Source organism: Ralstonia sp. PBBBR1, from assembly GCF_002256165.1.
GTDB lineage: Bacteria > Pseudomonadota > Gammaproteobacteria > Burkholderiales > Burkholderiaceae > Ralstonia > Ralstonia thomasii.
Genome location: NZ_NKIL01000012.1, coordinates 57,488 through 115,158, shown reverse-complemented (window position 1 = coordinate 115,158; position 57,671 = coordinate 57,488). Strand labels below are relative to the sequence as shown.

The following is a 57,671-nucleotide window of genomic DNA, read 5'->3' as shown; positions in this document are numbered from 1 at the left end:
GCGCGCCCGTGTCGGCTTGCGCGGCACTGTGCGCTGCCCATTCCGAAGCAGGGCGGATATCGACGGCTTGGTCGAGCGGAATCTCCACATCTTCGAGGATGACGTCGTGGCTACCCGAGGCACGCAGGCCGAGGTGGTTCCAGGTTTCTTCGATGCGGATACCCGGTGTTTCCGGCAACGGACGCGGCACGAGAAAGATCCCCACGCGCGGCTCGGCCTCATCGGTGCGGCCCCACACGGACAGCCAGCGCAGGGCAGGGCTGCCGGTGCTGTAGAGCTTGCGGCCCCGGATGCGCCAGCGATTGCCGACACGCGTTGCCACTGTGGCGGGCAAACCGCCGCGTGCGGGCGTGCCGAGGTCGGGCTCCACGCGCAGCGCGTTGATGAGCGCGCCTTCATTCAGCGCAGTCGCAAACACCTGTTGCCGAACATGCGCGGGCCAGCGCGTATCGGCACGTGCGATGGCGCGGTGCTGTAGGTACGTCATCGTCAGCACAAGCGCGGTGGCTGCATCGGCATGCGCGATGGACGCAATGATCTGGCGTGCCGTTTTCAGACCCGCGCCGCCACCGCCATGCGTTTGCGGAATGACTTGCGCGATCAACCCCGAAGCATGCAGCAACGCAAAGTTTTCGTGCGGAAAGCTGCCCTGCAGATCGTGCTGTGCGGCGGACGCGGCCAGCTGCGGAGCAATGGTGGCCAGCACTTCGGCAAGCCGGTCGGGCGGCGTTGGCAGACGATGCAAGGGAGCAGGCGACATGGCGATGCAATGTGCGAAGCAGGTGACATTGGCGCACAGCGTATCCGGGTTGCCAGGCGCCACGAACGACCTATGCCGTATATGCAGCGTTGAAATTATTCGTTAGTGCAATGCAGGTGGTGACGTAACTTCATTCGCATTCATGGCGGGGCGCAATGCCTCGCAAGTCTTCTAACGATATGCGGAACGGAGCCAGCATGAGCGTCGATTTCATCGGCATGATCCAGAGCCAGAAGCAGTCTGAAATTCACCCGCCCGATCCGAACGGGCCGGTGATCGACCGCGATTACGTACGTGCCTTTGCACAGGCGCACGAACAGGCCGGCTTTGATCGCATCCTCGTGCCGCACCATTCGACGGGGCCGTCGGCCACGCTCACGATCTCATATGCAGCCGCGTTGACGGAGCGCATTCACTTCATGCTTGCGCACCGGCCCGGGTTCACCAATCCGACGCTGGCCGCGCGCCAGATTGCCACGCTGGACCAGTTCACCGGTGGCCGCCTGGGCGTGCACTTCATCTCGGGCGGTTCCGACAGCGAGCAACGTCGCGATGGCGACTACCTCGACCACGACCAGCGCTATGCACGCACGGACGAATACCTGGGCATCCTGCGGCGCATCTGGACAGAGTCGAAGCCGTTCGACCACGAGGGCGCGTTCTATCGCTTCGAGCAAGGCTTCTCCGAGGTGAAGCCTGCGCAGAAGCCCCATGTGCCGATCTACTTCGGTGGTGCTTCGGACGTGGCCGTCGAGGTGGCCGGCAAGCATGCCGACGTGTATGCGCTGTGGGGTGAATCGCTCGACCAGGTGCGCGATCTGACAACGCGCGTGCGGGCCGAAGCCGCCAAGCACGGGCGCAGCATTCGGTTCTCGGTGTCGTTCCGCCCGATCCTGGCAGAAACGGAAGACGCCGCCTGGGCACGGGCAGAGAGCATCCTTGAGCGGACCCGCGCGCTGCGTGTGCAGCAGGGGTACAGCCGAGGCGGCCCGCAACAGAGCGAGGGCGCACGCCGCCTGCTCGCGGCGGCCGAACAAGGCGAGCGCGTCGACAAACGTTTGTGGACGGCCATCGCCAAGGAAACCGGTGGACGTTCCAATTCCACCTCGCTGGTCGGCACGCCGGAGCAAGTGGCCGATGCGCTGCTCGACTACTACGACCTGGGCGTCACCACCTTCCTGATCCGCGGTTTTGATCCGCTGGAAGACGTGGTGGATTACGGTCGCACGCTCATCCCGCGCGTGCGCGAGCTGGTGGCGCAGCGTGAAGCGCAGCGCAAGGCCGCGTGAGGCACGGGCATGAGCGCAGTCCTTTCCATCGAGCGCGGGGCATCGTCCACGCTCAAGCTGAACAGCACGCCGCAGCAGAAATTCTGGTTTGATCCGCCCGCCACGCGGCCGACGCTCGAGGCCGAGCGGCGCCATCGGCAGGAGCGCCTTGCAGGCGCGTTCCGGCTGTTTGCGCGGCACGGCTTTGACCTCGGGCTGGCGGGCCACATCACCGCGCGCGATCCGGAGTTGATGGACCACTTCTGGGTCAACCCGCTGGGGGTGCATTTCTCGCGCATCAAGGTGTCGGACCTCCTGCTCGTGAACGCGCGTGGCGAGACCGTCATCGGCAACCGGCCGCTGAACAAGGCGGCGTTTGCGATTCATGCGGCGATTCACGAAGCGCATCCGCACATCGTGGCTGCGGCGCACACCCATTCGACCTACGGCAAGGCGTGGTCGACCCTGGGCCGGCCGCTGGATCCGCTCACGCAGGACGCATGCTCGTTCTATGAAGATCACGCGCTGTTCGACGACTTCACCGGCATGGTGGTCGATTCCAGCGAAGGCGAGCGCATTGCGCATGCGCTCACCAAGCCCGACGGCGGCACGCACAAGGGCGTGATCCTGAAGAATCACGGCATTCTCACGGCCGGCCCGACCGTGGAAGCGGCGGCGTGGTGGTACATCGCGCTGGACAACGCAGCCCACACGCAATTGCTGGCCGAGGCCGCGGGCACCCCTCAGCCGATCGATGCCGCCACGGCACGCCACACGCACAGCCAGGTGGGCGGGCAGGAGGGTGCGCTGCACGCATTCGAGAGCCTTTACGCCGGCCTGGTCTCGGCCGAGCCGGACGTGCTCGATTAAGTCGTCGCCTGACAGAACAGATCGAACACATCATCACGGGGAGCATTCAATGAGCGAAGAGACCGCGGGCATCTCGCGCCGCAAGATATTGCACGCAGCGGCCGCCACGGCGCTGGCTGCACCGGCATTGATCCTGGGCCGCAAGGCCTACTCGCAACAGCGCAAGCTGACGTTTGCTTGGAACCAGAACGCGTTTTGCCTGACGCCCATCGTGGTGGCGCAGGAACGCGGCTTCTTCGAAAAGAACGGACTGCACGTCGATCTGATCAACTACAGCGGCTCGACCGATCAACTGCTCGAATCCATCGCCACAGGCAAGGCCGACGCTGCAGTCGGCATGATCCACCGCTGGCTCAAGCCGCTGGAAGCGGGCTTCGACGTGAAGATCATCGGCAGCTCGCATGGCGGTTGTGTGCGGCTTGTGGGTTCCAAGGCGGCAGGCGTCACCAGCCTGGCGGCGCTCAAGGGAAAAACCGTGGGCGTGAGCGATCTTGCTGCCCCGGGCAAGCACTTCTTCACCATCCTGCTGGCCAAGAACGGGATTGACCCGGACAAGGACATCACCTGGCGCCAGTACCCGGCCGACCTGCTGGGCGTGGCGGTGGACAAGGGCGAGATCCAGGCGATTGCCGACGGCGACCCCAACCTTTTCCTGCTGGAGAAGCGCACGAACGGCGCCTACGTGGAGCTGGCCACGAACCTCTCCGGTGAATACGCACGTAAGGTCTGCTGCGTGATCGGCGCACGCGGCGAACTGGTCCGCAATGACCGCCCGACGGCATCCGCACTGGCGCGTTCGATTGTGCAAGCCACGGATTTCGTCAACGAAAACCCGAATGAGGCGGCCAAGGTGTTTGCCAAGTATTCGCCCAAGGTGGCGCTGGACGACTTGCGCAAGCTCTACGCCACGCTCACGTACACGCATCACCCGACCGGCGTCGACCTGCGCGACGAGATTGCTTTCTACGCGGAAGATTTCCGCCGCATCGGCGTCATCAAGAAGACCACCGATCCGCAGCGCTTGGCGCAGCACGTGTACGTGAATGTGCTGGCCTGAGGCACGGCGCGTGAGCACATGAGGAACACATCGACATGAGCACCATCCCGCAAACACTGGAGGCGCCGGCCCCGCTGTCCAACCCATTTGCCGATGCCGTCGAGCGCGGAGGCGCATGGCGCACCGGCGCCGTGGCCGCATTGGCTTGGGCCGCCTTCGGCCTGCTGACGTGGCGCTGGCCCAATCACGTGGTCGGCTTCAGCGATTGGGCGTTCACGGCGGAGCTGGGCGTTGCCGCGTTGATCGTTGGAATTGCGCTGTTCGTGGTGGCGCTGGCAGCGGGCCATGTGGCTCCGTTGCGCCCCGTGCAGGAAGCGCTGCAGCCGGCCGGGCCGTGGTTGATCGCTGTGCCTGTGGTGCTGGCATTGTGGGAGGTGCTGACCGCCAAGTCCGGTGCATTGCCCACACCGTTCTTTGCGCCGCCGCAGGCATTGATCGAGGTGTATTCGGAAGACTGGCCGCGTCTGGGCGACAGCGTGTTGAATACGCTCAAGCTGCTCGGCATCGGTTATCTGCTCGGCGCGTTGACGGGCTTTCTGGTGGGCGTGTCGATCGGCTGGTCGCGCGCGGTGGGCTACTGGGTGCATCCGGTGCTGCGCATTCTCGGGCCGTTGCCGGCGACGGCGCTGTTGCCGATCACGTTCTACTTCTTCCCGTCGAGCTATTCGGCGGCGGCTTTCCTGATCGCCTTGGCAGCCGGCTTTCCCGTGGCGGTGCTCACGTGGTCCGGCGTGGCGGGCGTGAGCAAAAGCTACTACGACGTTGCCCGCACGCTGGGCGCATCCAACGCATTCCTGGTGCTGCGTGTGGCGATTCCGGCAGCCCTGCCGCAGGTGTTCGTGGGGCTGTTCATGGGGCTGGGCGCTTCGTTCACGGTGCTGGTGACGGCGGAGATGATGGGCGTGAAGTCGGGCCTCGGCTGGTACCTGACCTGGGCGCAAGGCTGGGCATCGTACGTCAACATGTATGCCGCGCTGATCGTCATGGCGCTGCTGTTCTCCAGCATCATCACGCTGCTCTTCAAGGTGCGTGACCGCGCGCTGGTCTGGCAGAAGGGGACGCTGAAATGGTAGCCGTGCTGGAACGCGAGGCGCCGCCTGCGGCCACTGTCGGGGCGCGTATCGACGTGCAGGGCGTCAGCCACTGGTTTGGCAGCCGCGCCAATCCTCTGCAGGTGCTCGACGGTGTGAGCCTGACTATACAGCCGGGTGAGTTCGTTGCGCTGCTCGGGCCAAGCGGTTGCGGCAAGTCCACGCTGCTGCGCCTGATTGCGGGGCTGGAGCCGCCCACGCGCGGCCGCATCCTGCAGGACGATGCCCCCATCGACGCGCCGGACCCGTCGCGTGTGGTCGTCTTCCAGGACCCGACGCTCTACCCATGGCGGCGCGTGTGGGACAACGTCGCGCTGGGCCTGCAAGCGCGCGGTGTGCTCAACGCAGAGCGTGACCGCGTGGACGATGCTCTGGAGCGCGTGGGCCTGGGCGGCTTTCATCGGGCGTTTCCGCATGAGCTCTCGGGCGGCATGGCGCAACGCGTGGCGCTGGCGCGTGCGCTGGTCAACGATCCGCAGTTGCTGGTGCTGGACGAACCGCTGGGCAAGCTGGATTCACTCACGCGGCTGGCCATGCAGAGCGAGCTGGTGACGCTGTGGCAACGCGCGCGCTTCTCGACCGTGCTGGTGACGCACGATGTGGAGGAGGCGTTGTTCCTGGCGCAGCGTGTGGTCATCTTCAGCCCGCGCCCGGCGCGCATCACGGCGGAACTGACGGTGGATCTGCCTTACCCACGCCATCGCGGCGACCCGCGTTTGAGCGCGTTGCGGCACGAGGCACTCGGTCATCTCGGCCTGGGCGAGACCTGGTAGATGGCGGCACCATCATGAGCGGACCGGAAGCGACGGTCTGGCTCAACGCATTGCTTGGCTTTCTGCAATGGGCGCAGCACGGCGTGCTGGTGCTGCTGCACACGCTTGGGCTGACAGGCGAGGTGCACGGGCAGCCGGCGTGGCCATGGGATGTGCGCATCGCCGGTGAAACCCTGCTGATCGATCTTGGGCAAGCGCGGCAGCTTGGCCTGACGCTGATTGCCTTGATGCTGGCGTTGGTGGCCGTCGTGATCGCGGTGCTCGTGCGGCGGTGGCGGCCTCTGTCATCCGGCGTCGCGGCGGGCCTGCTTGTGGTGGCGCCGTGGCCGTCGGCGGTTGTGCTCGCGCCCGCCGTGCCGACGAGTTTCCATGTGAGTCCAACGGCCTTTTCGGTGACATCCATCACGCAGGGCACGCGCATCTACAACGCCGCCTGCGCAAGCTGCCACGGCGCAGACGGCCGAGGCGAAGGCCCCTTGGCGGCCACGCTTACGCGCTGGCCACCCACGGTGGTCGGCCCATTGCTCGGCCGTCATGCCGATGGCGAGCTGTTCTGGCACATCGCCCACGGCATGCAGGACACGCAAGGTGCGTCGACCATGCCCGCATTTGCCGGTCGACTGGGCGACGCCGATATCTGGGCGGTACTCGACGCCATGAAGGTGCTGGCCGCGAGCGGTGGCGTGCGTGCCGGCGGCTGGCCGCTGCCGGTGGCGCTGCCCGCGTTGTCCGTGCGCTGCGGTGACGCGCCGTCTCAAACCTTGGCTGCGTGGCGCAACGGCCAACGCGTGAGGGTGGTGGCAGTGGATGCGGCATCGAGGGCCGGCATCCCGCTGGAAGACCCGCGTTTCCAGACATTGCTGATCACGCCGGATGGCACGTTGCCACCGCCAACGCGCGCGTTCCAGGCGCGTTGCGTCGCTGCAGGCGCCGACGCCTGGAGCGTCTTCGCCGCCATCGCCGGTGCTGCGCCGCAAGCGTTCTCCGGCACGCAGTTGCTGGCCGACCGCAACGGCTGGTTGCGCGCACGCGGCGCACCGGGCACGACGTGGTCCGACGCTGACTTCCTGTGCACTTCAGCCGCACGCGGAACCGCCCGCACCACAAGTGGCCTCGATTCCTTGATCGCCCGCATGGACGCCGAACCCGTGCGCTATGTGAAAGGCGGCTTCATCCACTGACCCTCGACCGCATCGCTCCATCACCATGCCGCAACATCGACGACGTTTTCTGCAATCCACGCTGGCACTCGCTGCCGCGCCTGCCTTGTCCATCGCGCAACCCCGCCTCGTGCTCAAGGCCGGCGACCAGAAGGGCGGACTGCGCGCGCTGCTCGAAGCCGCCGACGCGCTCAAAGGCGTGCCGTACGACATCCAATGGACCGAATTTCCGGCGGCCGCACCGCTGGCCGAAGCGCTCAATGCAGGCGCCGTCGACTTGGGCCCCATTGGGGATGCGCCAGCCATCTTTGCCTTGGCGGCGGGCACACGGATCAAACTGATCGGCGCCAACCGATCCGACCCATACGGCACGGCGGTGCTGGTGCGGCCGGATTCTCCGCTGAAGACCGCCGCGGATCTGAAAGGCAAGTCGATCGGCACGAATCGCGGGTCGATCGGGCACTTCGTGGCGCTCAAGGCGTTGGAGTCTGCGGGGCTGGGTCCGGACGATGCCAACTTCCGCTTCCTGCCGCCGGCAGATGCCAAGCTTGCGCTGGTCAACGGGTCGATCGATGCGTGGTCAACGTGGGAGCCCTACACGGCGATGGCCGAAACGGCAAAGCATGCGCGCGTGCTCGTCAGCGGGCGCGGGTTGTGGTCGGGCCTCAGCTACTTGGCCGCCACCGACGCTGCGCTGGCGGCCAAGCGCGATGCGCTGCGCGACTTTTTGCAGCGCGTGGTGCGTGCGCAGGTGTGGTCGTACCAGCATGTCGACAGCTTTTCGGCCACGCTGGCCCGCATCATCGGCATCGCGCCGGAGGCTGCGCGGCTGCAGTTCGCACGTCGACAGACGGTGTGGCGCGCCATCGATCCGCAGGTCATTGCGGAGCAGCAGCGCACGGCCGATTTCTACGTGAAGGTGGGCCTGCTCAAACAGCGGCTGGAGGTGGCCACCACGTTTGACACGGGCTTTCCGCTAATCGCCTAGCGGGTGTTGCCTGAATGGGATTCCGCGCTCGGCCGCGAGCCACCATGCGGGCCGGCGGTACCCGGCGCTTCCGCGACGTTCTTGGGCAGGTTGGCGACCGGCGTGACAGCGTCTGGCGCGTTGTTGCCGCCCTTGCCAAAGCGCGCTGCCAGACGGTCCTGCACTGCGGTCAGCTGGGCCTGCTCCTGCGCCTTCTGGGCGCGCTCGGTCTCGGCCTGCTGGGCAGCGGCGGCTTGCTCAGCCGGCGTGGGCGGCGGCAGTTTGCCGTGGGCGGGATGCGGCAAAGCAACCACCGTCAGGCCGATGGCCGCCGCGGCGAGCCACAGGGCGGTGCGTGGAATGTTCTGGGGTGTTTTCGGCATGGCGGTCTCCGGGTCGGGATCGCCATGGCTCCAGCAAGTGCGGTGCCGCGTGAGTTCAGCGCCGCTCGGCAAGGGCGTTGTGCAGCACCGTCTTGAGCACGTTGAAGACGGGGTTGTCGTTGTCCTTGCGATAGGCCATCCAGAGTTCGACCGGCTTGGCCGGCGTGGTGCGTACCGGGCGATAGACGACGCCTTCGAAGTGCAGCATGGCCGCTGCTGCGGGGATGAGCGCCACGCCGATGCCCGCACGCACCAGCGCCAGCATCGAGTGGATCTGGCTGACGTATTCAACGATGTCGGGCAGCACCTCCGCACGCTCCAGCAGGCTGCTGACCATCTGGTGGAAATAGCGCGCCTCGTATGGCGAATACATCAGCAGCGGCTGGCCCTCGCAATCGCGCAGGCTGGGGCGTTGCGGCCAACTGTCCGCCACCGCTTCCGGCAGGGCGATTACGAGCGCTTCCTGCGAGCACGGCACGGCAATCAGCTCGCCATGCTCCACCGGCGGGCGCAGCAGGCCGACGTCGATTTCGCGCGCATCCAGCGCCGAGAGCTGCGCGCCGCTCACCATCTCCTTCAGCGTCAATCGCACGCCGGGTGAAGCCGCCCGCACGGCGCTCACTAGCGAGGGCAACTTGCCATAGCCGACCGACGCGGTAAAGCCGATCGCCAACTGCCCAGCAGCGCCCGTGGCCACACGCCGGGCCGTCGCCGCCGCCTCGTCCGCCAGGCGCAGGATGCGCGATGCGTCGGGCAGAAAACTGCGCCCCGCGGCCGTCAGCTTGACCGAGCGGCTATTGCGCTCCAGTAGCTCTGTACCGACCTGGTGTTCGAGCAGGCGGACCTGGCGCGACAGCGGCGGCTGCGTCATGTGCAGGCGTTCTGCCGCCCGCCCAAAGTGCAGTTCTTCGGCCACGGCAACAAAGCAGCGGAGTTGGCTGAGTTCAAACATCGATTCAAAACCTGTATGGATTGAGTCAGTGCTTATCTTGAATCGGAAAGATCGCCGATGCAAGAATCGGCTCGCCCTCGGGGCAGATCGATGCAGGAAATGGCGAGTTCGGATTCCCTGTATGCGCTTTACGTCGAGCCCGAAGGCGCGGTGTGACAGGGCACTAAGCAGGCGCGGCCGCGCCGTCACGTGCGGCCGCAGCATCGGGACTGGCAGCTTAGGGAAGACCCTGTATCAATACAAGTTCTGTATTAATCGAGTTATTAGTTGGCTTGGACTTGAATCGATCCCGATGCAAGAATTCGCTCATCAACAACACGCATTCATCACGAGCGAGACATGTCCCGATACAGCCCCAAAGAGTTCGCCCAACAGATCGGCTCCGGTCTGCTGTCCTTCCCCATCACGCACTTCAAGGCGTCGGATCTGTCGTTCGACGAGGCCGCGTATCGCGCCAACCTCAGCTGGCTGTTCAGCCACGAGGCAGCCGGCCTGTTTGCGGCAGGTGGCACGGGCGAATTCTTCTCGCTCACCGCAGCTGAGACGGACCGCGTGGTGCGTGCTGCCGTGGCTGAAACCGCCGGCAAGATTCCGGTGATCGCCCCGGCCGGCCGCGGCACGGCCGAATCGATCGAATACTGCAAGGCCGCAGAAGCTGCCGGCGCCGACGGCATCCTGCTGCTGCCGCCGTACCTGACCGAAGCCTCGGCCGACGGCGTGGCCGCGCACGTGGAGCAGGTCTGCAAATCGACCAAGCTCGGCGTGATCGTCTACAACCGCGCCAACCAGGTCCTCGACGAGAACCACCTGGAACGCCTGGCAGACCGCTGCCCGAACCTGGTCGGCTTCAAGGACGGCGTGGGCGATCTGGAACTGATGACGCGCATTTACGCCCGCCTGGGCGACCGCTTTACCTATGTCGGCGGCCTGCCGACGGCCGAGACCTTTGCGCTGCCGTACCTGACGATGGGTGTGACGACGTATTCGTCGGCCATCTTCAACTTCGTGCCGAAGTTCGCGCTAGAGTTCTACGCCGCCGTGCGCGCCTTCGACAATGCCAAGGTCTACAAGATGCTCAACGAGTTCGTGCTGCCGTACATCCAGCTGCGCAACCGTAAGCGCGGCTATGCCGTGTCGATCGTCAAGGCCGGTATGAAGGTCATTGGCCGTGACGCAGGTCCGGTCCGTGCTCCGTTGACCGACCTGACCGACGCCGAGATTGCAGAACTGTCGGCGTTGGTGTCGCGCGTTGCCGAAGTGGAAAAGCTGGCGGCCTGAGCGCAACCAAAAACACAAGGAATCCTTATGCAATTGAGCGGCGAACTGTTGTTGGGTGCCGCCCGCGTAGCGGGTGGTGCCGGCAAGGTTCGCGCCATGAACCCCGCCACCGGGGAATGGCTCGAACCTGAATTCACCCTGGCCTCCAAGGCCGAGGCCGCACGTGCCGCTGAACTGGCCGCCGCGGCTTTTGACGTTTACCGCGAGACCGCGCCGGAAACCCGTGCAGCCTTCCTGGAAGCCATCGCCAGCCAGATCGAAGCGCTGGGCGATGCCTTGATCGAACGCGCGATGGCCGAATCGGCATTGCCGCGTCCGCGCCTGGAAGGTGAGCGCGGCCGCACGTGCAACCAACTGCGCCTGTTCGCAAGCGTGGTGCGTTCCGGTGATGCCGTGGGCGCACGCCTGGATTCGGCTCTGCCCGAACGCAAGCCGTTGCCGCGCTCGGACCTGCGCATGCGCCGCATTGCGCTGGGGCCCGTCGCCGTGTTTGGCGCGAGCAACTTCCCGCTGGCGTTCTCGGTGGCAGGCGGGGATACCGCGTCAGCGTTGGCTGCGGGTTGTCCGGTGGTCGTCAAGGCGCATCCGGCGCACCCGGGTACGTCTGAACTCGTGGGTTGCGCCATTCAAGCGGCGGTTGCGCAATGCGGGCTGCCGGAGGGCGTGTTCTCGCTCATCCTGGCGGACAACGATGTGGCGGGCGCACTGGTGGCTGATCCGCATATTCAGGCAGTGGGCTTTACAGGCTCGCGTGCAGGCGGTCAGGCGCTGCTGCGCATTGCGCAGGCGCGCCCGCAGCCGATTCCGGTATATGGCGAGTTGAGCGCCATCAACCCCGTCTTCCTGCTGCCCGATGCCCTGGCCAAGCGTGCTGCTGCGCTGGGTCAGCAGTACGTGGCGTCGCTGACGATGGGTGCGGGCCAGTTCTGTACGAACCCGGGCCTGCTGCTCGCCATCGACGGGCCGGAACTGGACGCCTTTGAAGCTGCAGCGGCAGCTGCCATGGGCGGCGTGGCTGCGCAGCCGATGCTCACGGCCGGCATCCACACTGCCTACACGCGCGGCGTCGACAAGCTGGCCTCCGAGGCAAACGTGCGCTGCGTCGCGCGCGGGCAAGACAGCGACCAACCCAACCGCGGGCAAGCCGGCTTCTATATCACCGATGCCAAGAGCTTCCAGGCGCAACCGACGCTGCACGACGAGATCTTCGGCGCGACCGGCCTGGTCGTGCGCTGCCGCGATGCAGAAGAGTTGCGCACGCTGGCCGAATCGCTCGAAGGCCAGCTGACCGCCACGCTGCATCTGGACGCTGGCGACACTGCGATCGCGCGTTCGCTGCTTCCAATTCTGGAACGCAAGGCGGGCCGCATTCTGGCCAACGGCTGGCCGACCGGCGTCGAAGTGTGCCATGCCATGGTGCACGGCGGCCCCTGGCCGGCAACGACGGATACACGTACGACTTCGGTCGGCACGGCGGCCATCGAGCGCTTCCTGCGCCCCGTGTGCTACCAGGATCTGCCGGCTGAACTGCTGCCCGAGGCGCTGCAAGACGCCAACCCGCTCAAGCTGCGCCGGCTGGTGGACGGAAGCTGGGCCTGAAGTCGTAACACGCGAATAGAAAAAGACAACACGCCGGGCCGCACAGGACCCGGCAACTTGAACCGACCGGCACGACGGGTGCCGGCTCAAGGAGGAGACGATGGACATCAAAGCCCCCGCAGTGGGAGCACAGGCCGTGCCGCGCGCTGAGCGCATGAGCCGCGTGCGTTTCGTGATCCTCGCGATGCTGTTTATCGTGACGACCATCAACTACGCCGATCGGGCGACCATCTCCATTGCCGGCTCGGCCATGCAGAAAGAACTCGGCATCGATGCCGTGTCGCTTGGCTATATTTTTTCAGCGTTTGGCTGGGCCTATGTAATCGCCCAGATTCCGGGCGGTTGGCTGCTTGACCGCTTCGGCTCCAAACGTGTGTACACGTTCAGCATTCTGCTGTGGTCGGTGTTCACGCTGGCGCAGGGTGCCATCGGTTTCTTTACCGGCGCGGCGGCCATCGTCATGGTGTTCTGCCTGCGCTTTCTGGTGGGCGCGGCCGAGGCGCCGTCCTTCCCCGCGAACAGCCGCATCGTGGCGGCATGGTTTCCGGCCAATGAGCGCGGTACCGCAGCGGCCATCTTCAACTCTGCGCAGTACGCAGCCACGGTGGTGTTTGCCCCGCTGATGGCGTGGCTGGTGCACGCGTTCGGCTGGCATCACGTGTTTATCGTGATGGGCGTGATCGGCATCGTCATGGCGGTTGTGTGGAGAGCCTTTGTACACGAACCGAAAGACCACCCGGGCGTCAACCGCGCCGAAATCGAATACATCGAAGCCGGCGGTGGCCTGGTCAACATGGACCGTGCGGGCGTGGCCAAGAACGAGGGTCCGAAACTCGGCTACGTGAAGCAGCTCCTGCAGAACCGCATGCTGATGGGTGTGTACATCGCGCAGTACTGCATCAATGCGCTCACCTACTTTTTCATCACGTGGTTCCCGGTGTACCTGGTGCAGGCACGCGGCATGTCGATCCTGAAGGCGGGCTTCGTCGCGTCGATTCCGGCGGTATGTGGCTTCCTGGGCGGCATTCTGGGCGGGATCATCTCTGACGCGCTGCTCCGGCGTGGTGCCTCGCTGTCGGTGGCGCGCAAGGTGCCCATCGTGCTGGGCATGCTGCTCTCCATGACCATGGTGATCTGCAACTACGTCGATGCGCAGGCCATCGTGGTGGCGGTGATGGCGCTGTCGTTCTTCGGCAAGGGCCTCGGCGCGCTGGGCTGGGCAGTGAACTCCGATACGGCGCCCAAGCAGATCGCCGGCTTGTCGGGCGCGCTGATGAACACCTTCGGCAACCTGTCGAGCATCACCACGCCCATCGCCATCGGTTACATCGTCAACACCACGGGTTCGTTCAACGGTGCGCTGGTGTATGTCGGTATTCATGCCGCGGTTGCCATCGTCTGCTACCTGTTCATGGTCGGCGAGATCAAGCGTGTGGAACTCAAGCCGCTGTAAGCCAGAGGAGCCTTGGAAGTGACGTTGCAATCGATCGAGTCCGGCGCCCGCACCCACACACCGCGTGTGACGGAGATGCAGGTGATCCCCGTTGCGGGCCACGACAGCATGCTGCTGAACCTGTGCGGCGCGCATGCTCCGTTCTTTACACGCAACCTCGTGATCCTGAAGGACAACGCCGGGCGCACCGGCGTGGGCGAGGTGCCGGGCGGGGAGGGCATCCGTCAGGCGCTGGAACGCGTGATTCCGCTGGTGATCGGTCAACCGATCGGTCGTACCAACGGCGTGCTGAACAGCATTCGCCGGGCGCTGGCCGGTGGCGGCAATGCCGCGCATCAGGCGACGGTGCACCAGGTCACGTCCGCTTCGGAAGCAGCCGTGCTGCGCCAGCCGCACGAGATCAACCTGCGCATGGACAACGTCATCACGGCGGTGGAAGCGGCGTTGCTCGATCTGCTTGGCCAGTTTCTGGAGGTGCCGGTGGCCGAACTGCTCGGTGCCGGCCAGCAGCGCGATAGCGCTCCAATGCTCGCCTACCTGTTCTACGTGGGTGACCGCCGCAAGACCGATCTGCCGTATCTGGATGGCGCCAGCGGCACCGATGACTGGCTGCGCCTGCGCCACGAAGCCGCGATGACGCCCGCCGCCATCGCCCGCCTGGCAGAAGCCGCCACCGCGCGCTACGGTTTTGCCGATTTCAAGCTCAAAGGCGGCGTGATGCCCGGCGCCGACGAGATGGAAGCGATTGCCGCCATCAAGGCGCGCTTTCCGCACGCCCGCGTCACGCTGGACCCGAACGGCGCGTGGTCGCTCAACGAGGCGATTGCGCTGTGCAAGGGCCAAGGGCATCTACTGGCCTATGCCGAAGACCCGTGCGGCCCCGAAGCCGGTTACTCGGGCCGCGAGGTGATGGCCGAGTTCAAGCGTGCCACCGGTATCCCGACGGCCACCAACATGATCGCCACCGACTGGCGCCAGATGGGCCACGCAGTCCAGCTGCACGCAGTCGACATTCCGCTGGCCGATCCGCATTTCTGGACCATGCAAGGCTCCGTGCGCGTCGCGCAGCTTTGCGACGAGTGGGGTCTGACGTGGGGCTCGCATTCCAACAATCACTTCGATGTGTCGCTGGCGATGTTCACGCATGTGGCCGCCGCCGCGCCGGGCAACATCACGGCCATCGATACGCACTGGATCTGGCAGGAGGCCCAGGAGCGCCTGACGCGCGAGCCGCTGCGCATCCAGGGCGGCCATGTGGCCGTGCCGGAGCGCTCGGGCCTCGGCATCGAAATCGACATGGAGCGCGTCATGGCGGCCCATGCGCTGTACAAGACCCTGGGCCCTGGCGCGCGTGACGACGCCATGGCCATGCAATACCTCGTGCCGGGCTGGACGTATGACCCGAAACGCCCGAGCCTGAGGCGCTGAAAAGAAGCCCGTTTGAGTTTGAATCAATCACGGAGTCTGTGATGTCTGAACCGACGCTGGCCCCCGAGGCCGGCAACGCAACTGAAAAGGCGCTGACGATTCGCGTGCACGACGGTGACAACGTCGCCATCGTCGTCAACGCACGCGGCCTGCCCGCTGGCACGGCACTCGCCGATGGCACGGTGCTAGTCGAAGGTGTGCCCCAAGGCCACAAGGTGGCGCTGGCCGACCTGGCCGAAGGCGACGCGATCATCCGCTACAACGAGGTGATCGGCTATGCCGTGAAGCCGCTGCCGCGCGGCAGCTGGGTCAATGAGCACGCCGTGAAGCTGCCGTCCGCCCCCGCGCTGGACGAGCTGCCGCTGGCCACGCGCCCGGACCCGAAGCTGGCAAAGCTGGAGGGCTATACCTTCGAGGGCTATCGCAATGCAGATGGCACGGTCGGCACGAAGAACGTGCTCGGCATCATGACCAGCGTGCAGTGCGTGGCGGGCGTGACGGATTACGTCGTGGGTCGCATCAAACGCGAACTGCTGCCGCGCTTCCCGAATGTCGACGACGTGGTGGCGCTCAACCATGTGTACGGCTGCGGCGTCGCCATCAACGCGCCGGCCGCCATCGTGCCGATCCGCACGCTGCAGAACCTGGCGCTCAACCCGAACTTTGGCGGCGAGATCATGGTGATCGGCCTGGGCTGCGAAAAGCTCGTCCCGGAACGCCTTGTGCCGGAAAAGCTTGCGCCGGGTGGGCGCATTCCGATCGAAGTGGCCGGCACCGCAGATTCGCCGGTGCTGCGTCTGCAGGACGAAGCCTTCGACGGCTTCATCGGCATGACCGACGCCATCATGGAGATGGCCGAGCGCCGCCTGGAACATCTCAACAAGCGCCAGCGCGAAACCTGCCCGGCCTCCGATCTCGTGGTTGGGGTGCAGTGCGGCGGCAGCGATGCGTTCTCGGGCGCGACGGCCAACCCGGCGGTCGGCTTTGCGGCGGACCTGATCGTGCGAGCCGGCGGCACCGTGATGTTTTCGGAAGTGACCGAGGTGCGTGACGCCATCCATCTGCTCACGCCGCGCGCCATTAATGAAGACGTCGGCCGTGCGCTGCTGCGCGAGATGGCCTGGTACGACGACTACCTGAGCGGCGGCCAGACTGACCGCAGCGCCAACCCGTCGCCGGGCAACAAGAAGGGTGGCCTGTCCAACGTGGTGGAAAAGGCGCTGGGTTCGATCGTCAAGTCGGGCAGCACGCCCATCGTCGATGTGCTTGGCCCGGGTGAGAAAGTGCGTCGCAAGGGCCTGATCTTTGCTGCGACGCCCGCCAGCGATTTCGTGTGCGGCACGTTGCAGCTGGCCTCCGGCATGAACCTGCAGGTGTTCACGACCGGCCGCGGCACGCCGTATGGCCTGGCCATGGCGCCGGTCATCAAAGTGTCGACGCGCAAGGCGCTGTCCGAGCGCTGGCATGACCTGATCGACCTCGACGCTGGCCGCATTGCCACTGGCGAGGCGAGCATTGCCGATATCGGCTGGGAGCTGTTCCACCTGATTCTTGACGTGGCGAGCGGTCGCAAACAAGTTTGCGCCGACAAGCTCGGTTTGCATAACGCGCTGGCCCTGTTCAACCCCGCCCCGGTGACCTGATATGACGACTGAATTGAACATTCAAAACGACCCGCTCGACGGCGTGACCACACGCTGCTACCGCGTGCTGCTGACGGGCGCCGGCGGCAACCTCGGCAAGGTGCTGCGCGAGCGGCTGCCCAAGTACGCCGATTTTTTGCGCTTGTCTGATATATCAAATCTCGGCGAGGCGCGCACCGGTGAGGAGATCGCGCCGTGTGACCTGGCCGATGCGAAAGCCGTCGATGCGCTCGTCGCTGGCTCGGATGCGATCGTGCATCTGGGCGGTGTGTCGGTCGAGCGGCCGTTTGAAGAAATCCTGCCGGCCAATATCGCCGGCACCTACAACCTGTACGAGGCTGCGCGCCGTCATGGTGTGCGGCGCATCGTGTTCGCCAGCTCGAACCACACCATCGGTTTCTACAAGCAGGGTGAGGTGATCGACAGCACCGTGCCCACCAAGCCCGATGGCTACTACGGGCTCAGCAAGGTGTTTGGCGAACAGCTCGCCAGCTTCTATTTCGATCGCTACGGCATCGAGACGGTCGCCATCCGCATTGGCTCTTCGTTTGCCGAAGCGAAGGACCGCCGCATGCTCGTCACCTGGCTCGGGTACGACGACCTCGAACAGCTCATCCGCCGCGCGCTGTTCGTGCCTAACGTGGGCTTTACCGTGGTCTACGGCATGTCGAACAACCGCGACCGCTGGTGGGACAACCGCCACGCCGCGCACCTCGGCTACACGCCTACGCAGACGAGCGAGATCTTCCGCGCGCAGGTCGAAGCGCAGCCGCCGCTGCCTGCCGATGATCCGGCTGCGCAGTATCAGGGCGGTGCATTTGTCAAAGCCGGCCCGTTCGGAGACTGACGCAATGCACCTGAACGTAGAGCCGGCAGTCGAGCGGATTGGCAACATGCAATGCGGTGTCGGCGAAAGCCCCGTCTGGCACGCCGGTGAGCAGGCGCTGTACTGGACGGACATTCCGGACCGCAAGCTGTGGTGCTGGAACTTCTTCTCCGGCCAGACCAACAACTGGCCGCTGCCCGAGATGGCGGGCTGTATAGCCATGGCGCCCAACGGTTGGGCGATGGCGATGGAAACGGGCATCTTTCTCGCGCCACCGCCCAGCCCCGGCATCGAGCTTGGGCCCCTGCAGCGCCTCGCCACGGTGGCGCACGCGCGCCCTGACATGCGTTTCAACGACGGTCGCTGCGATCGCCAAGGCCGGTTTTGGGCCGGCACGATGGTGCTGGACACCTCGCTTGGCCTGCCGCTCGGCAAGCTGTATCGCCTGGATGCGGCGGCCGCTCGCACTGGGCGCGTTGATGCCGTCATCGACGACCTGATCGTCCCGAACGGCTTGGCCTTCAGCCCCGATGGCAAGACGATGTATCTGTCGGATTCGCACGCAAGCCGCCAGACGGTCTGGGCCTTCGATTACGACATCGACACCGGCACGCCGCACAACCGCCGCGTTTTCATCGACATGAACGCGTACCCGGGGCGTCCGGATGGCGCTGCCGTGGACGCCGATGGTTGCTACTGGATCTGCGGCAACGATGCTGGGTTCGTGCATCGCTTCACGCCAGACGGCCGCCTTGATCGAAGCATCGCCATCCCTACGTCCAAACCGGCCATGTGTGCCTTCGGCGGCCCCGGGCTGGACACCCTGTTCGTGACGTCGATCCGCATCGGCGACGACCCGCTCTCGGGCGCCACGTTTGCCGTGCGCCCGGGCGTGACCGGATTGCCGGAACCCGTCTTGCACCTCTGAAACCGCAGTACGCCCCACACACAAGAACAACCGGGGGGCTCTTAGGAGACAACACATGAAACCCATCAAAGGCTTGCGCTGGTGGATCATCGGCCTCGTACTCAGCGGCCTGATCATGAACTACCTGGCGCGCAACGCGCTGGCCGTGGCGGCACCTGAAGTCAACAAGGTGCTGAACATCAGCACGCAGCAGTACGGCTACATCGTCGCGGCATTCCAGGCGGCCTACATGGTGATGCAGCCGGTGGCGGGCTACGTGCTCGACGTGCTGGGCACCAAGCTGGGTTTTGCGCTGTTTGCGGCGGCGTGGTCGGTGGTCTGCCTACTGCACAGCACGGCCGGCAGCTGGCTGTCGCTGGCGGCGTTCCGCGCGATGCTGGGGATGACGGAGGCGGCGGGCTTTCCATCGGCGCTGCGGGCAACGGCGGAGTGGTTCCCGGCCAAGGAGCGGTCGATTGCAACCGGCTGGTTCAACATCGGCTCGTCCGTGGGGGCGGTGGTGGCGCCTCCTCTGGTGGTCTGGTGCATTTTGCACGGCAACTGGCGCTTCGCCTTTGCCGTGATCGGCGGCATCGGGCTGGTGTGGAGCGTGCTGTGGTTCCTGCTGTATCGCGTGCCGGCCAAACACCATCGCCTGTCGGAGGAAGAGCGCAACTACATCCGCGCCGGCCAGGAAACGCCGGACGACGACGCCAACGTGCCCAAGCCTTCATGGGGCAAGATCGTCAGCGGCCGCCGCTTCTGGGGTATCGCCATTCCGCGCTTTCTGTCGGAGCCGGCGTGGCAGACGTTCAACTATTGGATTCCGCTCTACATGGCCACCGAGCGCCATATGAACCTGAAGGAGATCGCGCTCTTTGCGTGGCTGCCGTTCCTGGCGGCGGATGTGGGCTGCGTGCTGGGCGGGTACCTGGCGCCATGGTTCCAGAGGCGGTTCTCGGTGTCGCTTGTCACGTCGCGCAAGCTCGTGATGGTGACGGGCTGCCTGTGCATGATCGGCCCGGCCTGCATTGGCCTGGCGACCAGCCCATACACGGCGATTGCGCTGTTCTGCGTGGGCGGTTTCGCGCACCAGACGCTCTCCGGCGCGCTATACACGCTCACGTCGGACATGTTCGGCAAGCATGAAGTCGGCACGGCCGTGGGGCTGGCGGGCATGTCGGGTTACATGGGCGGCATGCTGTTCTCCCTGGCGGTCGGTACGCTCGCAACCACCATCGGCTACAACCCGCTGTTCGTGGCGCTGGCCGTGTTTGACATCGTGGCGGCCATCCTCGTGTGGACGTTGCTCAACGACAAGCAGGCCCGCCCCGTGCCGATGCAGCCCGGCGGGACGGCGCCCAGTACTGCGGCCTGATTTCTGTTGCCGCAGACGCGCCGATCACGCCACTGCGTCGGACACGTTGCGCTGAAACGTGTTGCCAGAACGCCCGGCCGCGTGTTTTTCGGCCGGGCGATTCTCATGGCGGTGGCGCGCCCCGCTACAATCGCGGCCTGGCATTTGTAGATGGCGTTTGAAATGGTGCTTGGCTGGTTTGGCATTTCCACCGTGTGGCTGCTGCCGCTGGTGTGGCGGTATGTGACGCGCGCGCTGGCGGGTGAGCGGGACTTCCTCAAAGGTCGAGGCACCGTGCGGCTCTGGCTGGTGACGCTCGTCGCGCTGAGCGCCAGCGCCGCGCTTGAAGCCTTGACTTCTGGCGCCGACCCGCAGGACAAGGCCGGCGGTGCTGCCGGGCGCGCATTGTCGTCGCTGTTCTCTCACATGCTGGGCTGGACGGGCGCGTTTCTCCTGATGCTCGGCGTGCTCATCTGGGTCGCCCCCATGGCGTTCGGACGATCGTGGGGCCAGGTGTTCAACCGCCGTCGCGCCGCTGATCCCGAGGCGTCTTCCGAACCAGACACCCGCCACGACGAACCTGTTGACGATGGCTTGAAGCCGACTGCGCTCGGCCTGGGTGGGGCAGGGGAGGCACGCTGGAGCGGTAATGCCGGCCCCGCGCAACCGACGGTGCGGCACCGTGGCATCGAAGCCGTGTCGGCCCGCCGCCAGCCAGCATGGCAGCCGCCGCCGCGCACGCGCCCGTCGCCGCCGCAACCTGGCGAAATCTGGCCGCTGCTCGACGCAAAGAAGGGCACGCCGGCAGAGGCGCCCGCAACCGCCAAGGCGCCGCCTGTAGCTCCGCCAACTCCGCCGCAGGCGCCTCCGGCGCGCCCAAAACCGCGCGCCACCATCGTCAGCAGCCCGTTCCATCAACCGCAACTTGGTCTGCAGACGCAGACGCCCGCCCCGGCAGCCCCTGCGCCGCAGGTCGTGCCCGCAGCCGAGCCGGTTGTCCTTGTCGAGCCGACGGTGCCGGAGATGGTGGAGGCGAAAGCCGCCGTCGCAGAAAACCCGACTGTCGACCTGGATGCCGTACGCCAAGAGGCGGAAGCGCTCCTGGCCGAACTGCGCGGCCTGATGGCGCCCCCCGTAACGACGCCTGCCCCGGAGGTTGCCGAACCGATCGCGGAAGCCGAAGCCGCCCCGATTGCCGAAGCGCTGCCCGCAGCACCGTCCATCGAGCCGGCCGCGCAGCCGGAAGTCGCGCCTGTCATGCCTGCGCCTAAGCCGCGCATCGTCTTGCCGGCCGTGGTGGGGGAGGTGGTGTCGCGCGCCGCAGCACCGGCCGTCGCCGCAGCGCCTGCGCCCGCTCCGACTGCCACACCTGCAATACCACGCATCATCGACTACCGCCTGCCGGGTGCCGCATTGCTGACCGCCGCATCCCCGAGCGCGGAAGCCGTCTCCGCCGAGCACCTGGAAGAGACCAGCAACCTGATCGCGCAGCGTCTGGCGGAGTTCAAAGTGCCGGTGACGGTCGTTGGCGCATCGGCCGGCCCGGTCATCACGCGGTTCGAGGTTGACCCGGCGATTGGCGTGCGCGGCGCACAGGTGGTCGGGCTGATGAAAGACCTGGCGCGTGCGCTGGGCGTGACGTCCATCCGGGTCGTCGAGACCATCCCAGGCAAGACATGCATGGGGCTGGAGCTGCCCAACGCCCACCGCGAAATGATCCGCTTGTCGGAAGTCGTGAATGCGGCGGATTTCCAGTCGCACGCGTCGCACCTCGTGCTGGCTATGGGCAAAGACATCACCGGCAACCCCGTGGTGACCGATCTCGCACGCGCCCCGCACCTGCTGGTGGCCGGCACGACGGGCTCCGGCAAGTCGGTGGCCGTCAACGCGATGATCCTGTCGATGCTGTACAAGGCCACGCCCGACGACGTGCGCATGATCATGATCGACCCGAAGATGCTGGAACTCTCCGTGTACGAGGGCATTCCGCATCTGCTCGCGCCGGTCGTCACCGACATGAAGCAGGCCGCGCACGCGCTCAACTGGTGCGTGGGCGAGATGGAAAAGCGCTACCGCCTGATGTCGGCGCTGGGCGTGCGTAACCTGGCTGGCTACAACCAGAAGATCCGTGCGGCGGAACAGGCCGGACGCAAGGTTCCGAATCCGTTCTCGCTCACGCCCGATGCGCCCGAGCCGCTCTCGACGCTGCCGCTGATCGTGGTCGTCATCGACGAACTGGCCGACCTGATGATGGTGGCTGGCAAGAAGATCGAAGAGCTGATCGCGCGCCTCGCGCAGAAGGCCCGTGCCGCCGGCATCCATCTGATTCTGGCGACGCAGCGGCCGTCAGTGGACGTCATCACCGGCCTGATCAAGGCGAACATTCCCACGCGCGTGGCGTTCCAGGTGTCATCCAAGATCGACTCGCGCACGATTCTCGACCAGATGGGCGCCGAATCGCTGCTGGGCCAGGGCGACATGCTGTTCCTGCCGCCGGGCACGGGTTATCCGCAACGCGTGCATGGCGCGTTCGTTGCTGACGAAGAAGTGCACCGCGTGGTCGAACACTGGAAGCAGTTTGGCGAGCCCGAATACGACGAAGCCATCCTCGCCGGTGATCCAGGTGAAGCTGCCGCGAGCGGCGATTTGTTCGGTGGCGAAAGTGGAGAGGCAGAAGCCGATCCGCTGTACGACGAGGCGGCGGCGTTCGTGCTCAACACGCGCCGCGCGTCGATTTCCTCCGTGCAGCGGCAACTGCGCATCGGCTACAACCGTGCTGCGCGGCTCATCGAACAGATGGAAGCGGCTGGGCTGGTGTCGCCGATGGGGCGGAATGGGCAGCGTGAGGTGCTGGCGCCAGGTGGTGGGGAGTGAGTCGCGCTTGCCGGCCACTCCTGGCGGGCACGGCGCGGCTCCTGCATTGCGTTTTCCCGGTGGCCTGAAAACGATGGGCGACTGAGGCTCACACAGAACCGCAGTCGTACCTCAATCTCCAGGGACAAACTCAGCGTTCGGCTGCGACCATCAACGATTGCAGCCACTGCCCAAGCTGCGCCTCGCCTTCCTCATCCAACTGCCCCGACAACACGCCATACCACTGAGCGATTGCCTCGGCTGGCATGTTTGCCTTGAGAACGGGCAGGCTGTTTTCCAGAAAGCTCGGGAAAAACGGGATGCCGCGCATGTACAGGTAATGCGAATCGGTGATGCGAACGTCTGCGTAGACATCGCGCAACCAGTCCAGATACGGCAATGCCCCGGGCATGTGCCCGCTCTGCGTAAGCGACGAGATGAACTGCGTGCGAGCCGTGACGCTGGACATCTCGTGCGTCTGCTCGTTGATCTCGTCGAACTTCATCAACCATGCTTCGCCGCGCTTCAGTTCGCCTCGACGCGCATGAAGGTGGATGAGCCGTGCGCGTACTTCGTCAAGATCAAGCTCGAGGGCTACGCCAACTTCTAGCGCAATGCGTCCAATGAGCAGGACCGCCCACACTGGCGTGACCTCTCTCCGGGCCTGCAACGCCAGATGCATGCCGAGCGCGCCAACGCCGAGCAAAAGCGGAAGGCTCAGGGCTACACCATTGACACCGGCTACCGCGACCCGGACGAGACATCCGGTGATCAGCCTATCTCCCCGCCAGCCAAGACCGGCGCGAAATGATGGTCGAGCGCGGATGTTTGCAGGTCACGCGCGCGCGTTGAGGCGGTGTGCCCCATGCGCTCGCGTTTCCACTTCCTAAGTCAGTCAGCTCTCTCACATGAACCTGCAATACAAACTCGCCATAGCCTTCCTCACCACGCTATGGGGAAGCCGCAGCAGTAACTAAGCGGTTGGCTGCAGCGGAGGCGCACTCAAGGCACCTTTAGCCCCCCGTCCGCTGCTTCTGCAATATCGCCAACTGCGTCGTCAGGTAATTGCTCGTATTCGTCATGCTGGCTACCATCTTCGATAGCGCATTGAACTGTGTGTAATACAGCGCCTGCTTGGCATCGAGCTGTTTCTGCATCAGATCGATTTCCTTGCCGAGCGAGGTGATGGAGTTGTTGATGGCGTCGCTGGCGTTCTGCACCATGCCGTTGTTCGACAGCAAGTTGCCTGACACGGTGTGCAGTTGCGCCGCGTAGCCACGCTGCACGGTGACGGTGCCGCGGTCGCCCAATGCACCGCCAGACACTTGCACCGTCAGGCCATCCACGGCCGAGCCGCTGGCGCCGTAGAGGTTCTGGCCCGAACCCGTGGCGGCCGCCCCGCTGATGGTGCCTTGTACATCGCGACCGGCCGTGGCCGTCGGGCTTCCGCCGAGCAGCGACGCGGCGCCATTCCCTGACACCGACACCGTCGATACCGAGCCGTATTGCTTGTCGGTCAGCGTCAGCACGCCATTGGCATCGGTGCCGATGGCGACTTCCACCTTGGCTCGCTGCAAGTCGGGCGACGCGTTGACCTGGCTTTGAATCTGCGCGGCCAGGCTCGACGCGGTATAGCTGCCGGCCGGCACCTTGATGTTGGTCGTGATGCCGCTGAGCGTGACCGACAGGCTGTCGTTCACGCCGCTCTGGATGGTCGTGTTGGCGGCCGCCGAGCCCTTGAGCGAGCCCTGCGTCGCCAGTTGAGTGACGTTGACGGCATAACTGCCGGCTTGCGTGGTCGTTGAAAACGACGCGACCTTCAGCAGCGAATCCGTTGCCGTGCCGGTGCCGGCAAGCAGGGCCGCCACCTGGCTAGGCGATTTCTTCAGGGCGGCGGTCAGTTTGGGGTCGTCAATCGACAGCGTCCCTTCCTTGTCCATCGTCACGCCGATGCTACCCAGCGACTGAAACGCGCCGTTGCCGATGCCCTGGCCCAGCACGTCTGTCAGCTGGTTGATCATCGCCTTGGTGCTGACGTCGCCGGCCAGCGCGCCGTTGTTGGCGGCGTTCGCGGTATCGAATTTGGTCAACGCGTTGAGCTGGATGCGCAGCGCGTTGTACGCCTTAACGAAGTTCAGCACCGACTGGCTTGCCTGGCCCGCGTCGCTGCCCACCGTCACGGTCGTGCTGCCGGTCTTGGCGAGCGTGAACGACGTGCCGTCTACCACATCCGACAGTGTGTTGGTGGCGCTTTGCACGCTGATGCCGTTGACAGTAGCAAGCGCGTTGCGGCCTGTGGCGACCTCGGTCATGTTCTGCGTGCCGGCCGGGTCGTGGCTCAGCAGGGATTGCAGGGCCGGGTCGCCCGACACGGAAATCTTCATCTCCGAATTGGCGCCGCCTGCAGTGGACGTCAGCACCAGCCGATAAGGCGAGCTGCTGCCGTCGTTGACGATGCTGGCTGAGACGCCAAGGTTGGCGCTATTGATGGCGTCGCGGATGCCGGCGAGCGTATTGTTCGATGGGTCGATGGTGATCGAGCCGCCGGCCTGGTTGCCGTTCTGCGTGAACGTGGCGCCCGTGTATTTGCCATTGGCAAAGCTGCCGCCCGAGACATTCCCAAAAGAAAAGGTGAGGGTGGTGGGCGTGCCGCCGCCAATGGGCGTCTTGCTGGACGCCTGCCCGGCGGCCGCTAGCACCTGCGCCTGCGCAAGCTGCGTCACGTTGATTTGGTACGAGCCAGCCGGCGCCGTATTGGACAGCGAAGCCGTGAGGATCGACGTGTCGTGCCCGCTGGCCTTGTTGCCGGTGAATGTGTCCGGGTTGTTCAGGGCCGCCATCGCGGTCTGGAAGGTCGACAGCGCGCTTTTGAGCGAGCCGACTGCCGACAGTTGCGTCTGAAAGGCCTTTTGCTGCGTCTGCCGCAGCGTCATGCCCTTGCTTTCCGCCTGGATCAGCTTCGTGACAAGGGTGTTGACGTCGATGTTCGTCCCGATGCCCGGAATGGAGATCGGCGGAACGTAGTTGTTGCTCGTGGACGAGGTGGCCATGGTCGGACGCGCGCAAACGCTCTCTTCACAATCTCCACAATGTGACGGCTGCGCAGCGTCCTTCTTTAGGGCAAACCCAGCTCCGACAGGCTTTCTGCCCGGGTTTGCTCAGGAAAGCGAAAGGATTGCTGGCGCCACATGAAGCTTGCGCCCCACGCCGGCGGTCTCCACCTGGGCGGAGACCGCCGCGCGCCACGCTAGACCGTCTCGCCTTCCTTGCTCGGATCGACCTGCTTGCCGCGCGCCAGCACCGGCACCAACGCTGCGCCAGTATGGCTGGCCGCCACGCGCGTCAACGCCTCCGGCCCGCAAGCCGCGACGATCGTGCCGCCTTCATCGCCGCCTTCGGGGCCGAGATCGAGAATCCAGTCGGCCTCGGCAATCACATCAAGGTCGTGCTCGATTACGATCACGCTGTGGCCACCGTCCGCCAGGCGATGCAGCACGCGAATGAGCTTGGCCACGTCGGCCATGTGCAGGCCCACCGTCGGCTCGTCCAGCACGTAGAGCGTGTGGGGTGGCTTCTGGCCGCGGCGCGTCACGTCGTCGCGTACCTTGGACAACTCGGTGACAAGCTTGATGCGCTGCGCCTCGCCGCCGGACAGCGTGGGCGAGGGCTGGCCCAGCGTCAGGTAGCCGAGGCCCACGTCCTTCATCAACTGCAGCGGGTGGGCGATGCTGTTCATCGCGCCGAAAAACTCGACCGCTTCGTCGATCTCCATGGTGAGCACATCGCCGATGTTCTTGCCGCGCCACGTGACTGCCAGCGTTTCTGCATTGAAGCGCTGGCCGTGGCAGACGTCGCAGCCGACCTTCACGTCGGGCAGGAAGCTCATGGCGATGGTCCGTACGCCCTGGCCTTCGCAGGCGGGGCAGCGGCCGTCGCCGGTGTTGAACGAGAAGCGCGAGGCGGTGTAGCCGCGTGCCCGTGCTTCGAGCGTGTCGGCAAAGAGTTTGCGGATGGTGTCCCATACGCCGATGTACGTGGCGGGGCACGAGCGGGGTGTCTTGCCGATCGGCGTCTGGTCGACTTCCAGCACGCGGTCGATGGTTTCCCAGCCGGTGACGCTGTCGCAGCCGTGCCAGTCGTGTTTGACGTCGAGCTTGCGCGGCATCTTCGCCTCTGGCGCCTCTGCCTGCGCGGCTTTGCGTGCGCGCCGCGTAGCCGGCGAAGACAGCACCGAACGGCCGACCGCATCGAGCAGGTTCGTCATCAACACATCACGCGCCAGCGTCGATTTGCCCGAGCCCGAAACGCCCGTAATCGCCACCAGACGCGACAGCGGCATCGTCGCGGTGACGTTGCGCAGGTTGTGCAGCTTGGCGCCGTGCACCGTCAGCCATTGCTCCGGCACCGCCTGCGTGCCGCCGCGCGGCGCAACCACCTGGCGGCGGGGCTGCAGCGGATGCTCGATCGGCTGCGACAGGAACCGGCCCGTGAGCGAATCCGGCTGCGCGGCCAGATCCTGCACGCCGCCTTGCGCAACCAGCGTGCCGCCGCGCTTGCCGGCACCCGGGCCGATGTCGATGATGTGGTCGGCCCGGCGGATGGTGTCTTCATCATGCTCGACCACCACCAGCGTGTTGCCCTTGTCGCCCAGCTTGCGCAGCGCGTCCAGCAGGATCTGGTTGTCGCGCGGATGCAGGCCGATGGTCGGCTCATCCAGCACGTAGCACACGCCTTGCAGGTTGCTGCCGAGTTGCGCAGCCAGGCGGATACGCTGGGCTTCACCGCCCGACAGGCTTGGCGCGGCGCGATCCAGGCTCAGGTAGCCCAGGCCGACTTCCTCCAGGAACGACAGGCGGCTGTGAATCTCGGCCACCACATCGCGGGCGATGTCGGCGTCCCGGCCGGTCAGGTCCAGGCCCTCGACCCAGCGGCGGGTCTGGCTGACCGTCCACTGCGCAATGTCGACGATGGGCCTGTCGGCAAAGGTGACGGCGCGCGCCGTCGGGTTCAGGCGCGTGCCGTGGCAATCCGGGCAGGGCAGGTCGGTCATGCCTTCGGGATCGACTTCCTCTGAAGGAAGCGTCTGCTCGCGGCCGCGATCGTCTCCGCCGAGTACGGTGTCGTCAAACGCGGCGCGCTGTTCGCGCGTGAGCGCCAGCCCGGTACCGACGCAGCTCGCGCACCAGCCGTGCTTGCTGTTGTACGAGAACATGCGCGGATCCAGCTCGGGGTAGCTGGTGCCGCAGGTCGAGCACGCGCGCTTGGTCGAAAAGACCTTGACGCTGCCCACGTGCGCCGTGCCGCCCTTGTGCATGGCGCTCTGCAGGCCATCCAGCGGCGCGAGCACGTGCATGATGCCCTTGCCGTACTCCAGCGCCTGCTCCAGCAACGCACGCAGCGCGGCCTCGTTTTCCGGCGAGACAACGATGTCGCCGACGGGCAGTTCCAGCGTGTGCTCGCGGAAGCGGTCCAGGCGCGGCCACGGGTCGACGCTCAGGAATTCGCCATCGACGCGCAGATGCGTATAGCCGCGCGCCTTGGCCCATTTGGCAAGGTCGGTATAGACGCCCTTGCGGTTCACGACCAGCGGCGCGAGCAGGCCGATGTGCTGGCCGCGATGGTCGCGCATGAGCTGGGCAAAAATCGCCTCCGGGCTTTGCGCCGACACCGGCGTGCCGTCGTGGACGCAGTGCTGCACGCCCAGCTTCACATACAGCAGCCGCAGGAAGTGCCACACCTCGGACGTGGTCGCCACCGTGCTCTTGCGGCCGCCGCGCGACAGGCGCTGCTCAATCGCCACTGTGGGCGGAATGCCGTAGACGGCGTCGACTTCCGGCCGGCCCGCCGGCTGTACGATGGAGCGCGCATACGCATTGAGCGATTCCAGATAGCGGCGCTGCCCTTCGTGGAACAAGATGTCAAATGCCAGCGTCGACTTGCCCGAACCCGACACGCCCGTCACCACGTTGAACTTGCCGTGCGGAATATCGACGTTCAGGCCCTTGAGGTTGTGCTCGTGGGCGTGGACGATGCGCACGACGTTTTCGCCCTGGACTTCCGCCAGCGCAGCACGCTTGGCGCGGCGGTCGGCCAGTGCTGTCTGCAGCGGTACGCCTTCGATGGCTTCCGGCTGGCCGACGCTGGCTTCGTATTGCTTGAGCGCGGCGCCGGTGTGCGATGCAGCGCAGTCTTTGACCTGCGCGGGCGTGCCGGCGCAGACCAGCAGGCCGCCGGCGTCGCCGCCTTCGGGGCCGAGGTCGATGATCCAATCCGCCGCACGCACCACGTCCAGGTTGTGTTCGATTACGATCAGCGAATGCCCCGCGTCGAGCAGCTTGCCGAACGCGCGCATCAGCTTGGCGATGTCGTCAAAGTGCAGGCCCGTGGTCGGCTCGTCGAACATGAACAGGCGGCCAGCATTGGCCGGCACATCCTGCTTGACGCGCTTGCGCGCCGCGGCCTGGGCGGCCTGCGCGGCTTCGGCCAGGAAGCCCGCCAGCTTCAGGCGTTGGGCCTCGCCGCCGGAGAGCGTCGGCACCGGTTGGCCAAGCTTCACGTATTCCAGGCCCACATCGACGATCGGTTGCAGCACGCGCAGCACGTCGGCGTCCTCGGCGAACACGCTGGCGGCTTCGCTCACGGTCAGCTCCAGCACATCGGCCACCGACAATGCGCGGCCGGCACGCGGCAGCTTCACTTCCAGGATTTCGGCGCGATAGCGCGTGCCGTCGCAGTCCGGGCAGCGCAGGTAGATGTCGGAGAGGAACTGCATCTCGACGTGTTCGAAGCCCGAGCCGCCGCAGGTCGGGCAACGGCCGTCGCCCGAGTTGAAGCTGAACGTGCCGGCCGTGTAGCCGCGCTGCAGCGCCATCGGCGCCTTGGCGAACAGCTTGCGGATTTCATCGAACGCGCCAACGTAGCTGGCGGGGTTCGAGCGCGCGGTCTTGCCGATCGGGGACTGGTCGACGAACACCACGTCGCTGATCTGATCGGCACCGCGCAAGGCGCGGAATGCGCCGGGCGATTCCGTTGCCTTGCCGAAGTGGCGCGCCAGCGCCGGGTGCAGCACGTCCTGGATCAACGTCGATTTGCCCGAGCCGGACACGCCGGTCACGCACACCAGGCGCTGCAGCGGAACTTCCACCGTGACATCGCGCAGGTTGTGTTCCGACGCGCCTTCGAGCACCAGCCGCGGCGTGGCGTCGGTGACGGGGCGCGCCTGCCAATCCGTGGCGTCGGCCACGCGGCGCTGCCCCGACAGATACGCGCCCGTGAGCGTATCGGCCTGACGGATGGCCGCAGGCGTGCCGTCAAAGACGATGTTGCCCCCACGCTCGCCGGGGCCGGGCCCCATGTCGATCAGGCGGTCAGCAGCCAGCATCACAGACGGATCGTGCTCGACCACCACCAGCGTGTTGCCCGCGTCGCGCAGGCGCTGCATGGCTTCGACAATGCGATCCAGATCGCGCGGGTGCAGGCCGATGCTGGGTTCATCCAGCACGAACAGCGTGTTGACGAGCGATGTGCCCAGCGCCGTCGTCAGGTTGATCCGCTGCACTTCGCCACCCGAGAGCGTGCGGCTCTGGCGGTCGAGCGTCAGATAACCAATGCCGACGTCGCACAGATAGGCCAGGCGCGTGCGCACCTCGTCCAGCAGCAGCTTGAGCGCGTCGTCGAGCAACGTGGACGGCAGTGTCAGTTCATCGAAGAAACGGCGGATGCGCTCGATGGGCAGCAGCATCAGGTCGTGCACGGTCAGCCCGGGCAAGGCTTCGAGCTGGGCACGGCTCCAGGCCACGCCGCGCGGCATGAAGCGGTGTTCGGGTGCGAGCACGGCGTCGGCGTTTTCCTTGGTGCCCAGGCGCCACTGCATCGACTCGGTTTTCAGTCGTGCACCGCCGCAGGTTTCGCAGGTCGTGTAGCTGCGGTACTTGGAGAGCAGCACGCGGATGTGCATCTTGTAGGCCTTCGACTCCAGGTAGTCGAAGAAGCGGCGCACGCCGTACCACTGCTTGTTCCAGCCGCCGCGTTTGAAGGCCGGGTCTCCATTGATGACCCAGTTGCGCTGGGCTTCGGTCATCTCTGCCCACGGCGTGCCGCGCGGGATGTCGGCTGCGGCGGCATAGCGCATCAGATCGTCCTGGCATTCCTTCCAGGCCGGCGTCTGCATCGGCTTGATGGCACCGTCGCGCAGCGTCTTGCGCTCGTCCGGAATCACCAGTCCAAGATCGACGCCGATCACGCGGCCGAAACCACGGCAGGTATCGCACGCGCCATAAGCGGAATTGAACGAGAAGAGAGCGGGTTGCGGGTCTGCGTAGCGCAGGTCGCTTTCGGGGCAGTGCAGGCCGGTGGAAAAGCGCCAGATGGTCGGCTCCGCACCTTCATCGGCCGGCAAGACATACACGCTGACGCGCCCGCCGCCGCGCTTGAGCGACGACTCAATGGCCTCCAGCGCGCGGGCACGCTCGGTGCCCTGCAGACGGAAGCGGTCGGCCACCACATCGAGCAGCTTGCGCTTGCCCGTGGACGACTCGACCACGCGCTCGGCCTGCACGCGCGTATAGCCGCTGACCGACAGCCATTGCGTGACTTCTTCGGGGCTCGTATTGGCGGGCAGCTCGACGGGAAAGGTCACCACCAGGCGTGGATCGCCATCGCGCGTGCGCGAGAGCAGCTCGTCGTAGATCGTTTCCGGCGTGTCGTGCCGCACCGGCAGCGCGGTGTCGCGGTCGAACAGCTGGGCGGCGCGCGCAAACAGCAGCTTCAGATGGTCGTTCAGTTCCGTCATCGTGCCGACCGTCGAGCGCGAGCTGCGCACGGGGTTGGTCTGGTCGATGGCGATGGCGGGCGGCACGCCTTCGACGTGCTCGACCTGCGGCCGGTCCATGCGGTCGAGGAACTGACGCGCATAGGCGCTGAAGGTCTCGACGTAGCGGCGCTGACCTTCGGCGTAGAGCGTGTCGAAAACGAGGCTGGACTTGCCGGAGCCCGACGGGCCTGTCACGACGGTCATTTCGCCCGTACGGAGGTCCAGATCGAGGTTTTTGAGATTGTGCTGACGGGCTCCGCGCAGGCGAATGACACCGGAGGACATGGAGGACGTTCCTTGGAGCTTGGAGGTAAGGGGGCATGCCGGCGGGCCTAAACCATCGGCCGCTGCGCTGGCAATCAGAATTCGAGCCGTAAACTGTAGCGGATTATCAAGATCCGGTTTGTCTACGGAACAAGTCGTGGGCGGGAGCCTAACGCAGGGCTCCTGACAGCGTTTTGTCAGGAGGTTTCAGCGGAGGGGGAAAAAGAGTGGGGTGATGCTTGTATCACCCCTGCGGCAGGGCGATCAGCCTGCCTCGCGCCCATAAGAAGCTTGGTTGGCGGGCAGGTCGAAGCCCGTGGGGCCGGGCTTGCGCGGCACAAAACGGTGGTGCTCGACCACGCCGCCCTTGACGATCACGACGGTCTCTTCGGGAATCTCGGCCCATGCGCCGGGCAGGTCGACAAGCGGTTCGGACAGCACAAGGAAGGCGTCGTCGCCGGCGTCTTCAATCGCGGCGCTGTCAGGATAGAGCTGGTGCAGATGCCTGAACGACGTGCTGTGGAACAGCGAGCGCGATTCGCCCTCGCTGGAGTAGCGCGCAGCCACGATCTGAACGCCGTCCGTCGCGCAGACCGTCATGTTCAGCGGGTATTCGACGCCGTGGCGGCGGCCGATGTCTTCGATCAGCCCGACCATCTGTTCGAGCGCGCCGCGCGGGTCGCGGTCGAGCCCGAACGACAGCGCCAGGAAAAACATGATCTCGGAATCGGTCGAGCCTTCGATCCAGCGGAACAGCTCCGGCGCCACTTCCATCATCAGCGCGCGGCGGAGCAATGGGTATTCGCGGATCAACCCGTTGTGCGCAAAAAGCCACCGCCCGTAGCGAAACGGGTGGCAGTTGGTCTCCTGCGCCGGGGTGTCGGTGGCCGCACGCACGTGGGCGATAAACATCGACGAGCGGATGGCGCGGGCGGCTTCACGCAGGTTGGTGTCGTTCCACGCGGGATGCAGGCAGCGGTATCGAAAGGGCACTTCAGAGTAACGGCCGTACCACCCGATGCCGAAACCGTCGCCGTTGGTGGTCGTCTCGCCGCCGAGGCGGGAGCGCAGACTCTGGTCGATCAACGAGTGCCGCGGCCGGAACAGCACTGTCTCCATCTGAATGGGATTGCCTGAATACGCCAGCCAGCGACACATGATGCGTTTGCCTATAAGGGATTCCTTGAAAGGTGAGTCTATGCAATGCGTTTGTGAATGCACAAGCAAATCCCAACCCTCATCCGGCCATGGTCCGGGCGGCTTCGCGGCCTTGAGGGTCACGTCTGTCACCTGTTTTTGGGCCGGCTTCACGCACGATAGACAGCTCGCGAATCCGCACGGGCACGGCGCAGCGGGCCCCTGCACGGGCTGTGCGGACTTGCCGGGCGAGCGTCCAGCGCGCGTCTCAGAAGTGCTCGGTTCGGGCCCGGACCCGCAAGTTCAGCACGGCAACACTGTCGTCAAAACGCATCACCATGGCCAGCGGTGCGGGGTCGGTCAGCGGTTTGATAGCCTCATCCAGCCGGCGGATCGGATTGCGCGTGTCGTTGCGCACGGAATGGCAGCCGAGTGCCTCCGAACACACCCGCGAGGGCAGCGCTCAATGGATGTTCTTTATTCCTCGACCTCACTACGCACCATCAATACCGGCTTGTTGGTCTTGCGGACCACGCCTTCGGCCACGCTGCCGAGCACCAGATGCTTGAGCCCACGCCGGCCATGTGTGCCGAGCACGATCAGGTCGGTTGCGGTCTCGTTGGCTTCTGCGACGATCGTTGCGGAGATCTGCCCGGGCGCAATGGAGTTTTCGAGCAGCTTGGTCGAATGTTTGACGCCTGCGGCATCCAGCTTCTTCGATACCTCGGCAAGCGTGTCCCGGCCGTAGCCGGCGACCTGCTTGGCGTAGGCAATCGAGTCGGATCCGACCATGTCGAAGGTGATGTCGCTGCTATCGGCAACGAAGAGGGCTTCGACTTCCGCGCCCGTCGCCTTGCTGACCACAATGGCTTGGTGCAGCGCGAGGTAGGACGCGTGGCTGCCGTCGACGGCGAGCAGGATTCGTTGGTACATGGTGGTCTCCAAGGCGTTGCGCAGTCGGGCACCGCGTGTAACCAGCGTAGACAGCGTGGCGCGTGGGCTGTTGATGCGCGTCAAAGGTCTTTCGACGGCACCTGCAGGACGGCAGCGCCCGCCACGCGTCCGGCGCGGAGGTCTTCCAAGGCGGTGTTTGCGTCTTGCAGCGGATAGGGCGTGACGTGCACCCGCAACGGGACTTCCGCCGCGATGCGCATGAGCGCGAGTCCATCGGCCCGCGTCAGGTTTGCGACGGAGACAAGCTTGCGCTCTTCCCATAGCAACCGGTACGGAAATGCCGGGATGTCGCTCATGTGAATGCCGCCGCAAACCACCGAGCCGCCCTTGACCACGGCCTGCAGCGCCTGCGGCACGAGCGCGCCGATGGGCGCGAAGATCAACGCGGCGTCGAGCTGTTCCGGTGCGGGGGTGTCGCTGGCGCCTGCCCAACTGGCACCGGTGTCCAGCGCAAGTTGTTGAGGCGCAGTGTCACCGGTGCGGGTGAAGGCGAAGACCTCGCGCTGCTCCGCCACGGCGATCTGCGTGATGAGGTGGGCCGCAGCGCCAAAGCCGTAGATGCCGATCCTGCGTGCATCGCCGGCCATGCGCAGCGTGCGGTAGCCGATCAGCCCCGCACAGAGCAGCGGCGCGGCATGGGCGTCGTCGTACCGCGCGGGAATCGGCAGGCAGTACCGGGCGTCGCAAACGGCGTATTGCGCATAGCCGCCATCGCGCGTGTAGCCGGTGAAGGCAGGGCGGTCGCACAGGTTTTCGCGCCCGTGCAGGCAGTACGGGCAGACGCCGCACGTCCAGCCGAGCCACGGCACGCCAACGCGCTCGCCCGGGGTGGGCGCCGTCACGCCTTTGCCGCATGACTCGACGATGCCTACGATTTCGTGGCCGGGAATCAGGGAGGGTTTTGGGGTGGTCAGTTCACCGTCTACGATATGGAGGTCCGTACGGCAGACGCCACACGCGGACACCGCGATCCGGACCTCACCGGGCCCAGGCGTGGGCATAGGCACATCACGCCAGACCAATGGCTTTCCGGCACCTTCCATCACCATGGCCTGCATCGATTCAGGCATCGCTGTCTCCGAGGTTGGCGTGTCTGGTCAGTATGGAACAGTGCTGTGGAACGACCGCCCGGCAGTCGACCATCGACTGCGCCAGATCAATCGGAAAGCGTTGCCGCGCGCAATACTGAACAGGTCAACGCAACAGCCATTCGACTCCACTGAATGTCTTCACTGCTGTCTTTCTCGGTTGCCCTGGGCGTGGGGCTGGCGATCGGCCTTGAGCGCGAGCGGAGTCATGCCGACAGCGCAGAGCTGCCAGCGGGCATGCGAACGTTTGCGATCGGGGCGCTGGCGGGTGCCATCGCGGCAAGCCTGCCAATACCATTTGCCGTGCCCACGGTGCTGCTGACGGTCGCGGTGTTGGCGGCGGTCGGTTATCACCATTCGGCCAATGTTGATCCTGGCGTGACGACGGAATTCGCACTGGTCGCGACCACGCTGTTAGGCGCCTATGCCGTGAGCGAGCCCGAAATGACGGCTGGCCTCGGCACGGTCTTACTTGTCCTGCTCTATGCCAAAGCGGGTTTGCATCGGTTTGCCCGCACGGTCATTACCCAGCGTGAACTCGCCGATCTGCTGATCCTTGCCGTGGCGGCATTGCTGATCTGGCCCGCGGTTCCAGACCGGAACTTGGGGCCGCTGAACGCCTGGAACCCGCACACGTTGTGGCTGGTTGTGCTGCTTGTCATGCTGACAGGCAACACGGGCCATTTTGCTGCGCGATGGTTTGGAGAGCGGATCGGCTTGCCGCTGGCCGGCTTGTTCAGCGGGTTTGCATCGAGCGTGGCCACGATCACGGCCGTGGCAGCACGCGTGCGGCGGGACCATCGCCCCGTTGATGGCGCGGTTGCCGCGGCGCTGCTGTCCAATGTCGCCACGCTGGTGCAGATGCTGCTGCTGATCGCTGCCATCAACATCGACTTGTTGCGCGTGCTGGCGGCTCCGCTGGCGGTGGGCATGATGGCGACCGTGGCATGGTCGGCGCTCTGGATATGGCGCGCCAACGAGCCGCTCCAGGAGGCGCCGGAGAGTTCGGTGTCATCCATCAACTGGCGCGTCGCAATCGGCTTTGCGTTGTGGACGGCTGCCTTGCTGCTTGCCGCAGCTGCCGCGCGCACATGGTTCGGGACAGCGGCGGTGGTGGCTGTCACCGTGTTTGGGGCGTTTGCCGATGTCCATGCCGCGACCGCTTCGATCGCAACGCAGGTTGCCAGCCACACGTTGCAGACGCCGACGGCAGGCGCGCTGGTGATGCTTGCGCTGACAGCCAACACGTTCTCGAAGATTGTCGTGGCCATCAGCGGAGGCCGCGCTTTTGCCGGTAAGGTCACCGCTGGTCTGCTGACCATGCTTCTGTCCAGCTGGGCGGTGTTCTGGCTTGTCGCCTGGTCAATGCCGCCCAATGCCCAGCACCCAATAGAGCGGGCACATGCGGATCAGGCCGGTCACCAGAGGGATCAGCCCCAGCCAGCCAACCCATGCTGGCACCTTGCCAAAAAATGCCAGCAGGATCATGGCGATGCCGATCAGGATGCGGACGGCGCGGTCCGCGGTTCCAACATTGGTAAACATGACAGCGCTCCTGAAGAACGGTGGGTGAACACTTAGAGAATCAAATCGGACGGCGCGTGCTGGCGGGACTGGCCAGCGTTGTCGCGACCGAGAATGCCGGCCAGCAAGGTCCATTCGCCACCCATTGCGCGGATGGTGTCGTCCAGGCTGAGCATGCCCACCAGCCGTTGCTGACGATCGACCACCGCCAGACGGTGCAGGCCGTGGCTCAGCATCGAGCGCAAGGCTTCGCTGATCACGGCGTCATCGTGGATGGTCAGAAGGCCGCGCGTCATGACTTCCGATACGGCGGTCTGGCTGCAGTCGCTGCGGCTGGCAAGGCCATGCACCACCATGTCCCGGTCTGTCACGATGCCCACCACCCGAGAACCCCCAGCGGCGTGTTCCGTGACAAGCAGCGCCCGGGCGCTTTCGTCCCGCATCAGCCGGGCGGCTTGCTGCAGCGTCGCCGTCGCCTGGACGTGAACGATGCGGTGGGAACAAATTTCATCGACCCTCATGCTGAACTCCGATGCGCGTACGTTTTCACTATAAGAACGGGCCGGTGTCAAAGTTTGATCTCGCACAAGGTGCCATGCGCTTTCCATGACTGCACCCCGGGGGCAGCGGATAGCGGACGAGTCTATCGAGCGTTGCGCGCTGGCTCTTGAGGCAGATCAATTGGCATTGCGTGAGGCTGCAGCGAGCCAAACGCTGATGTAAATCAAGGGGTGATCCGCTTGGTGGTCCAACATGGAATTCAGCAGCCCCGATTGGGGCCGACGACGGATTCGATGGAGGCACATCATGTACGACAGGATTCTGGTAGCGGTGGATGGCAGTCCGACGGCAGACCGGGCGCTGGACGAGGCAATCCAGCTTGCACAAAAGCTCGGCTCGGAGTTGGTCATCGCCCACGTGATCGATAACTCGTACCTGATGTACGACGTTGGCTATATCGATGTCGGCGCCTTTACCGAGGCCTTGGTCAAACAAGGCAATCAAATCGTTGCCGACGCGCGTGCCAAGGCCGAAAAGGCAGGTGTGCACGTCCATAGCGTCGTGGTTGACGACCCGATCGGCACTTTCGATATTGGCACTGCCATTGAACAGGCGGCACACAACGTCGGCGCCCAAGCCCTGGTGCTGGGCACGCACGGGCGTCGCGGCTTCCAACGGTTGTTCCTCGGCAGCGTCGCCGAGAGCGTTGTGCGCCGGAGCACACTGCCGGTGCTGCTCGTCCGCGCGGAGCCGACGGAAACGTCGCACGCGCCTACCGAACCGCTAAGCAACGCCGTCATTGCCTAGTCCGGTAGCGCATCTTCTGACACGACTTCGGGATCTGACCATGAGCTACGCCAGTGTGATGGTGCATCTGGACCGCAGCGAACGCGCCATGCACCGCCTTGACCTTGCGGCCCAGTATGCCCAGGCGCACGGCGCCAAACTCGTCGGCATCTATGCGAGCTTTGCGCCAAGCCTCAGCTGGTTCTACATGATGGAGAACGCTGCGCACTATCTGGAGGAAGACCGCATCCGGCGCGACAGCATCCGGGATGCGGTGCACGCGCGCTTTCGCCTGGCGACGGAGAAGCTTGCGGTGGAAACGGAGTGGCGAGCAGTGGAAGGCGACCCCGTGGCTCTCGTACTTCGTGAAGCGCGTGAGACCGATCTTCTCGTCGTCGGGCAACGGAACCACGATGAACCGGATGAATTCATTGCCGGCGACTTTGTGGAGACCCTGATCCTGGAGTCGGGCCGCCCCGTGCTGGTTGTGCCGTATGCGGGCAACTTCACTGCATTGCCGCAACGCGTGCTGGTGGCCTGGAGCGGCGGGCGCGAATCGGCCCGTGCGCTGCACGATGCCATGCCGATGATGACGGGCACCAATGTGCACGTGCTGCAGATCACAAGCACGCAGCCAAAGCACTGGGCCGAGGAAACCACGGTGGGTCAGGTGGCGCGTGCGCTGAATGCGCGCGGTATTCATACAACGGTGGAAGAGACCGATTGCGCAGATTCCGATGCCGCCGTGGGTGAGTTGCTGCTCTCGCGAGCGGCCGACTTCAATGCCGATCTGATCGTGATGGGGGCCTACGGGCACAGCCGCCTGCGCGAACTCGTACTGGGCGGGGTGACGCGCACCCTGCTGAACACGATGACCGTGCCGGTGCTGATGTCGCACTGAGCCTCGACCTCAATTGAACCTGAGGAGATCACGATGAAGAACGATATCCAGCTCAAGCACGATGTCGAAGAAGAATTGCAATGGGACCCGGCGGTGGATGCCAGTCGCTTTGCCGTGCAGGCCAAGGATGGCGTCGTCACGCTCTCCGGCGGCGTCGACACGTTCGCCGACAAGCATGCCGCGGAAGAGGCGATCCGGCGTGTAGCCGGCGTGACCGCGCTTGTCATCCATGTGGATGTGCGGATGCCGCCGGATATGGAGCGCCCGGATGGCGAGATTGCGCAGGCGATCAGCAGCGCGTTGCATTGGAATGCATCGGTGCCGCCGGATGCTGTCCAGATCACTGTCGAGGGCGGCGCCGTGACGCTGCGCGGTGAAGTCGACCAGGACTTCCAGCGCCGTGCGGCGCTGGACACGGTGCGCAGAGTGCGCGGCGTGAAATCCGTGGCCAATGCGCTGACATTGCGCGCCGCCTCGGGCCCCGCGGATCTGAGCAATCGCATTGCAAAGGCACTGCAACGCCTGGCTGCAGTTGACGCGTCGCGCCTGAATGTTTCCGTGGCGGACGGCACGGTGACCTTGTACGGGCCGCTGCGCAACCTCAACGAGTGCCGTGCCGCCCGTGAGGCCGCATGGGATGCACCAGGCGTGCGCGCCGTCATCGACCAGATGTGGGTTGGTTCCTAGAGGCAATCCGCCATTTCCACTGCTTTCGAAATCCCTGGAGTACGAGATGGAAAAGAAGCTGATCGTGTACTACTCGCGCACCGGCACGGCACGTCAGGTAGCCGAGCAGATGGCTGCGCAGAGCGGATGGCAGCTTGCCGAGGTGACGGACGAGCATCCGCGCGCCGGCTTCCTGGGAGATGCGCGCTGCGTCCTCGAAACGGTATTCCATGCGCGCGCCAAGTATCGCTATGAAGGTCCGCCGCTTGATGATGTCGAACACGTCATCGTGATCGCGCCCATCTGGATGGGCCACCTGGCTTCGCCCATGCGGGACTTCCTGGCTGACCAATTGCCGGGGTCCACGCACCTGTCCGTGATTTGCGTCATGGCGGCCCGCGGGGCGTTCCGTGCTGTTGAAGAAATCATGCGCATCACGGCCACCATTCCGGCGCCGGTGCTGGCGCTGTTCCAGCGCGACGTGCTCAGCGGGCTGTCGCAAGAAGAGATCGCGGGTTTTATCGAACAGGTGAAGACTGCCGGCCGGTGGGAGCAATCGAGGCAACGCCCGGCCTGGCTGTCGCCAACGGAAGCCTGAGGCCGAACCCACCGCTCGGACGTTGAATCCATTGAAGGAGACGTGGCATGAGCCGCTTTACCGAGGCGCAATGGAAACGGCTGAGGAGCTTGCTCGACGAGCAGGAAGCACGCGTGCGGCGCCAGTTGTCGGCGCTGGGCCCAACCACTGTGCCGGTGCCGCGTGAAGCGCCGTTTGAGAACGCGGATCTTGCCGATGAAGAGGCAGGGGAACAAACGAACGACGTCATGCTCGTCCGCTACCGAAGCGAGCTTGAGCAACTGAACGCTGCACGCGAGCGTATGCAGCAGCACAGCTACGGTATCTGCGTCGATTGTGGCGAAGCGATTCCGTTTTTACGCCTGCAAGCCCAGCCGACGGCCATGCGCTGTCTGCCTTGCCAAACAGCGTGTGAGCGCCGCTGGGCATAGCAAGGCGACTCTATCCAGCAGGAGCACAGTATGAAAAGCGATCTGGGCATCAAACAGGACGTCAACGACGAACTGCTTTGGGAGCCTGCGGTGGATGCCGCAGCAATTGGTGTGGAGGTGGACAACGGCGTGGTGACACTGACCGGCCACGTTCGCAGCTACATGGAAAAGCTTGCTGCCGAGCATGCAGCCGAACGTGTTGCTGGCGTGCGTGGTGTCGTGCAGAAAATCGAAGTCCGCCTGCCGGGAGCGCATACGGACGCAGACGTTGCCCAAGCGGCCCGCGCCGCGCTTGAATGGCAGGTTACCCTGCCGTCCAACCGCATCGAGGTGCTGGTCGAAAACGGCTGGGTGACGCTCTCGGGTGAGGTGGACTGGCCCTACCAGAGCGAGCAGGCAGCGCATGCGGTGGGATCGTTGCGTGGTGTGGCGGGCCTGATCAATCGGCTGCAGATCAAAGCGCGCGTGGCGCCAGCCAATGTTGCCGAGCAGATCGGTGCGGCGCTCAAGCGGCATGCCGCGCGTGAAGCCGACCACATTCGCGTCTCCGTTCAAGGCGGGACGGTCACGCTCAGCGGCCACATCGGTTCCGCATCGGAGCGGCGTGCGGCAAAGGGCGCGGCATGGTCCGCACCTGGGGTGACGGAAGTCATCGATCATCTCCAGATCGTGCCGTAGGTAATGAAGCAGCAAAGAAAACATGCCGCCCCACCTGAAAAGCGGGGCGGCATGTTTTTTGGGGGGCGCCCCGAGCGATCAAAGCTCCGTCAGTGCCGCCTTGTCGGTCAGCTCGATGTTCTTGCCGCTCACCACGATCCAGCCTTCGCGCTGAAACCTCGACAGCGCACGGCTGACGGTCTCGAGCTGCATGCCAAGGTAGCTGCCGATTTCTTCCCGGGTCATGCGCAGCGTGAAGCTGGTAGCGGAATACCCCCGGTCCTGCATGCGCGTGGAAAGGTTCAGCAGGAAGGTGGCAACACGCGCTTCCGCACTCAGCCCAGCGAGCAGCAGCATCAGCCCTGACTCGCGCACGATCTCTTCTGCCATCAATTGGTGAAGGCGATGTTGCAGTGGACGAATGTCCTGGCACAGGTCCTCAATGCAATGGAAGGGCATGGAGCACACGGTGCTGTCCTCCAGCGCGATCGCGTCGCATGTGTGCCGATCGGCGGCAATGCCGTCGAGGCCGAGCGTTTCGCCCGCCAATTGGAATCCGGTGACGTGATTTGCGCCGTTGGGGTGCGATACCACGGTTTTGAACGAACCGGACCGGATGGCATACAGCGCATGGAACACGTCGCCCGCCCGAAAAAGGGCTTCGCCTTTGGCGATCTTGCGCCAGGTGTGCACCATCCGATCCAGTTGTTCGTGTTGCGCCGATGGCACAGCGCTCGCGATACAGGCCCAGTGCATCATGCAGTTGGTGCATTGGCTGCTCGGAATCAGGGGTGTTGTCTGGCGGATCTGCGTTGCGTCGCGGACGAGCCTGAGCTGGGGAAGTTGGCGGGTTTCGACAGGTGAAGGGGACTCTATCGTGCGCGGAATCATGGGGGCGGCTCCGGAAGGCGTCTGTGGTCTTTGAACCACACATCCTCGGTGAGGTGGTGGGTGTCCGGTCACTGCGCTCCATCAAGGCCCGGTGTCCGTACGGTCAGTATCGGAGGCGCGGCGTTTGCGCGAAATCAGGCAGCGCTGAGATGGTCGTCGGGATGTGCCATGCCGCTGTCAGGATTCCCTGACAGCGGCGGCAGGGTTTTCCGGGGGGCTTCTCCTTCACACGGCTAGTACCTCCAGCCTTGGGAATGGGCTATGTTGATTGCATCCCGACCTTTTGGTGGTGCTCGGTGGCGGAGCAAGACACTCAATCCTCGAAGGCAACGCACAGGCGGCTGCTGCAGTTGCAATCCACTTCGGCCGAACTGGTGGTGGGGGTGCTGGCCGTTTTGTTGCTGGCGGCGGCGGTTGCCCGGCTGGCGTTTGCGCTTCAGGCCGGGGATGCCCCCTTCATTTTGCTGGCCTCGGCAAGTATTTCTGCGGTCATCGCACTGGTCTTCTATTGGCTGCGGCTGCGGAAGTTGCGAGCCGCCGTCGCCCGGGATCTGACGTACCTAGAAAAGAGCGAAGCGCGGCTGGCCGGCATCATCCGGTCATCAATGGAAGCCATCATTTCGGTGGACGAAACCCAGCGCATCGTGCTGTTCAATCCCATGGCTGAAACTCTGTTCGGTTGTTCAGCGCGCCAAGCCATCGGCCGCCCACTGTCAGACTTTATTCCCGAGCGGTTTCGCGGCGCGCACGAAGCGCATGTACGGCGCTTCGGGGTGACGGGCGTATCGGAGCGCCAGATGGGTAAGCAGCGCCCGCTGTTTGCCCTGCATACCGATGGGCGTGAATTCCCGATCGAAGCGTCGATTTCACAGATCGAAGTGAACGGCGGCAAGCTCTTCACGGTGATGCTGCGCGACACCACGGAGCGTGTGCGTGCGGAAGCGGCGCTGCGGCGCTCCCAGGAAGAACTGCAGCATCTGTCGGACAGCATCCTGGCCACGCGCGAGGAGGAGCGGCACCGCATCGCCCGCGAGCTGCACGACGATCTGGGCCAACGCCTGAGCGCGCTCAAGATGGACATTTCGCTGCTGGCAGCGGATCTGCAGGCCGCACGGAGCGACAAGGCGCTGATCGACCAGACCCAGGCAATGCAACACGTGATCGACGAGACGATTGTTGCCGTTCGGCATATCTCGGCGGATCTTCGGCCGCCATTGCTCGACGAGTTGGGGCTCGTGCCGTCCCTCGAATGGATGGCCAAGAATTTTCGCCAACGCTTTGGCCTGGTCGTGACTGTGCATGCGCAAGAACTGGCGATGAACGAGCGCGCTGCCATCTCGGTGTTCCGGATCGTGCAGGAGGCACTCAACAACGTCGTGCGCCACGCCGATGCCACGCGTGTTGAGATCGAGTTCTCGCAGCAGGACGACGTGCTCGAACTGTCCATTCAAGACAATGGCCATGGCTGGAGTGGGGCGCCTCCGGCGGTGGGTGAACGCAAGCCGCTGGGATTGCTTGGCATTCGCGAGCGCGCCCGGCTACTGGGCGGGCAGGCAACGATCACACATGCACCTGGTGGCGGCTTTCGCTTGAGCGTGAGCTTTCCCGCCGTTCACAAGGCCACCGAGGAGGCGCCGTCATGATTCGCGTGATGATCGCCGACGATCATGCCGTGATGCGCGATGGCGTGCGTCATATCCTTGAGCGCGCGGGGGATTTTGAAGTCGCCTGCGAAGCCTCCGACGGTACACAGGTCGTGCAACTTGTGCGTGATCATCAACCGCAGGTGATCGTGCTCGATCTTTCCATGCCGGGGCGCAGCGGGCTGGAACTGCTCCGCCAGCTGCATGACGATCACCCCAGGGTGCGCGTGCTGGTGCTGACCATGCACGCTGAAGAACAATACGTGGCGCGCGCCTTTCGTGCGGGGGCGGCCGGCTACCTGACAAAGGAGAGCGCCGCCACCGAACTGGTTACCGCGTTGCAGAAGGTGGCGAACGGCGGCACCTACGTCAGCCCACCCATGGCGGAGAAGCTCGCGCACAGCCTGGGCGAGCCCAGTGAAGAGGCGGCCCACACGCGACTGTCCGACCGCGAGATGGAAGTCTATCGCCGGCTGGTGCGCGGCGAGCCCTTGACCGAGATCGCCACCAGCCTGTGCGTGAGCGCCAAGACCATCAGCACCTACAAGATGCGGCTGATGGACAAGCTGCAGCTCTCCAGCGAAGCCGCCCTTGTGCGTTACGCGATACGCCATCGCTTGTTTTCCGACGACGATACGCTGTAGCGCATTCCCTGCTGGACGCAGCCCGGCCTTGCGACACATCAATGGCCGCCGCCCCCGAATCGCTATCGTTGATGCACATGCATCGGCCGGTCGATATCACCCCGGGGCGCACCCCTGTCTGCCGTGCATGGCCAAGGGGCCCATGTGCAAGCCATTCTCAAACTCGCCTACAAGCTGCTGGTCAATGACAAGGCCAAGCTGAGCGGCTTGCTGGTCGGCATTACGTTTGCCGTGTTTCTGATGATCGAGATGACGTCGCTGTTTGCGGGCGTGCTCAATCGGTCTTCGTCTGCCGTATACAACATTGGCGCACGGATGTGGGTCATGGACCCGGCTGTCAATACCGTGGCCAACTCGATCGGCATGCCGGATTACGTCCTTGATGCGGTACGCAGCATTCACGGTGTGAAGTTTGCCGTGCCGCTCTATTCAGGCGGCGCGCTCGTGCGCCTGAACAGCGGAACCTATCAGCCCGTGACCGTCGTCGGCATCGACGACACCAGCCTGTTCGGCCGCCCTCGCATGCTCAGTGGCCGTATCCAGGATCTGTACGGCGAGAACGCCTTCATCGTCATCCAGGACGCCGAGTTCGGAAAGCTGGAAAACCCGCATATCGGCACGGAATTCGAAGTCAATGACCATCGAGGGGTGATCGTCGGCATTGGCGAGGTGGCGTCCAGCGGATTGTTTGGTGTGCCCACCCTGTACACAACGTACCGCCGCGCTGTGCAATACCTGCCGAGTACGCGCTACACGATGTCGTACATCCTGATCGAGCCCAAGACCGAGGCCGACATTGCGGCGATCGAACGTGCGGTCGACCGGCTCGGTTATCGCGCCCTGACCAGGGAAGAGTTCATCGGCCGTATCTCTCACTTCTATACCTACCAGACCGGGCTTGGCACCAACATCTTGCTGATGACGGTGATCAGCTTCGTGGTCGGGCTGTCGATCTCTGGGCAGACGTTCTACACATTCATCCTGGAGAACCTGGAGCGCTTTGGCGCGCTCAAGGCCATCGGGGCCAAGGGGCGCGAACTGGTCACGATGATCGTCTTCCAGGCCACATTCGTGGCGCTGGTGGGCTACGGGCTGGGGATCGGCCTATGCGCCGCGTCGATCGCACTGGTGCGTCTTCGCATTCCAGACTACGCAGCCATGATCACCTTCGCCAATCTGATGCTGGCGCTGGCCATGGTGATCGTGATTGCCGGCATATCGGGCTACATCGGGGTGCGCAAAGTGCTTCGCATCGAGCCCTTCGATATCTTCCGGGGTTGATTGTGGCCAACGTCGCCATTGCCGCTCAGGCCCTCGATAAATGGTTTGGCGAGGGCGAAGCGCGTACGCGCGCGCTCATGCAGGTCAGTTTCGAGGCCGAGTTCAACGAGATGCTGTTCATCGTCGGACCGTCGGGCAGCGGCAAGACCACGCTGCTGAGCGTGATATCGGGCATCCTGCGCCCGGATGGCGGCCGCGCGGTGGTGGACGGGGTTGACATCTGGAGCCTGGGCGCCGACGCGCTGGCCGATTTCCGCCTGGGCAGGATCGGCTTCGTGTTTCAGGATTACCACCTGTTCCCGCGCCTCACCACGGTCGAGAACGTCGCCATCCCGCTGATCCTGCGGCATGTGGCCTGGGACACCGCGCTCGATCAGGCCATGCACTACCTCGATGTCGTCGGGCTGAAGAACCGCGCCCAGTTGCCGCCGGTCAAGCTCAGCGGCGGCGAGCAGCAGCGCGTGGCCATTGCGCGCGCCATCGTCACGCAGCCCGACATCCTGATTCTGGATGAGCCCACCGCGTCGCTGGATGGCGACACCGGCCGTTCCATCATGCAGTTCGTGAAGACGGAGATCCTGAACGCGCACCGCTGTATCGTGATCGTGACGCACGACGCGCGCATCCTCGACATGGCCAGCCGCATCCTCGACATGGAGGACGGCAAGCTGAGCCGCATTGAACACGGAGCGATGCGATGAAGATCCGATGGTTGTTTGTGCTCTCTGTGATCGGCGCGCTGGCGGGAATTGGCGCGGCGATCTACTACGCGCGGCAGCGCCCGCCGTTGCCACCCGTCTTCCAGCCGGCAGCCAATCCGTACGCGACGGGCATCTACGCCAACGGCATCGTCGAAAGCGATCAGCCCAGTGGTGCCAACCTGAACCTGTATGCCGAAGTGTCGGGCACCGTCGCGCGCATCGCCGTGCAAGAAGGGCAGGCGGTCAAGCGGGGCGATGTGCTGATCCAGATCGAAGATTCCGTGCAGCGCGCTCTGACGGCACAACAGCAGTCGCAAGCGGATGCCGTCGATGCACAGTTGAACGCGCTGCTGGCCCAACCGCGCAAGGAAGCGCTGGAGGTCACCCGTGCACAAGTGAGCGCAGCAGATGCCGGCTTGCGCACCGTGCAGGATCAGTTGGACAAGATTGAGGCGGCCGCACGGCTCAATCCCAAGGCAGTCAGTCGCGATGCAATGGACAACGCTGCCAACGCGGTACGGGTGGCACACGGCAATCTCGTTGTTGCCCAGCGTCAGTACGACCTGACGCGCGCCGGCGCCTGGAGCTATGACATCCGCACGCTGCAAAAACAGCGCGATGCCTTGCAGAAGGGCGCGGCGGCGGCAGCAGCGCTGCTCGAAAAGTATGCCGTGCGGGCGCCGATGGACGGTGTTGTCATGTCCGTCAATACAGCAATGGGCGGCTATGTATCGCCACAGGGCACCTATGACGCCTACACGCGGGCCAACGTGCCACTCGTCACGATGAGCGCCGGGCAGAACAAGCTGGCCGTGCGCGTGTATGTGGATGAGATTCTGGTGCACCGCCTTCCGCCCGGCACGGTGCAGGCACGCATGTTCGTGCGCGGCACCGACGTTAGCGTGCCGCTGGAATTCGTGCGCGTGCAGCCGTACGTGTCGCCCAAGATTCAGTTGTCCGACCAGCGCGCCGAACGCGTGGATGTGCGCGTGCTGCCGTTGCTTTTCCGTTTCAAGCAGCCTGACAAGCTGGCCGTCTATCCGGGCCAACTGGTCGACGTCTACCTGCAGGGGGCGTCGTGAAAGCGGCGGCGTGGGCGATAGGCGTCGCGCTTGTGGTTCCGGGCTGCGCCGTCGGGCCGGATTTTCATGCACCGCAGGCGCCTGGCGTCGATCGCTATCTTCGTGACGGTGAAGTTGCGCAGCCCACCTCGGCAGACGGCGTTGCGCAGCGCTTCACGGCGGCAACCGTGCCGGCAGACTGGTGGCACGCTCTCGGTAGTCCCGCGCTTGATCTGGCCATGGAAGCCGCCATTACGGCCAACCCCGGCCTGCAGCAGGCGCAAGCCAACCTGCGTGCCGCGCAAGACCTGTTGCGAGCCGGCGCGGGCGTGTTCTACCCGCAGGTGGCGGGATCGGCCGATGTGTCACGTCAGGCAGCGGTGCCCGCCAGGCTTGGGCAGGCCGGGGTGCCAAGCCTTTTTACGCTGTGGACTCTGGGCGCATCCATCAGCTATGCGGTCGATCTCTTTGGCGGCAATCGGCGTGCCGTGGAAGCCCTGGCCGCGCAAGCGGAAGGACAAAGGTATGCGGTGGCCGCCGCCTACCTCACCTTGACCGGCAATCTGGTGAACGCCGTGATCGCGCATGCTGCCTATCGGGCGCAGATCGACACCACGCGCAGCCTGATTGCCGTGGTGCGAGAGCAGATGGAGATTGCACACGCGCAGGTCGAAGCCGGCGTCGTGGCGCATGCCAGCGAGTTGAGCCTTGCTGCACAATTGGCGTCGTTGGAAGCATCGCTGCCGCCGCTGGAGCAGAAGCGTGACCAGGCTGCGCATCTGCAGGCCGTCTTGACTGGCCGATTTCCTTCCGAGGCAGATGCCGTAGACGTGGCGCTCAACGGGTTGCAATTGCCGGCGGACTTGCCCAGCCTGGTGCCGTCTGAACTGGTGCGCCAGCGGCCCGACGTTCTGGCCGCCCAGGCGCGCCTGCACCAGGCCAGCGCCGAGGTGGGTGTCGCAACGGCGGCGATGCTGCCCAGTCTGACCCTCAGCGCAGATTATGCCCGGATGAGCGGCCGAAGCGCTGACCTCTTTGGTGCGAAAGCCGGCGCCTGGAGCGTGGGGGCGAACCTCGTGGCCCCACTGTTTGAAGGCGGTACCCTGTATTTCCGCCGTTCTGCGTCGCGGCAGGCGTTACAGGCTGCCGATGCCGGCTATCGGCAGGTGGTGCTTGCTTCGTTTGAGCAGGTGGCCGATGTGCTGCGGGCGCTGGAACACGATGCCGTGCAGCTTGACGCACAGTTGCGCGCGCAGGCGGCGGCAAGTGCCGCACTGGATGAGATCAACGCCGACTACCGTGCCGGCGTTGCCGGCTATCTGCAGGTGCTCAGTGCCGATCAGCAATACCAGCAAGCCGTGCTGGGCACGCAGCAGGTGCGTGCACAGCGGCTGCAAGATACCGTGGCGCTGTTCCTTGCGCTGGGCGGAGGCTGGCGTGGCGCGAGCATTGAAACCCCAGTGGCGGGACATGTACAGCAAGCACCCGACTGACGACGACCGTTGAGTTGCATCAAGCCCCGACGCGCGTCCTGCGCTCTAATGGTTTGCACGTCCATGTGCTTTACCCGCAATTTCCCATGCACACCGCGCCCGCGCCGTCTTTGTCTGCTGCTGTCAGGATCAGCATGCCCGCACACGCTGCCGGGGGTTGGGTGTCGGATGCGAGGGTTGCAACTCGCCAGGCGCATGCCTGCGCGCAAGGAGACTAGCAATGCGCGGGAAGCCACGCTGGCAAGCGCTGCCCAATGTGTTGTCTGCACATGCACCAGCCGACGATCTCTCGATGTGGTCGGCGCTTGCCTCGCAAGACGTGCTTGAGCGGCTCGGTACCCAGATGCACGGCCTGACGCAGGAGGGCGCTGCGCAGCGCCTGCGCGAATATGGGCTCAACCGCGTGGCCAACGGCCATCACGAGGGTGTGCTGGTCGAGTTGGCGCGCCGGTCGGTCAATCCGTTGAATCTGCTGCTCATCTCGCTGGCGGGCGTCTCGGCGGTGCTGGGCGATGTACGGGCAGCCGTACTGATTGCGGTCATGGTGGTGCTGAGCGTCGTGCTGGGCTTTCTGCAGGAGCATCGTTCGAACCGGGCGGCGGAGGCGTTGCGTCGCATGGTGCATACAACGGCGACGGTCAAGCGCATCGCATCCGACGGCGCCGAAGCGAGCCAGGAAATCCCGATCGAGCAATTGGTGCCGGGCGATATCGTCCAGCTTTGTGCCGGTGACATGGTGCCGGCGGACCTGCGGCTGCTCGGCGCGAAGGATGTGTTTGTCAACCAGTCGGCCCTGACTGGCGAGGCCATGCCACAGGAAAAGCATGCAGAGCCTTCCGACAGCCAGCCGGCGGCGGATTTCGAACGGCCCAACCTGTGCTTCATGGGCAGCGCCGTGGTGAGCGGCTACGCGACGGGCGTGGTCCTGACTACCGGCCACCGGACCGCCTTTGGTCATGTGGCCAACCTGATTGCCGCGCAACGCGTGCAGACCAGCTTTGACCGGGGCATTACCCGGTTTACCTGGTTGATGCTGACGCTGATCCTGGTGATGGCACCCATGGTGTTTCTCATCAATGGACTGACCAAGGGCAACTGGTTCGAGGCGCTGTTGTTTGCGGTGGCCGTGGCCGTCGGCCTGACGCCTGAGATGCTGCCGATGATCGTCACGGTCAATCTGGCCAAGGGCGCCATCGCCATGTCGCGCAAGAAGGTCATCGTCAAGCGGCTCAACGCCATCCAGAATTTCGGTGCGATGGATGTGCTGTGCACCGACAAGACCGGCACGCTCACGCAAGACCGCATCATCCTCAAGCATCACCTGGATTTGCGCGGCGAGGAATCCGACCAGGTGCTGGAGTACGCGTTTCTGAACAGCTTCTACCAGTCGGGCCTGAAGAACCTGCTGGACGTGGCCGTGCTCAAGCACGTGGAGCTGGAGCAGCGCCTGGATGTGCATGCGCGTTTTCAGAAAATCGATGAACTACCGTTTGACTTCGAGCGCCGGCGCATGTCGGTGGTGCTGGCGCAGGACGACGGCACACACGTGCTGATCTGCAAGGGGGCGGTCGAAGAAGTGCTGGCCGTCAGCGCGCGTTATGTGAGCGGTGACGAGGCTGGCCCGCTGGAGGCAAGCCATCTCGAAGCTACGCGGCAACTGGCGGAGAACCTGAACGCTGACGGTTTCCGTGTCGTCGCTGTTGCGTACAAGGAGATGCCGCCCGGGCAAAGCCAGTACGCCGTGGCGGACGAGGCGGGGTTGACGTTGCTGGGGTATATCGCCTTTCTTGACCCACCACGTGATACGGCCGCGCCAGCCCTGGCCGCCTTGAAGGCCAGCGGCGTGGCAGTCAAGATCCTGACGGGGGACAACGCCATTGTTGCGCGCAAGATCTGCCGCGAGGTCGGGCTGGCCGTGGAACCGGTGGTGCTTGGCACCGAGCTGGCCGCCATGTCACCCGACCAGATGGCCGACATCGCCGAACGCGCATCGATCTTCGCCAAGGTTTCGCCCGCGCAGAAGGCGGCCATTGTCGATGCACTGCACCGCAGGGGCCATGTCGTGGGCTTCATGGGCGACGGCATCAACGATGGGCCGGCGCTCAAGGCCGCCGATGTCGGCATCTCCGTGGATAGCGCGGTCGATATTGCCAAGGAGTCTGCCGACATCATCCTCCTGGAGAAAAGCCTGGCCGTGCTGGGGGAGGGCGTGACGGAAGGGCGCAAGGTGTTTGGCAACATCGTCAAGTACATCAAGATGGGCGCCAGTTCCAACTTCGGAAACATGTTCAGCGTGCTGGGCGCCAGCCTGTTTCTGCCCTTTCTGCCGATGGCGCCGGTGCAGGTGCTGCTCAACAACCTGCTCTACGACTTCTCGCAAACCGCCATCCCGACTGACAACGTTGACGACGACTACCTCGTCAAGCCACGACGGTGGGAGATCGGCAGCATTCTGAAGTTCATGCTGTACTTGGGGCCCGTCAGTTCGCTGTTTGACTTCGCGACCTATGCGCTGCTGCTGGGTGTGTTTCACGCGTGGGCTGATCCGGCGCTCTTCCAGTCCGGGTGGTTTGTTGAATCGTTGCTCACACAGACACTCATCATCCATATCATCCGCACGGGCAAGGTGCCCTTCGTGCAAAGCCGGGCAAGTACCGCGCTGGTGTTGACCAGCATCACCATTGCCTGCGTGGGTGTCGCCATGCCGTTGACATCGGTCGGGGCATTGTTCGGCTTTGTGCCGCTGCCGGCAGCCTACTGGCCCTGCCTGGCTGCGATCGTCCTGGCCTATGGGTTGTCAGCCTACGTGATGAAATCCTGGTATGTGCGCAGATACGGTCTGGACTGAACCCCGGCACGGCTGGGTGGCGGCAGGGGCCGCACCCGTGTCAGCCAGCTCGGCGTTCGGCTTGCGAAGCAGCCCCAAGCGCGGCACGCACCTCAGCGTCCTCGACCTGAGGAAAGTCGGCGTAATACATGCCGACCGCGCGGAAACCCTGCGGCGCGTAGAGGCAGACGATCTCATCGGCCAGGGGGCGAATGTCTTCCAGGCTGTCCGGCGCCGCCACAGGAACCGCGCAGACGAGGCGTTGCGGATGGCGCTCCCGTATCGCGTGAAGTGCTGCCTTCATGGACGCCCCGGTTGCCAGTCCATCGTCGACCACGATCACAACACGCCCCTCTGCGTCATACGGGCCGCGGTTCGGGGTATACAGCGCCCGGCGCCGTCGGATGACCTCCATCTGCTCGGCGCTCTCCTGTTCGAGGTAGGTCGTATCCGCGCCAATGCGCCCTGCATAGGGCGCGATGTAAGACCAGCCGCCTTCTTCCACAGAGCCCACTGCCAGTTCGGGGTTGAACGGCGCGCCGAGCTTGCGCACCAGAACCACATCAAGCTGACCGCCGAGCGCGGATGCGATGAGTGCGCCCATCGGAACCGCACCCCTTGGAATGGCCAGCACCAGCGGGTGGGTGCCCCTGTACTTTTCCAGCGCCTGCACCAGCAGGCGCGCTGCATCCAATCGATCTTTGAATCGCACGGGGTTACCTCGCGTGTTGGTGGGGTTGGGTGGCTGCACTCAGGTGGCGAACAAACCATGCCCGTGCGAGCTCGGCCACCTGTTCGAGCGCGCCGGCCTCTTCAAAAAGGTGCGTTGCGCGTGGCACCGTCTCCAGCGCTTTCTCACAATGCATCTGGCTCAGAGCCTGCCGGTTGAGATCGAGAACGTCCAAATCGGCGGCGCCGACGATCAGTAGGGTCGGGCAGGCCAGTCTGGCCAGCGCACGTTGGCCGGCAAGATCCGGGCGACCGCCGCGGCTGACCACCGCTTCGATCGCGCAGGCGTCGTCCAGCTCGGACGCTGCCAGGATCGCGGCTGCGGCGCCCGTGCTGGCGCCGAAATACCCGAGTCGCAAACTGCGTTCGCGGGCGATGCTGCCGACCGCGTGTGTGGCTGTCTGCAGACGCCGCGCCAGAAGCGCGATGTCGAAACGGCATGATGCATGTGATGCCTCTTCGGCACTCAACAGATCGAACAGCAGCGTGCCCAGGCCGGCGGCGTGGAGCTGATCGGCAACATACCGGTTGCGCGGGCTGAACCGCGAACTCCCGCTGCCATGCGCAAAGATCACCAGGCCGGTTGCATTGCCGGGGCAGTCCAGGGTGCCTTCCAGCACTGCGTCGTCCGCCACGATGTCCATGCTGAGAGAAAGCGGTTCGGCATTCATGGAGAGAATTCCTGAAATGTGATGGCAGCCGGTGGCCGGGTTACACGCTCAGCGGCGGCTGGACGCTACCGGTCGTCTCGCGTTCGCGCTCGTTATGGACAAGGCGGGCGATCAGCCCCAGCTCGGTGGCCATGGCGCCGAGCACGTCGTCCAGGGACAGCACCCCAACGAGCGCGCCGTCGGACGTCACGCCAACACGTCGCACGCCGGACGAAAGCATTTCCTGCAACGCATCGCTCAGGCTTGCGTCGAGCGGTACGTTGAGGATGCCTCGGCTCATCACATCGGCCACACAGGTCTGTGAGGGGCTAACGCCAACCGCGACCGCATCGAGCACCATGTCGCGATCCGTGACGACGCCAATTGCGCGGGGGCCAGACGGGGTGTTCTCCGTCACGACCAGCGCACCGACATGTTTCTGGCGCATCTGCTGTGCCGCCTCCTGAAGCGTGCAGGAGAGCGGGATATGGACTGCATTGGGTGAATAAACGTCCTGAACTCGCATGATGGGCTCCTTGGCGTATCGATCAGGCGGCCTTTTCAGCGCTTGCCGGAGTGTGGCGTGCCGGTCGGTTCTTCTTTGCCTCGGAGTCCGACGTGGCCATGAGGTTGAAACTGTCAAAGAATGCCTTCAGCGAATCGGACGATGCGGCGAACAACTGAGACGAAGAGGTTTGCGCTTCCGGCTGCTGCATTTGCTGAGTCCACTCCGTCAACCGACGCAGATAGGCGGCCTGCAGCTTGTTCGTGAACTCGACCCAAGTCTTCAGCGCCGTCGCACTGTGGCTCGATTGCATCTTCATGAAGATGGTTTGCGCGGAGGCCAGCGATGTCCAGTCATGCGTGCCGCTCAGCTCATGTTCCAATTCACGCACATCTTCCAGCGCAGCCTCGGCCAGTTTCAGCCGGAAATGAGACAGGTCGATTTGCGTCTCGAGCATGAAGCTGGCGGTGCGGCTCATATCGCGCATGACGGCGCACGCCACGTTGCAGGCCATATCGGCGGGTTGTTGCATTGCGTTCTCCGGTGGGGTCTTGGCGGATGGTGAACAGCGCCGCCGAACGAGGATTCCAACTGCAGCGTAGGCACTCTGTGCTTGTGCGCGTTGATATGGCGCAAATTGGCGGCCGCGTGTGAAACGCCATCGCTTCGTCGCTTCGTTTCAAGGCCTTTGATTGCCTGGGCCGGCCCCGGGCAAAATCACTGCCTTCTACCTTTGATGTATGGCACCACTTTGGACATTTCGCCAGGAATAACATGTGCCCGCTCGTCTACGTTGAGCGGCTCTTGTGTGGCGATCTGGGCGTCCAGCACGTGCAGGTCTGCCTCGGATGCGTCGCGCCCGCCGCGCATGCGATTGCGGATGCGCGTACGCAGCGTGTCGACGTCGGCAACACAGTCCACGATGGCCACGGCTGTCCCCAGCCGCCTGCCCAGCGAGAAGAAACGTCGGCGCTGGTGCTCGGCCAGGAATGTGGCATCCGCAATCATTGGAAAGCCAGCGCCTGCACCGAGCTTGCAGATCGCGGCGAGACGCCGATACGTACGTTCGACTGCACGTGGCAGATAGCGATCGACTGCGCGGACATGCCAGCGGCGTTGGCGCTCGACATCAGAGCGCACACGGATCATGCCTTCCGCTTGGGCAAGCTGCGCGGCACGGGTGGACTTTCCGCTGCCTGAAAGGCCATGCATGAGGAGAATGCAGGCGTCGTTTCGGCAGAGCAGCTCCCGAGACAGGGCGAGCATGCGGCCTGCCTCGCGGCGGAGCCTGGCAGCCACATCGGGGGCCCCGTCCAACTGATGGGCGCGTTCCAGCAGTACGCGAGCCCGCACGAGCGCGCGCATCGATGCGTAGAAGGGCAGTACTGCCAACCCGCCATAGTCGCCACATCGTTCGAGATAACGGTTGATGAGTCGATACGCCAGCCCGTCCAGACCTGCGGCGAGCAGGTCCATGAACAGAAAGGCGGTGTCATACATGGTGTCGATCCACCGCAGTGACGGTGAGAATTCCAGACAGTCGAACGGGGTCGGCTGGCCATCGATCAACACGATGTTGCCCAGGTGCAGATCGCCATGGCATTCGCGGATGTGGCGGCTGCGCCGGCGTGAAGCGAATGTCTCTTCGAGGCGAACTGTGTGCTGACGAAGCAGCGATACCGTGGTCGCCGCATCCAGCGGTGCATGCCCCAAGGCAATAACTCCGGCAGCGCAGTCCTCGAACGTGCGCCGAATGCCTGAGGGCGTTCCATCGTCTGAACTCGCGCTGGCGACCGGCGCGGTTGCGTGGAAGTCTGCGATCAGGTCGGCCAGCGCGTCGATTTCTTTCGGGCGAAGTCGCCCGTCACGAGCCAACGCAATCAGTACGTCCTGCTGGGCAAACCGGCGCATGCAAACTGCGTACTCACAGGGCGTGCCTTGCCCATTGACGCGGATGGCCCCCGTGGCCGGATCGTTCGAAATTGGCACTACGCCAAGGTAGAGCGCAGGGGCGAGGCGGCGGTTGAGGCGGCATTCCTCCTCGCAATCGATTTGCCGCGCAAGGAGCGTCGAAAAATCGACGAAGTCCAACTTGACCGGCTTGCGTACCTTGTACGCAAATTCTCCAGCCAGGAAGACCCACGACAGATGCGTTTCGATCATCTGCAGATCGGCCGCCGGGTGTGGATACGCTGCCGCCTCGAGCATGCGACTGACCAAGGCTTCTGCTGGCTGCGCGCACGGATTGGTGGTGGCTTGTTCGGCCATACGCGGGTTTCATCTCCTGACACTGAAGATCAATATCGCGCGCTTGACGCCATGCGCCCTGACGTAGATCAACGTCCGCGCAGGGCGGTTGCCTAGCATGGAGTCATCGTCTTCCTTGGTGATTCCCATGAAAGCACTTGTCTACGAGGGGCCCGGCAAGATCACCCTGGCCGACAAGCCGAAACCGGAGTTGCAGGCACCCGGCGACGCCGTGGTGCGCGTCACGTTGACCACCATCTGCGGCACCGATCTGCACATCATCAAGGGCGACGTCCCGACCTGCGAGCCGGGGCGCACGCTGGGCCACGAAGGCGTGGGCGTGGTGGAATCGGTCGGCGCGGCCGTGACATCGCTACAGCGGGGTGATCACGTGCTGATCTCGTGCATTTCGTCTTGCGGAAAATGTGCCAATTGCCGGCGTGGCATGTACTCGCATTGCGAGACGGGCGGCTGGATCCTGGGACATCGCATCGACGGCGTGCAGGCCGAGTACGTCCGCATTCCGCATGCGGAGACCAGCCTCTACAAACTGCCGCCGGGCGTCGATGAAGAGGCGCTGGTCATGCTGTCGGACATCTTTCCGACCGGATTCGAATGCGGTGTGCTCAATGGCCGCGTTCAGCCGGGCAACAGCGTAGCGATTGTCGGCGCAGGCCCCATCGGGCTGGCCTCGCTGCTGACGGCGCAGTTCTACTCGCCGGCGCAGATCATCATGATCGACACGAACGCGGCACGGCTGGAAGTGGCCACCAGGCTGGGCGCAACGGCGTGTATCGACGTCTCCAGTGAAGACGCCGCTGCCGCCGTGAAGCGGCTCACGGATGGCGTGGGCGTCGACTGTGCGATCGAGGCGGTGGGCGTGCCCGCGACGTTCGAGCTCTGCCAGCAACTGGTTGCGCCAGGTGGCGTGATTGCAAATATCGGCGTGCATGGCGTCAAGGCGGACCTTCACCTGGAAACCTTGTGGAGCCAGAACATCGCCATCACCACGAGGCTGGTGGATACCGTCAGCACGCCGATGCTTCTGAAAACGGTACGTGCGGGGAAGCTGCTGCCTGGGCAGCTCATTACGCACCGGTTCAGGCTCGATGACATCCTCTCCGCCTACGACACGTTCCGCAACGCGGCAAAGACGCAGGCGCTCAAGGTGATCATCTCCGCATAGGCGGCGACACATGTCCGATGGATTTTCTGTTTTGTGAGGTGGATGCCATGAGCGAGACGATGCTCCTGTCTTACGATCCTGTGCAACATCTACTGCCACAGCCGACGTCCCGTGCTGCGCCGGCAACCATTGCACTGGCGTCGCCGCTATTGGATGGCGGCAATACGTTGACTGCAGCGCTGACCAGGCGCAAGAGCGTGCGGGAGTTCGCGCCCACGCCGCTGTCGCTACAGCAGCTCAGCGAATTGCTGTGGGCGGCGAATGGCATCAACCGGCCGGAAACAGGCGGGCGCACCGCGCCTTCAGCGCACGGGCTGAACGAGATCGACATCTACGTCGCCCTGCCGGAAGGTGTCTACCAATACGAGCCGGTGGCGCACCGGTTGCGGCTCAAGCACGCCGTCGACGCGCGCAACCTTACCGGCTATCAGGATTTTGTCGGCAAGGCGCCGCTCGACCTGGTGTACGTGGTGAACCATGCACGTGCAGACCAGATGCCGGAAGCCGTGCGTGAAACCTTTGCCGGTGTCGCGGCGGGAGCGATCTCCCAAAACGTGTCGCTTTACTGTGCCTCCGCCAAACTGGGTTGTGTGGTACGTGGCTGGCTCAATCATCGCCTTCTGGCAGAAGCCTTGTCGCTCAATGAAGACGAAGTGCCGGTGCTGGCGCAGACGGTCGGCCACCCGGCCGCCGAGCGATGAGGTATGAGATGAGCCACACATGTCGTCTTTTGCCACGCGGCCTTTTTGCGGCATTGGCTTTGGCCGCCAGCGCGCACGCTGGCGCAGTCGGTCCCGATGCTGCGGCTCCAGAGGTGCGCTTCCAGAACGAGATCGCCTATGTGTCAGGAGGCGTTGGGAGCGACGAGCGCGACGCCATGCGTGCGATGG

The 57,671-nt window shown here is 64.7% G+C and carries 51 protein-coding genes and 2 pseudogenes (2 of these 53 running past the window's edge); 35 read left to right on the top strand and 18 right to left on the bottom strand.

The window, feature by feature from the left end:
• Positions 1-760, bottom strand: partial view of an acyl-CoA dehydrogenase family protein gene (locus CFE42_RS20165; RefSeq protein ID WP_037044699.1) — the 5' portion only. Its footprint begins 449 nt before the window's first position; only the first 760 of its 1,209 coding nucleotides appear in the window; its start codon is at positions 758-760; its stop codon lies beyond the left edge, outside the window.
• A gap of 197 nt (positions 761-957) precedes the next feature.
• Between CFE42_RS20165 and CFE42_RS20160 the strand changes: the two genes are divergently transcribed.
• The 7 genes from CFE42_RS20160 to CFE42_RS20130 are packed head-to-tail and all read left to right on the top strand — an operon-like array spanning position 958 to position 7,967.
• On the top strand, positions 958-2,049 hold the full coding sequence (locus tag CFE42_RS20160; RefSeq protein ID WP_004633946.1) for an LLM class flavin-dependent oxidoreductase: 1,092 nt from the start codon (positions 958-960) through the stop codon (positions 2,047-2,049).
• Positions 2,050-2,058: 9 nt separating this feature from the next.
• Positions 2,059-2,898, top strand: a complete 840-nt coding sequence (locus tag CFE42_RS20155; protein WP_004633948.1) for a class II aldolase/adducin family protein — start codon at positions 2,059-2,061, stop codon at positions 2,896-2,898.
• A 49-nt stretch (positions 2,899-2,947) separates the two neighbouring features.
• Positions 2,948-3,955, top strand: a complete 1,008-nt coding sequence (locus tag CFE42_RS20150; protein WP_004633950.1) for an ABC transporter substrate-binding protein — start codon at positions 2,948-2,950, stop codon at positions 3,953-3,955.
• A gap of 35 nt (positions 3,956-3,990) precedes the next feature.
• Positions 3,991-5,028 (top strand): ABC transporter permease subunit, encoded by a 1,038-nt coding sequence (locus CFE42_RS20145; RefSeq protein WP_004633952.1) that lies wholly within the window; start codon positions 3,991-3,993, stop codon positions 5,026-5,028.
• Entirely contained in the window at positions 5,022-5,819 is a 798-nt protein-coding gene (locus tag CFE42_RS20140; RefSeq protein WP_004633954.1) for an ABC transporter ATP-binding protein, read from the top strand. The genes CFE42_RS20145 and CFE42_RS20140 overlap by 7 nt, the downstream gene beginning before the upstream one ends.
• A 14-nt stretch (positions 5,820-5,833) precedes the next feature.
• Positions 5,834-7,000: a cytochrome c gene (locus CFE42_RS20135; protein ID WP_004633956.1), complete on the top strand. Its 1,167-nt coding sequence runs from the start codon at positions 5,834-5,836 to the stop codon at positions 6,998-7,000.
• Between the two features lie 25 nt (positions 7,001-7,025).
• Positions 7,026-7,967 (top strand): ABC transporter substrate-binding protein, encoded by a 942-nt coding sequence (locus CFE42_RS20130; protein ID WP_004633958.1) that lies wholly within the window; start codon positions 7,026-7,028, stop codon positions 7,965-7,967.
• On the opposite strand, the gene CFE42_RS20125 is transcribed toward CFE42_RS20130, so the two are convergent.
• Positions 7,964-8,329: a hypothetical protein gene (locus tag CFE42_RS20125; RefSeq protein WP_004633959.1), complete on the bottom strand. Its 366-nt coding sequence runs from the start codon at positions 8,327-8,329 to the stop codon at positions 7,964-7,966. The two genes, CFE42_RS20130 and CFE42_RS20125, sit on opposite strands and share 4 nt — an antisense overlap.
• A 55-nt stretch (positions 8,330-8,384) precedes the next feature.
• Positions 8,385-9,281: a LysR substrate-binding domain-containing protein gene (locus tag CFE42_RS20120; RefSeq protein ID WP_004633961.1), complete on the bottom strand. Its 897-nt coding sequence runs from the start codon at positions 9,279-9,281 to the stop codon at positions 8,385-8,387.
• 339 nt (positions 9,282-9,620) lie between these two features.
• Between CFE42_RS20120 and kdgD the strand changes: the two genes are divergently transcribed.
• From kdgD to CFE42_RS20075, 9 genes are all read left to right on the top strand, one after another.
• On the top strand, positions 9,621-10,559 hold the full coding sequence (gene kdgD, locus CFE42_RS20115; RefSeq protein ID WP_004633970.1) for a 5-dehydro-4-deoxyglucarate dehydratase: 939 nt from the start codon (positions 9,621-9,623) through the stop codon (positions 10,557-10,559).
• 27 nt (positions 10,560-10,586) lie between these two features.
• Entirely contained in the window at positions 10,587-12,158 is a 1,572-nt protein-coding gene (locus tag CFE42_RS20110; RefSeq protein WP_004633972.1) for an aldehyde dehydrogenase (NADP(+)), read from the top strand.
• Between the two features lie 100 nt (positions 12,159-12,258).
• Entirely contained in the window at positions 12,259-13,611 is a 1,353-nt protein-coding gene (locus CFE42_RS20105) for an MFS transporter (RefSeq protein ID WP_004633974.1), read from the top strand.
• Positions 13,612-13,629: 18 nt separating this feature from the next.
• Positions 13,630-15,039, top strand: a complete 1,410-nt coding sequence (locus CFE42_RS20100) for an enolase C-terminal domain-like protein (RefSeq protein ID WP_004633978.1) — start codon at positions 13,630-13,632, stop codon at positions 15,037-15,039.
• Positions 15,040-15,080: 41 nt separating this feature from the next.
• Positions 15,081-16,682, top strand: a complete 1,602-nt coding sequence (garD, locus tag CFE42_RS20095) for a galactarate dehydratase (protein ID WP_004633979.1) — start codon at positions 15,081-15,083, stop codon at positions 16,680-16,682.
• Between the two features lies 1 nt (position 16,683).
• Positions 16,684-17,529 carry an NAD(P)-dependent oxidoreductase gene (locus CFE42_RS20090; RefSeq protein WP_004633980.1) on the top strand — a complete coding sequence of 282 codons (846 nt, stop codon included), beginning with the start codon at positions 16,684-16,686 and terminating at the stop codon, positions 17,527-17,529.
• 4 nt (positions 17,530-17,533) lie between these two features.
• Positions 17,534-18,436 (top strand): SMP-30/gluconolactonase/LRE family protein, encoded by a 903-nt coding sequence (locus CFE42_RS20085; protein WP_004633983.1) that lies wholly within the window; start codon positions 17,534-17,536, stop codon positions 18,434-18,436.
• Positions 18,437-18,491: 55 nt separating this feature from the next.
• Entirely contained in the window at positions 18,492-19,793 is a 1,302-nt protein-coding gene (locus CFE42_RS20080; protein ID WP_004633984.1) for an MFS transporter, read from the top strand.
• A 150-nt stretch (positions 19,794-19,943) separates the two neighbouring features.
• Positions 19,944-22,646: a DNA translocase FtsK gene (locus CFE42_RS20075; RefSeq protein WP_004633986.1), complete on the top strand. Its 2,703-nt coding sequence runs from the start codon at positions 19,944-19,946 to the stop codon at positions 22,644-22,646.
• A gap of 130 nt (positions 22,647-22,776) precedes the next feature.
• Here the strand turns inward: CFE42_RS20075 and CFE42_RS20070 are convergent.
• Positions 22,777-23,160, bottom strand: a pseudogene (locus tag CFE42_RS20070) (hypothetical protein); the annotation flags it as partial.
• On the opposite strand from CFE42_RS20070, the gene CFE42_RS20065 reads away from it, so the two are divergent.
• Positions 23,098-23,235, top strand: a complete 138-nt coding sequence (locus CFE42_RS20065; protein WP_238563827.1) for a hypothetical protein — start codon at positions 23,098-23,100, stop codon at positions 23,233-23,235. The pseudogene CFE42_RS20070 and the gene CFE42_RS20065 overlap by 63 nt on opposite strands.
• Positions 23,236-23,301: 66 nt before the next feature.
• Positions 23,302-23,436, top strand: coding sequence for a hypothetical protein (locus CFE42_RS20060; RefSeq protein WP_274521305.1), 135 nt, complete (start codon positions 23,302-23,304; stop codon positions 23,434-23,436).
• A 202-nt stretch (positions 23,437-23,638) separates the two neighbouring features.
• On the opposite strand, the gene fliD is transcribed toward CFE42_RS20060, so the two are convergent.
• The 6 genes from fliD to CFE42_RS20030 all read right to left on the bottom strand — a co-directional run bounded on the left by fliD (position 23,639) and on the right by CFE42_RS20030 (position 34,862).
• Complete coding sequence (fliD, locus tag CFE42_RS20055) at positions 23,639-25,675, bottom strand: flagellar filament capping protein FliD (protein WP_004633988.1); 2,037 nt, start codon at positions 25,673-25,675, stop codon at positions 23,639-23,641.
• Between the two features lie 197 nt (positions 25,676-25,872).
• On the bottom strand, positions 25,873-31,722 hold the full coding sequence (gene uvrA / locus CFE42_RS20050; protein WP_251471310.1) for an excinuclease ABC subunit UvrA: 5,850 nt from the start codon (positions 31,720-31,722) through the stop codon (positions 25,873-25,875).
• A gap of 243 nt (positions 31,723-31,965) precedes the next feature.
• Positions 31,966-32,859: a class II glutamine amidotransferase gene (locus tag CFE42_RS20045; protein ID WP_004633991.1), complete on the bottom strand. Its 894-nt coding sequence runs from the start codon at positions 32,857-32,859 to the stop codon at positions 31,966-31,968.
• A gap of 247 nt (positions 32,860-33,106) precedes the next feature.
• Entirely contained in the window at positions 33,107-33,256 is a 150-nt protein-coding gene (locus CFE42_RS20040) for a hypothetical protein (protein ID WP_193747939.1), read from the bottom strand.
• A gap of 59 nt (positions 33,257-33,315) precedes the next feature.
• The gene (locus CFE42_RS20035) at positions 33,316-33,771 is read right to left on the bottom strand and encodes a universal stress protein (RefSeq protein WP_004633994.1); all 456 of its coding nucleotides are present in this window, start codon (positions 33,769-33,771) and stop codon (positions 33,316-33,318) included.
• A gap of 80 nt (positions 33,772-33,851) precedes the next feature.
• Positions 33,852-34,862, bottom strand: coding sequence for a zinc-dependent alcohol dehydrogenase family protein (locus tag CFE42_RS20030; protein ID WP_004633996.1), 1,011 nt, complete (start codon positions 34,860-34,862; stop codon positions 33,852-33,854).
• A 153-nt stretch (positions 34,863-35,015) separates the two neighbouring features.
• Here CFE42_RS20030 and CFE42_RS20025 point away from each other — a divergent pair.
• Positions 35,016-36,143 (top strand): annotated as a pseudogene (locus CFE42_RS20025) (MgtC/SapB family protein); the annotation flags it as partial.
• Between the two features lie 99 nt (positions 36,144-36,242).
• Here CFE42_RS20025 and CFE42_RS20020 read toward each other — a convergent pair.
• Together CFE42_RS20020 and CFE42_RS20015 are read right to left on the bottom strand one after the other, a co-directional pair.
• Complete coding sequence (locus tag CFE42_RS20020) at positions 36,243-36,425, bottom strand: DUF2892 domain-containing protein (RefSeq protein WP_170816408.1); 183 nt, start codon at positions 36,423-36,425, stop codon at positions 36,243-36,245.
• Between the two features lie 32 nt (positions 36,426-36,457).
• A complete protein-coding gene (locus CFE42_RS20015; RefSeq protein WP_004634000.1) occupies positions 36,458-36,925 on the bottom strand; it encodes a CBS domain-containing protein in 468 nt (155 codons plus the stop codon).
• A gap of 286 nt (positions 36,926-37,211) precedes the next feature.
• Between CFE42_RS20015 and CFE42_RS20010 the strand changes: the two genes are divergently transcribed.
• The 6 genes from CFE42_RS20010 to CFE42_RS19985 are packed head-to-tail and all read left to right on the top strand — an operon-like array spanning position 37,212 to position 40,944.
• Positions 37,212-37,712, top strand: coding sequence for a universal stress protein (locus CFE42_RS20010; protein WP_004634002.1), 501 nt, complete (start codon positions 37,212-37,214; stop codon positions 37,710-37,712).
• Positions 37,713-37,752: 40 nt separating this feature from the next.
• Complete coding sequence (locus CFE42_RS20005) at positions 37,753-38,592, top strand: universal stress protein (RefSeq protein WP_004634004.1); 840 nt, start codon at positions 37,753-37,755, stop codon at positions 38,590-38,592.
• A gap of 33 nt (positions 38,593-38,625) precedes the next feature.
• Entirely contained in the window at positions 38,626-39,279 is a 654-nt protein-coding gene (locus tag CFE42_RS20000) for a BON domain-containing protein (RefSeq protein WP_004634005.1), read from the top strand.
• A 46-nt stretch (positions 39,280-39,325) separates the two neighbouring features.
• The gene (locus CFE42_RS19995) at positions 39,326-39,856 is read left to right on the top strand and encodes a flavodoxin family protein (protein WP_004634007.1); all 531 of its coding nucleotides are present in this window, start codon (positions 39,326-39,328) and stop codon (positions 39,854-39,856) included.
• 47 nt (positions 39,857-39,903) lie between these two features.
• Complete coding sequence (locus tag CFE42_RS19990) at positions 39,904-40,266, top strand: TraR/DksA family transcriptional regulator (protein ID WP_004634009.1); 363 nt, start codon at positions 39,904-39,906, stop codon at positions 40,264-40,266.
• Positions 40,267-40,296: 30 nt separating this feature from the next.
• Positions 40,297-40,944 (top strand): BON domain-containing protein, encoded by a 648-nt coding sequence (locus CFE42_RS19985; protein WP_004634010.1) that lies wholly within the window; start codon positions 40,297-40,299, stop codon positions 40,942-40,944.
• Between the two features lie 78 nt (positions 40,945-41,022).
• Here the strand turns inward: CFE42_RS19985 and CFE42_RS19980 are convergent, their stop codons facing one another.
• Positions 41,023-41,814 (bottom strand): helix-turn-helix domain-containing protein, encoded by a 792-nt coding sequence (locus CFE42_RS19980; protein WP_004634011.1) that lies wholly within the window; start codon positions 41,812-41,814, stop codon positions 41,023-41,025.
• Positions 41,815-42,068: 254 nt separating this feature from the next.
• Here CFE42_RS19980 and CFE42_RS19975 point away from each other — a divergent pair, with 254 nt between their 5' ends.
• The 7 genes from CFE42_RS19975 to mgtA all read left to right on the top strand — a co-directional run bounded on the left by CFE42_RS19975 (position 42,069) and on the right by mgtA (position 51,485).
• On the top strand, positions 42,069-43,457 hold the full coding sequence (locus tag CFE42_RS19975) for a PAS domain-containing sensor histidine kinase (protein ID WP_004634013.1): 1,389 nt from the start codon (positions 42,069-42,071) through the stop codon (positions 43,455-43,457).
• Positions 43,454-44,101 carry a response regulator transcription factor gene (locus CFE42_RS19970; protein WP_004634015.1) on the top strand — a complete coding sequence of 216 codons (648 nt, stop codon included), beginning with the start codon at positions 43,454-43,456 and terminating at the stop codon, positions 44,099-44,101. Before CFE42_RS19975 ends, CFE42_RS19970 begins: the two co-directional genes overlap by 4 nt.
• Positions 44,102-44,245: 144 nt before the next feature.
• Entirely contained in the window at positions 44,246-45,382 is a 1,137-nt protein-coding gene (locus tag CFE42_RS19965; RefSeq protein WP_004634017.1) for an ABC transporter permease, read from the top strand.
• The gene (locus CFE42_RS19960) at positions 45,379-46,083 is read left to right on the top strand and encodes an ABC transporter ATP-binding protein (RefSeq protein ID WP_024972014.1); all 705 of its coding nucleotides are present in this window, start codon (positions 45,379-45,381) and stop codon (positions 46,081-46,083) included. Before CFE42_RS19965 ends, CFE42_RS19960 begins: the two co-directional genes overlap by 4 nt.
• The gene (locus CFE42_RS19955; RefSeq protein ID WP_004634021.1) at positions 46,080-47,165 is read left to right on the top strand and encodes a biotin/lipoyl-binding protein; all 1,086 of its coding nucleotides are present in this window, start codon (positions 46,080-46,082) and stop codon (positions 47,163-47,165) included. The genes CFE42_RS19960 and CFE42_RS19955 overlap by 4 nt, the downstream gene beginning before the upstream one ends.
• A complete protein-coding gene (locus CFE42_RS19950; RefSeq protein WP_004634023.1) occupies positions 47,162-48,637 on the top strand; it encodes an efflux transporter outer membrane subunit in 1,476 nt (491 codons plus the stop codon). The genes CFE42_RS19955 and CFE42_RS19950 overlap by 4 nt, the downstream gene beginning before the upstream one ends.
• A gap of 220 nt (positions 48,638-48,857) precedes the next feature.
• A complete protein-coding gene (gene mgtA / locus CFE42_RS19945; RefSeq protein WP_004634024.1) occupies positions 48,858-51,485 on the top strand; it encodes a magnesium-translocating P-type ATPase in 2,628 nt (875 codons plus the stop codon).
• Between the two features lie 40 nt (positions 51,486-51,525).
• Here mgtA and CFE42_RS19940 read toward each other — a convergent pair whose 3' ends face one another.
• The 5 genes from CFE42_RS19940 to CFE42_RS19920 all read right to left on the bottom strand — a co-directional run bounded on the left by CFE42_RS19940 (position 51,526) and on the right by CFE42_RS19920 (position 55,616).
• Positions 51,526-52,176 (bottom strand): phosphoribosyltransferase family protein, encoded by a 651-nt coding sequence (locus CFE42_RS19940; protein WP_004634026.1) that lies wholly within the window; start codon positions 52,174-52,176, stop codon positions 51,526-51,528.
• Between the two features lie 4 nt (positions 52,177-52,180).
• On the bottom strand, positions 52,181-52,864 hold the full coding sequence (locus CFE42_RS19935; protein ID WP_004634029.1) for an alpha/beta hydrolase: 684 nt from the start codon (positions 52,862-52,864) through the stop codon (positions 52,181-52,183).
• Positions 52,865-52,904: 40 nt separating this feature from the next.
• Positions 52,905-53,369 (bottom strand): CBS domain-containing protein, encoded by a 465-nt coding sequence (locus CFE42_RS19930; protein WP_004634031.1) that lies wholly within the window; start codon positions 53,367-53,369, stop codon positions 52,905-52,907.
• A gap of 22 nt (positions 53,370-53,391) precedes the next feature.
• A complete protein-coding gene (locus CFE42_RS19925; RefSeq protein ID WP_004634033.1) occupies positions 53,392-53,880 on the bottom strand; it encodes a hypothetical protein in 489 nt (162 codons plus the stop codon).
• Between the two features lie 185 nt (positions 53,881-54,065).
• Positions 54,066-55,616, bottom strand: a complete 1,551-nt coding sequence (locus CFE42_RS19920; protein WP_037044676.1) for a bifunctional aminoglycoside phosphotransferase/ATP-binding protein — start codon at positions 55,614-55,616, stop codon at positions 54,066-54,068.
• A gap of 127 nt (positions 55,617-55,743) precedes the next feature.
• Between CFE42_RS19920 and CFE42_RS19915 the strand changes: the two genes are divergently transcribed.
• The 3 genes in view from CFE42_RS19915 to CFE42_RS19905 are tightly spaced (at most 47 nt apart) and all read left to right on the top strand, a layout consistent with a single transcriptional unit that may run on beyond the window.
• Positions 55,744-56,781 (top strand): zinc-dependent alcohol dehydrogenase family protein, encoded by a 1,038-nt coding sequence (locus CFE42_RS19915; RefSeq protein ID WP_037044685.1) that lies wholly within the window; start codon positions 55,744-55,746, stop codon positions 56,779-56,781.
• Positions 56,782-56,828: 47 nt separating this feature from the next.
• Positions 56,829-57,482: a nitroreductase family protein gene (locus CFE42_RS19910; RefSeq protein WP_004634040.1), complete on the top strand. Its 654-nt coding sequence runs from the start codon at positions 56,829-56,831 to the stop codon at positions 57,480-57,482.
• Between the two features lie 8 nt (positions 57,483-57,490).
• Positions 57,491-57,671 carry the 5' portion of a hypothetical protein gene (locus CFE42_RS19905; RefSeq protein WP_004634042.1) on the top strand. It continues 323 nt past the right edge of the window, so the window shows 181 of its 504 coding nt (coding positions 1-181); it begins with the start codon at positions 57,491-57,493; its stop codon lies beyond the right edge, outside the window.

Coding starts and splice junctions, on each gene's coding strand:
- CFE42_RS19985 (WP_004634010.1), top strand. CDS start 40,297: ATGAAAAGCGATCTGGGCATCAAACAGGACGTCAACGACGAACTGCTT.
- CFE42_RS20105 (WP_004633974.1), top strand. CDS start 12,259: ATGGACATCAAAGCCCCCGCAGTGGGAGCACAGGCCGTGCCGCGCGCT.
- CFE42_RS19975 (WP_004634013.1), top strand. CDS start 42,069: ATGGGCTATGTTGATTGCATCCCGACCTTTTGGTGGTGCTCGGTGGCG.
- CFE42_RS20020 (WP_170816408.1), bottom strand. CDS start 36,425: ATGTTTACCAATGTTGGAACCGCGGACCGCGCCGTCCGCATCCTGATC.
- CFE42_RS19925 (WP_004634033.1), bottom strand. CDS start 53,880: ATGCAACAACCCGCCGATATGGCCTGCAACGTGGCGTGCGCCGTCATG.
- CFE42_RS20000 (WP_004634005.1), top strand. CDS start 38,626: ATGAAGAACGATATCCAGCTCAAGCACGATGTCGAAGAAGAATTGCAA.
- fliD (WP_004633988.1), bottom strand. CDS start 25,675: ATGGCCACCTCGTCCACGAGCAACAACTACGTTCCGCCGATCTCCATT.
- CFE42_RS19920 (WP_037044676.1), bottom strand. CDS start 55,616: ATGGCCGAACAAGCCACCACCAATCCGTGCGCGCAGCCAGCAGAAGCC.
- CFE42_RS20035 (WP_004633994.1), bottom strand. CDS start 33,771: ATGTACCAACGAATCCTGCTCGCCGTCGACGGCAGCCACGCGTCCTAC.
- CFE42_RS20125 (WP_004633959.1), bottom strand. CDS start 8,329: ATGCCGAAAACACCCCAGAACATTCCACGCACCGCCCTGTGGCTCGCC.
- CFE42_RS20135 (WP_004633956.1), top strand. CDS start 5,834: ATGAGCGGACCGGAAGCGACGGTCTGGCTCAACGCATTGCTTGGCTTT.
- CFE42_RS20015 (WP_004634000.1), bottom strand. CDS start 36,925: ATGAGGGTCGATGAAATTTGTTCCCACCGCATCGTTCACGTCCAGGCG.
- kdgD (WP_004633970.1), top strand. CDS start 9,621: ATGTCCCGATACAGCCCCAAAGAGTTCGCCCAACAGATCGGCTCCGGT.
- CFE42_RS20060 (WP_274521305.1), top strand. CDS start 23,302: ATGCATGCCGAGCGCGCCAACGCCGAGCAAAAGCGGAAGGCTCAGGGC.
- CFE42_RS20090 (WP_004633980.1), top strand. CDS start 16,684: ATGACGACTGAATTGAACATTCAAAACGACCCGCTCGACGGCGTGACC.
- CFE42_RS20110 (WP_004633972.1), top strand. CDS start 10,587: ATGCAATTGAGCGGCGAACTGTTGTTGGGTGCCGCCCGCGTAGCGGGT.
- CFE42_RS20130 (WP_004633958.1), top strand. CDS start 7,026: ATGCCGCAACATCGACGACGTTTTCTGCAATCCACGCTGGCACTCGCT.
- CFE42_RS19980 (WP_004634011.1), bottom strand. CDS start 41,814: ATGATTCCGCGCACGATAGAGTCCCCTTCACCTGTCGAAACCCGCCAA.
- uvrA (WP_251471310.1), bottom strand. CDS start 31,722: ATGTCCTCCGGTGTCATTCGCCTGCGCGGAGCCCGTCAGCACAATCTC.
- CFE42_RS19935 (WP_004634029.1), bottom strand. CDS start 52,864: ATGAATGCCGAACCGCTTTCTCTCAGCATGGACATCGTGGCGGACGAC.
- CFE42_RS19930 (WP_004634031.1), bottom strand. CDS start 53,369: ATGCGAGTTCAGGACGTTTATTCACCCAATGCAGTCCATATCCCGCTC.
- CFE42_RS20140 (WP_004633954.1), top strand. CDS start 5,022: ATGGTAGCCGTGCTGGAACGCGAGGCGCCGCCTGCGGCCACTGTCGGG.
- CFE42_RS19910 (WP_004634040.1), top strand. CDS start 56,829: ATGAGCGAGACGATGCTCCTGTCTTACGATCCTGTGCAACATCTACTG.
- CFE42_RS19995 (WP_004634007.1), top strand. CDS start 39,326: ATGGAAAAGAAGCTGATCGTGTACTACTCGCGCACCGGCACGGCACGT.
- CFE42_RS20085 (WP_004633983.1), top strand. CDS start 17,534: ATGCACCTGAACGTAGAGCCGGCAGTCGAGCGGATTGGCAACATGCAA.
- CFE42_RS20160 (WP_004633946.1), top strand. CDS start 958: ATGAGCGTCGATTTCATCGGCATGATCCAGAGCCAGAAGCAGTCTGAA.
- CFE42_RS20010 (WP_004634002.1), top strand. CDS start 37,212: ATGTACGACAGGATTCTGGTAGCGGTGGATGGCAGTCCGACGGCAGAC.
- CFE42_RS20075 (WP_004633986.1), top strand. CDS start 19,944: ATGGCGTTTGAAATGGTGCTTGGCTGGTTTGGCATTTCCACCGTGTGG.
- CFE42_RS19955 (WP_004634021.1), top strand. CDS start 46,080: ATGAAGATCCGATGGTTGTTTGTGCTCTCTGTGATCGGCGCGCTGGCG.
- CFE42_RS19970 (WP_004634015.1), top strand. CDS start 43,454: ATGATTCGCGTGATGATCGCCGACGATCATGCCGTGATGCGCGATGGC.
- CFE42_RS20120 (WP_004633961.1), bottom strand. CDS start 9,281: ATGTTTGAACTCAGCCAACTCCGCTGCTTTGTTGCCGTGGCCGAAGAA.
- garD (WP_004633979.1), top strand. CDS start 15,081: ATGTCTGAACCGACGCTGGCCCCCGAGGCCGGCAACGCAACTGAAAAG.
- CFE42_RS20080 (WP_004633984.1), top strand. CDS start 18,492: ATGAAACCCATCAAAGGCTTGCGCTGGTGGATCATCGGCCTCGTACTC.
- CFE42_RS20145 (WP_004633952.1), top strand. CDS start 3,991: ATGAGCACCATCCCGCAAACACTGGAGGCGCCGGCCCCGCTGTCCAAC.
- CFE42_RS20005 (WP_004634004.1), top strand. CDS start 37,753: ATGAGCTACGCCAGTGTGATGGTGCATCTGGACCGCAGCGAACGCGCC.
- mgtA (WP_004634024.1), top strand. CDS start 48,858: ATGCGCGGGAAGCCACGCTGGCAAGCGCTGCCCAATGTGTTGTCTGCA.
- CFE42_RS19990 (WP_004634009.1), top strand. CDS start 39,904: ATGAGCCGCTTTACCGAGGCGCAATGGAAACGGCTGAGGAGCTTGCTC.
- CFE42_RS20030 (WP_004633996.1), bottom strand. CDS start 34,862: ATGCCTGAATCGATGCAGGCCATGGTGATGGAAGGTGCCGGAAAGCCA.
- CFE42_RS19915 (WP_037044685.1), top strand. CDS start 55,744: ATGAAAGCACTTGTCTACGAGGGGCCCGGCAAGATCACCCTGGCCGAC.
- CFE42_RS20045 (WP_004633991.1), bottom strand. CDS start 32,859: ATGTGTCGCTGGCTGGCGTATTCAGGCAATCCCATTCAGATGGAGACA.
- CFE42_RS20155 (WP_004633948.1), top strand. CDS start 2,059: ATGAGCGCAGTCCTTTCCATCGAGCGCGGGGCATCGTCCACGCTCAAG.
- CFE42_RS20150 (WP_004633950.1), top strand. CDS start 2,948: ATGAGCGAAGAGACCGCGGGCATCTCGCGCCGCAAGATATTGCACGCA.